This is a genomic window from Microbispora sp. NBRC 16548, from assembly GCF_030268985.1.
In the GTDB taxonomy this organism is placed as follows: domain Bacteria; phylum Actinomycetota; class Actinomycetes; order Streptosporangiales; family Streptosporangiaceae; genus Microbispora; species Microbispora catharanthi.
Map to the genome: position 1 here is coordinate 1 of NZ_BSSF01000015.1, position 56,419 is coordinate 56,419.

Annotated in this window: 55 protein-coding genes, 2 tRNA genes and 1 riboswitch; of the genes, 29 read left to right on the plus strand and 28 right to left on the minus strand. The window is 69.9% G+C overall.

The window, feature by feature from the left end; all coding sequences use genetic code 11:
- Positions 1-403 precede the first annotated feature (403 nt).
- The 6 genes from QSK36_RS33285 to QSK36_RS33310 form a co-directional block, all read right to left on the minus strand.
- Positions 404-2,992, minus strand: a complete 2,589-nt coding sequence (locus QSK36_RS33285) for a valine--tRNA ligase (protein ID WP_285785127.1) — start codon at positions 2,990-2,992, stop codon at positions 404-406.
- Positions 2,993-3,065: 73 nt separating this feature from the next.
- The gene (gene clpX / locus QSK36_RS33290) at positions 3,066-4,349 is read right to left on the minus strand and encodes an ATP-dependent Clp protease ATP-binding subunit ClpX (protein WP_079317756.1); all 1,284 of its coding nucleotides are present in this window, start codon (positions 4,347-4,349) and stop codon (positions 3,066-3,068) included.
- A 234-nt stretch (positions 4,350-4,583) separates the two neighbouring features.
- Positions 4,584-5,231 carry an ATP-dependent Clp protease proteolytic subunit gene (locus tag QSK36_RS33295; RefSeq protein ID WP_139576457.1) on the minus strand — a complete coding sequence of 216 codons (648 nt, stop codon included), beginning with the start codon at positions 5,229-5,231 and terminating at the stop codon, positions 4,584-4,586.
- A 14-nt stretch (positions 5,232-5,245) separates the two neighbouring features.
- Positions 5,246-5,890 (minus strand): ClpP family protease, encoded by a 645-nt coding sequence (locus QSK36_RS33300; RefSeq protein ID WP_030509565.1) that lies wholly within the window; start codon positions 5,888-5,890, stop codon positions 5,246-5,248.
- 356 nt (positions 5,891-6,246) lie between these two features.
- Positions 6,247-7,641, minus strand: a complete 1,395-nt coding sequence (gene tig / locus QSK36_RS33305) for a trigger factor (RefSeq protein ID WP_285785128.1) — start codon at positions 7,639-7,641, stop codon at positions 6,247-6,249.
- A gap of 201 nt (positions 7,642-7,842) precedes the next feature.
- Complete coding sequence (locus QSK36_RS33310; RefSeq protein ID WP_183544219.1) at positions 7,843-8,709, minus strand: Sco1979 family transcriptional regulator; 867 nt, start codon at positions 8,707-8,709, stop codon at positions 7,843-7,845.
- Positions 8,710-8,984: 275 nt separating this feature from the next.
- Here QSK36_RS33310 and QSK36_RS33315 point away from each other — a divergent pair, with 275 nt between their 5' ends.
- Together QSK36_RS33315 and QSK36_RS33320 are read left to right on the plus strand one after the other, a co-directional pair.
- Positions 8,985-9,464: an ATP-binding protein gene (locus tag QSK36_RS33315; RefSeq protein ID WP_183544221.1), complete on the plus strand. Its 480-nt coding sequence runs from the start codon at positions 8,985-8,987 to the stop codon at positions 9,462-9,464.
- A 239-nt stretch (positions 9,465-9,703) separates the two neighbouring features.
- The gene (locus tag QSK36_RS33320; RefSeq protein WP_183544223.1) at positions 9,704-10,012 is read left to right on the plus strand and encodes a hypothetical protein; all 309 of its coding nucleotides are present in this window, start codon (positions 9,704-9,706) and stop codon (positions 10,010-10,012) included.
- Between the two features lie 319 nt (positions 10,013-10,331).
- Here the strand turns inward: QSK36_RS33320 and QSK36_RS33325 are convergent.
- Positions 10,332-10,402: transfer RNA gene (locus QSK36_RS33325), tRNA-Gly, on the minus strand.
- A 90-nt stretch (positions 10,403-10,492) separates the two neighbouring features.
- On the opposite strand from QSK36_RS33325, the gene QSK36_RS33330 reads away from it, so the two are divergent.
- Positions 10,493-10,569, plus strand: a tRNA-Pro gene (locus tag QSK36_RS33330).
- Positions 10,570-10,669: 100 nt separating this feature from the next.
- Here QSK36_RS33330 and QSK36_RS33335 read toward each other — a convergent pair.
- Complete coding sequence (locus QSK36_RS33335) at positions 10,670-11,440, minus strand: hypothetical protein (RefSeq protein WP_183544225.1); 771 nt, start codon at positions 11,438-11,440, stop codon at positions 10,670-10,672.
- A complete protein-coding gene (locus QSK36_RS33340) occupies positions 11,430-11,876 on the minus strand; it encodes a PASTA domain-containing protein (protein WP_285785129.1) in 447 nt (148 codons plus the stop codon). Before QSK36_RS33340 ends, QSK36_RS33335 begins: the two co-directional genes overlap by 11 nt.
- Before the next feature lie 183 nt (positions 11,877-12,059).
- Between QSK36_RS33340 and QSK36_RS33345 the strand changes: the two genes are divergently transcribed.
- Positions 12,060-12,821 (plus strand): enoyl-CoA hydratase, encoded by a 762-nt coding sequence (locus QSK36_RS33345; protein WP_183544229.1) that lies wholly within the window; start codon positions 12,060-12,062, stop codon positions 12,819-12,821.
- A 3-nt stretch (positions 12,822-12,824) separates the two neighbouring features.
- On the opposite strand, the gene QSK36_RS33350 is transcribed toward QSK36_RS33345, so the two are convergent.
- A complete protein-coding gene (locus QSK36_RS33350; protein WP_220505617.1) occupies positions 12,825-13,247 on the minus strand; it encodes a VOC family protein in 423 nt (140 codons plus the stop codon).
- A 20-nt stretch (positions 13,248-13,267) separates the two neighbouring features.
- Between QSK36_RS33350 and QSK36_RS33355 the strand changes: the two genes are divergently transcribed.
- The 4 genes from QSK36_RS33355 (at position 13,268) to QSK36_RS33370 (ending at position 17,751) form a co-directional block, all read left to right on the plus strand.
- A complete protein-coding gene (locus QSK36_RS33355; RefSeq protein ID WP_285785130.1) occupies positions 13,268-13,765 on the plus strand; it encodes a DUF2087 domain-containing protein in 498 nt (165 codons plus the stop codon).
- Between the two features lie 77 nt (positions 13,766-13,842).
- Entirely contained in the window at positions 13,843-15,201 is a 1,359-nt protein-coding gene (locus tag QSK36_RS33360) for a TrpB-like pyridoxal phosphate-dependent enzyme (RefSeq protein WP_285785131.1), read from the plus strand.
- Between the two features lie 162 nt (positions 15,202-15,363).
- A complete protein-coding gene (locus QSK36_RS33365; protein ID WP_183544233.1) occupies positions 15,364-17,097 on the plus strand; it encodes an ATP-binding SpoIIE family protein phosphatase in 1,734 nt (577 codons plus the stop codon).
- Between the two features lie 87 nt (positions 17,098-17,184).
- Entirely contained in the window at positions 17,185-17,751 is a 567-nt protein-coding gene (locus tag QSK36_RS33370; protein WP_285785132.1) for a TIGR03086 family metal-binding protein, read from the plus strand.
- A gap of 64 nt (positions 17,752-17,815) precedes the next feature.
- Here the strand turns inward: QSK36_RS33370 and QSK36_RS43765 are convergent, their stop codons facing one another.
- A complete protein-coding gene (locus QSK36_RS43765; RefSeq protein WP_502883383.1) occupies positions 17,816-18,133 on the minus strand; it encodes a 50S ribosomal protein bL37 in 318 nt (105 codons plus the stop codon).
- On the opposite strand from QSK36_RS43765, the gene QSK36_RS33375 reads away from it, so the two are divergent.
- The 5 genes from QSK36_RS33375 (at position 18,033) to QSK36_RS33395 (ending at position 22,300) form a co-directional block, all read left to right on the plus strand.
- The gene (locus QSK36_RS33375; RefSeq protein WP_183544237.1) at positions 18,033-18,836 is read left to right on the plus strand and encodes a DeoR/GlpR family DNA-binding transcription regulator; all 804 of its coding nucleotides are present in this window, start codon (positions 18,033-18,035) and stop codon (positions 18,834-18,836) included. The genes QSK36_RS43765 and QSK36_RS33375 overlap by 101 nt on opposite strands.
- Positions 18,837-18,929: 93 nt before the next feature.
- Positions 18,930-19,988: a galactose-1-phosphate uridylyltransferase gene (gene galT, locus QSK36_RS33380; RefSeq protein WP_285785133.1), complete on the plus strand. Its 1,059-nt coding sequence runs from the start codon at positions 18,930-18,932 to the stop codon at positions 19,986-19,988.
- A gap of 70 nt (positions 19,989-20,058) precedes the next feature.
- Positions 20,059-20,197: riboswitch (cyclic di-AMP (ydaO/yuaA leader) on the plus strand.
- Between the two features lie 34 nt (positions 20,198-20,231).
- Positions 20,232-21,143, plus strand: a complete 912-nt coding sequence (locus QSK36_RS33385) for a coiled-coil domain-containing protein (protein ID WP_285785134.1) — start codon at positions 20,232-20,234, stop codon at positions 21,141-21,143.
- Positions 21,144-21,226: 83 nt separating this feature from the next.
- Positions 21,227-21,724, plus strand: coding sequence for an HAD domain-containing protein (locus QSK36_RS33390; RefSeq protein ID WP_285785135.1), 498 nt, complete (start codon positions 21,227-21,229; stop codon positions 21,722-21,724).
- A 243-nt stretch (positions 21,725-21,967) separates the two neighbouring features.
- Positions 21,968-22,300 (plus strand): hypothetical protein, encoded by a 333-nt coding sequence (locus tag QSK36_RS33395; RefSeq protein ID WP_285785136.1) that lies wholly within the window; start codon positions 21,968-21,970, stop codon positions 22,298-22,300.
- 66 nt (positions 22,301-22,366) lie between these two features.
- Here QSK36_RS33395 and QSK36_RS33400 read toward each other — a convergent pair whose 3' ends face one another.
- Positions 22,367-22,522: a hypothetical protein gene (locus QSK36_RS33400; protein WP_285785137.1), complete on the minus strand. Its 156-nt coding sequence runs from the start codon at positions 22,520-22,522 to the stop codon at positions 22,367-22,369.
- Positions 22,519-22,839: a TetR/AcrR family transcriptional regulator C-terminal domain-containing protein gene (locus tag QSK36_RS33405; protein WP_285785138.1), complete on the minus strand. Its 321-nt coding sequence runs from the start codon at positions 22,837-22,839 to the stop codon at positions 22,519-22,521. The genes QSK36_RS33400 and QSK36_RS33405 overlap by 4 nt, the downstream gene beginning before the upstream one ends.
- Here QSK36_RS33405 and QSK36_RS33410 point away from each other — a divergent pair.
- Both QSK36_RS33410 and QSK36_RS33415 read left to right on the plus strand, forming a co-directional pair.
- Positions 22,810-23,112, plus strand: coding sequence for an FAD-dependent oxidoreductase (locus tag QSK36_RS33410; RefSeq protein ID WP_285785139.1), 303 nt, complete (start codon positions 22,810-22,812; stop codon positions 23,110-23,112). The two genes, QSK36_RS33405 and QSK36_RS33410, sit on opposite strands and share 30 nt — an antisense overlap.
- A 17-nt stretch (positions 23,113-23,129) precedes the next feature.
- Positions 23,130-23,969, plus strand: a complete 840-nt coding sequence (locus tag QSK36_RS33415) for an alpha/beta fold hydrolase (RefSeq protein ID WP_285785140.1) — start codon at positions 23,130-23,132, stop codon at positions 23,967-23,969.
- A gap of 189 nt (positions 23,970-24,158) precedes the next feature.
- Here QSK36_RS33415 and QSK36_RS33420 read toward each other — a convergent pair whose 3' ends face one another.
- Positions 24,159-25,397, minus strand: coding sequence for a serine hydrolase domain-containing protein (locus QSK36_RS33420; protein ID WP_225898885.1), 1,239 nt, complete (start codon positions 25,395-25,397; stop codon positions 24,159-24,161).
- Between the two features lie 346 nt (positions 25,398-25,743).
- Here QSK36_RS33420 and QSK36_RS33425 point away from each other — a divergent pair, with 346 nt between their 5' ends.
- Positions 25,744-26,298 (plus strand): dihydrofolate reductase family protein, encoded by a 555-nt coding sequence (locus QSK36_RS33425; RefSeq protein ID WP_183544247.1) that lies wholly within the window; start codon positions 25,744-25,746, stop codon positions 26,296-26,298.
- 37 nt (positions 26,299-26,335) lie between these two features.
- On the plus strand, positions 26,336-26,845 hold the full coding sequence (locus QSK36_RS33430; protein WP_285785141.1) for a DinB family protein: 510 nt from the start codon (positions 26,336-26,338) through the stop codon (positions 26,843-26,845).
- An 18-nt stretch (positions 26,846-26,863) separates the two neighbouring features.
- On the opposite strand, the gene QSK36_RS33435 is transcribed toward QSK36_RS33430, so the two are convergent.
- Positions 26,864-28,168 (minus strand): M50 family metallopeptidase, encoded by a 1,305-nt coding sequence (locus tag QSK36_RS33435; protein ID WP_183544251.1) that lies wholly within the window; start codon positions 28,166-28,168, stop codon positions 26,864-26,866.
- A gap of 190 nt (positions 28,169-28,358) precedes the next feature.
- On the opposite strand from QSK36_RS33435, the gene QSK36_RS33440 reads away from it, so the two are divergent.
- A complete protein-coding gene (locus QSK36_RS33440; protein ID WP_139576477.1) occupies positions 28,359-28,964 on the plus strand; it encodes a response regulator transcription factor in 606 nt (201 codons plus the stop codon).
- A 4-nt stretch (positions 28,965-28,968) separates the two neighbouring features.
- Here the strand turns inward: QSK36_RS33440 and QSK36_RS33445 are convergent, their stop codons facing one another.
- On the minus strand, positions 28,969-30,081 hold the full coding sequence (locus QSK36_RS33445; RefSeq protein ID WP_183544252.1) for a PP2C family protein-serine/threonine phosphatase: 1,113 nt from the start codon (positions 30,079-30,081) through the stop codon (positions 28,969-28,971).
- A gap of 117 nt (positions 30,082-30,198) precedes the next feature.
- Between QSK36_RS33445 and QSK36_RS33450 the strand changes: the two genes are divergently transcribed.
- Positions 30,199-31,428 (plus strand): GNAT family N-acetyltransferase, encoded by a 1,230-nt coding sequence (locus QSK36_RS33450; protein WP_285785142.1) that lies wholly within the window; start codon positions 30,199-30,201, stop codon positions 31,426-31,428.
- A gap of 54 nt (positions 31,429-31,482) precedes the next feature.
- Complete coding sequence (locus tag QSK36_RS33455) at positions 31,483-31,644, plus strand: hypothetical protein (RefSeq protein ID WP_161628053.1); 162 nt, start codon at positions 31,483-31,485, stop codon at positions 31,642-31,644.
- Positions 31,645-31,666: 22 nt separating this feature from the next.
- On the opposite strand, the gene QSK36_RS33460 is transcribed toward QSK36_RS33455, so the two are convergent.
- Entirely contained in the window at positions 31,667-32,137 is a 471-nt protein-coding gene (locus QSK36_RS33460; protein WP_139576480.1) for a ribose-5-phosphate isomerase, read from the minus strand.
- A 107-nt stretch (positions 32,138-32,244) separates the two neighbouring features.
- Between QSK36_RS33460 and def the strand changes: the two genes are divergently transcribed.
- Positions 32,245-32,733, plus strand: a complete 489-nt coding sequence (gene def, locus QSK36_RS33465; protein ID WP_183544256.1) for a peptide deformylase — start codon at positions 32,245-32,247, stop codon at positions 32,731-32,733.
- 4 nt (positions 32,734-32,737) lie between these two features.
- Here the strand turns inward: def and QSK36_RS33470 are convergent, their stop codons facing one another.
- Positions 32,738-34,144: an aldehyde dehydrogenase family protein gene (locus QSK36_RS33470; protein WP_285785257.1), complete on the minus strand. Its 1,407-nt coding sequence runs from the start codon at positions 34,142-34,144 to the stop codon at positions 32,738-32,740.
- Between the two features lie 95 nt (positions 34,145-34,239).
- On the minus strand, positions 34,240-34,848 hold the full coding sequence (locus QSK36_RS33475) for a mycothiol-dependent nitroreductase Rv2466c family protein (protein ID WP_285785143.1): 609 nt from the start codon (positions 34,846-34,848) through the stop codon (positions 34,240-34,242).
- Positions 34,849-35,030: 182 nt separating this feature from the next.
- On the opposite strand from QSK36_RS33475, the gene pepN reads away from it, so the two are divergent.
- From pepN to QSK36_RS33495, 4 genes are all read left to right on the plus strand, one after another.
- Positions 35,031-37,595, plus strand: a complete 2,565-nt coding sequence (gene pepN / locus QSK36_RS33480) for an aminopeptidase N (RefSeq protein WP_285785144.1) — start codon at positions 35,031-35,033, stop codon at positions 37,593-37,595.
- A gap of 229 nt (positions 37,596-37,824) precedes the next feature.
- Complete coding sequence (locus QSK36_RS33485) at positions 37,825-38,376, plus strand: LemA family protein (RefSeq protein ID WP_183544261.1); 552 nt, start codon at positions 37,825-37,827, stop codon at positions 38,374-38,376.
- 2 nt (positions 38,377-38,378) lie between these two features.
- A complete protein-coding gene (locus tag QSK36_RS33490) occupies positions 38,379-39,839 on the plus strand; it encodes a DUF2207 family protein (protein ID WP_285785145.1) in 1,461 nt (486 codons plus the stop codon).
- 9 nt (positions 39,840-39,848) lie between these two features.
- Positions 39,849-40,820, plus strand: coding sequence for a hypothetical protein (locus QSK36_RS33495; protein ID WP_182900126.1), 972 nt, complete (start codon positions 39,849-39,851; stop codon positions 40,818-40,820).
- Between the two features lie 3 nt (positions 40,821-40,823).
- On the opposite strand, the gene QSK36_RS33500 is transcribed toward QSK36_RS33495, so the two are convergent.
- Positions 40,824-42,251, minus strand: coding sequence for an amidase (locus QSK36_RS33500; protein WP_285785146.1), 1,428 nt, complete (start codon positions 42,249-42,251; stop codon positions 40,824-40,826).
- Between the two features lie 195 nt (positions 42,252-42,446).
- Here QSK36_RS33500 and QSK36_RS33505 point away from each other — a divergent pair, with 195 nt between their 5' ends.
- Complete coding sequence (locus tag QSK36_RS33505; RefSeq protein ID WP_285785147.1) at positions 42,447-43,226, plus strand: nuclease-related domain-containing protein; 780 nt, start codon at positions 42,447-42,449, stop codon at positions 43,224-43,226.
- Between the two features lie 91 nt (positions 43,227-43,317).
- Positions 43,318-45,156 carry a dihydroxy-acid dehydratase gene (ilvD, locus tag QSK36_RS33510; protein WP_183544269.1) on the plus strand — a complete coding sequence of 613 codons (1,839 nt, stop codon included), beginning with the start codon at positions 43,318-43,320 and terminating at the stop codon, positions 45,154-45,156.
- A 48-nt stretch (positions 45,157-45,204) separates the two neighbouring features.
- Here the strand turns inward: ilvD and QSK36_RS33515 are convergent, their stop codons facing one another.
- Positions 45,205-45,687 carry a hypothetical protein gene (locus QSK36_RS33515; protein WP_183544271.1) on the minus strand — a complete coding sequence of 161 codons (483 nt, stop codon included), beginning with the start codon at positions 45,685-45,687 and terminating at the stop codon, positions 45,205-45,207.
- A gap of 665 nt (positions 45,688-46,352) precedes the next feature.
- On the opposite strand from QSK36_RS33515, the gene QSK36_RS33520 reads away from it, so the two are divergent.
- Positions 46,353-46,847 (plus strand): helix-turn-helix transcriptional regulator, encoded by a 495-nt coding sequence (locus QSK36_RS33520; protein WP_285785148.1) that lies wholly within the window; start codon positions 46,353-46,355, stop codon positions 46,845-46,847.
- Between the two features lie 88 nt (positions 46,848-46,935).
- Here QSK36_RS33520 and QSK36_RS33525 read toward each other — a convergent pair whose 3' ends face one another.
- The 3 genes from QSK36_RS33525 to QSK36_RS33535 form a co-directional block, all read right to left on the minus strand.
- A complete protein-coding gene (locus tag QSK36_RS33525; RefSeq protein ID WP_030509608.1) occupies positions 46,936-47,160 on the minus strand; it encodes an FmdB family zinc ribbon protein in 225 nt (74 codons plus the stop codon).
- A gap of 63 nt (positions 47,161-47,223) precedes the next feature.
- Positions 47,224-48,039: a GNAT family N-acetyltransferase gene (locus QSK36_RS33530; RefSeq protein ID WP_285785149.1), complete on the minus strand. Its 816-nt coding sequence runs from the start codon at positions 48,037-48,039 to the stop codon at positions 47,224-47,226.
- A gap of 11 nt (positions 48,040-48,050) precedes the next feature.
- Positions 48,051-48,560 carry an HNH endonuclease gene (locus tag QSK36_RS33535; protein WP_182900131.1) on the minus strand — a complete coding sequence of 170 codons (510 nt, stop codon included), beginning with the start codon at positions 48,558-48,560 and terminating at the stop codon, positions 48,051-48,053.
- Positions 48,561-48,861: 301 nt separating this feature from the next.
- Between QSK36_RS33535 and QSK36_RS33540 the strand changes: the two genes are divergently transcribed.
- Positions 48,862-50,925, plus strand: a complete 2,064-nt coding sequence (locus tag QSK36_RS33540; RefSeq protein WP_285785150.1) for a prolyl oligopeptidase family serine peptidase — start codon at positions 48,862-48,864, stop codon at positions 50,923-50,925.
- A 10-nt stretch (positions 50,926-50,935) separates the two neighbouring features.
- Here QSK36_RS33540 and purU read toward each other — a convergent pair whose 3' ends face one another.
- From purU to QSK36_RS33560, 4 genes are all read right to left on the minus strand, one after another.
- Positions 50,936-51,784, minus strand: coding sequence for a formyltetrahydrofolate deformylase (gene purU / locus QSK36_RS33545; RefSeq protein ID WP_182900133.1), 849 nt, complete (start codon positions 51,782-51,784; stop codon positions 50,936-50,938).
- A gap of 125 nt (positions 51,785-51,909) precedes the next feature.
- Positions 51,910-53,823 (minus strand): tetratricopeptide repeat protein, encoded by a 1,914-nt coding sequence (locus QSK36_RS33550; RefSeq protein ID WP_285785151.1) that lies wholly within the window; start codon positions 53,821-53,823, stop codon positions 51,910-51,912.
- 247 nt (positions 53,824-54,070) lie between these two features.
- Positions 54,071-54,637 carry a GNAT family N-acetyltransferase gene (locus tag QSK36_RS33555; RefSeq protein ID WP_285785152.1) on the minus strand — a complete coding sequence of 189 codons (567 nt, stop codon included), beginning with the start codon at positions 54,635-54,637 and terminating at the stop codon, positions 54,071-54,073.
- A gap of 21 nt (positions 54,638-54,658) precedes the next feature.
- Positions 54,659-56,248, minus strand: coding sequence for an NsdA family TPR-like regulatory protein (locus tag QSK36_RS33560; protein WP_183544279.1), 1,590 nt, complete (start codon positions 56,246-56,248; stop codon positions 54,659-54,661).
- Between the last annotated feature and the right edge of the window lie 171 nt (positions 56,249-56,419).

Here is a 56,419-nt window from a genome sequence, read left to right on the forward strand (position 1 = left end):
GGTCTTAATTCTTCCCGACCGGCTCTTCCGTGTCAAATCCGCCCCACCGGGACTTAATTTGACCCGAAACCCGCCGACCGACAGGAATTCGACCACCCCGTTTCCGGGGCAACCCCTCTAACTTACCTGATTCCCGAAAGCCCGTCGAATCGTGACGAGACATCCCGAAATCGGGTCCGATGTAAGGGAGTCGCTGAGAGCCTAACAGCCGATCCCCTGAGGGGGGTTCAGACTCGCCGGTCCTCAGCGCGTGCAGAAAGACTAGCACCCGTCGAGAGGTGCTGCGCACAACTTGGGCAACTTTAGAGTCCTGCCCTGTCTCCGTGCACTTCAAACCTCTGCCGCCACAAAGCTAAGAGAGCCTGTGCGCCCTCGCGACGGCGAGGGCGCACAGGACGACGGCCTAAGCCGGCAGGGCGGTGAGCTGGGCCTCGAGGCGAGAGATGTCCTCGGCGGCCTGCTCGGCCCGTCGACGCACCTTCGCCACGACATCCTCCGGCGCCTTGGCCATGAACTGCTCGTTGCCGAGCTTCGCTGTGACCTGCGCCTGCTCCTTGCGTGCCACGGCCAGGTCCTTCTCCAGCCGCTTCCGCTCGGCGACGACGTCGATGGCTCCGGCCGTGTCGATCTCCACGAGCACCGTGCCGACGGTGAGCCGGGCTGTCGGGTTGAAGGTGTCCGCAGGTTCGTCCAGACGCAGCAGGACGCGGATCGCACCCTCATGGGCGGCGAGAGCCGTACCGGACAGGGACAGTCGCGCGGCCACCCGCTGGCCGGGCTTGAGGCCCTGGTCCGAGCGGAACCTGCGCACCTCCGTCACCAGGTTCTGCAGTGAGGAGATCTCCTGCTCGGCCGTGGGGTCGAGCAGCCCGGGCGAGGCAGAGGGCCAGGGAGCGACCACGATCGACTCCCCGCCGGTCAAAGCCCGCCACAGCTCCTCCGTCACGAACGGCACGAGCGGGTGGAGCAGCCGGAGCAGCGCGTCGAGGACATGCCCCAGCACTCGCTTGGTGTTCTCGGCCACCGCGCCGCCCTCGGCGAACTGGACCTTGGCCAGCTCGACGTACCAGTCGAAGACCTCGTCCCAGGCGAAGTGGTAGAGGGCGTCGGAGGCCTTGGCGAACTCGAACTCCTCGAAGGCCGCGTCGACACTCGTGACGACCTCCTGCAGGCGCGACAGGATCCACCGGTCGGCCGCCGTGAGGTCTTCGGGCAGACCGTCGGAGACGGCGCCGTTCATCAAGGCGAAGCGGGTGGCGTTCCAGATCTTGTTGCAGAAATTGCGGGATCCGGCCGCCCAGTCCTCGCTGATCGCCACGTCGGAGCCGGGGTTGGCACCGCGCAGGAGCGTGAAGCGCGTGGCGTCCGCGCCGTACCGCTCGATCCAGTCGAGCGGGTCGACGACGTTGCCGAACGACTTCGACATCTTCTTGCCGAACTGGTCGCGCACCATGCCGTGCAGCGCCACGGTCCGGAACGGCGGCTGGCCGTCCATCGCGTACAACCCGAACATCATCATCCGGGCGACCCAGAAGAACAGGATGTCGTAACCGGTGACGAGCACGGTCGTCGGATAGAAGCGGGCCAGATCGGGCGTGGCGTCGGGCCAGCCCAGCGTGGAGAACGGCCACAGCCCGGAGGAGAACCACGTGTCGAGGACGTCCTGGTCCTGCTCGTAACCGGCCGGCGGCTCCTCATCGGGCCCCACACAGACCATGTCGCCGTCCGGGCCATACCAGACGGGGATCCGGTGTCCCCACCACAGCTGGCGCGAGATGCACCAGTCGTGCATGTCGTCGACCCAGTCGAAGTAGCGCTTGGCCAGCTCCGGCGGGTGGATGCGGGTGCGGCCGTCACGCACGGCGTCACCGGCGGCCTTGGCCAGCGGTGTGACGTTGACGAACCACTGCAGCGACAGCCGCGGCTCGACCACGGTCTTGCAGCGGGAGCAGTGGCCGACGGAGTGCACGTACGGCCGCTTCTCGGCGACGATGCGGCCCTGCTCGCGCAGCGCGGCGACCACGGCGGGCCGCGCCTCGAACCGGTCGAGGCCCTGGAAGGGCCCGTGGGCGGTGATGACGCCGCGCTCGTCCATGATGACGAGCGACTCCAGCGAGTGGCGGCGCCCGATCTCGAAGTCGTTCGGGTCGTGCGCGGGGGTGACCTTGACCGCGCCGGTGCCGAAGGAGGGGTCCACGTGCTCGTCCGCGACGATCGGGATGCGCCGCCCGGTGAGCGGCACCTCGACGTACTTGCCGACCAGGTGCGCGTAGCGCTCGTCGGCGGGGTGGACGGCGACCGCGGTGTCGCCCAGCATGGTCTCGGCGCGGGTGGTGGCGACGACGATCTCCTCGTCGCCCGAGCCGTACCGGATCGAGACGAGCTCGCCGTCGTCGTCGCTGTGCTCGACCTCGATGTCGGACAGGGCGGTCAGGCAGCGGGGGCACCAGTTGATGATCCGCTCGGCGCGGTAGATGAGGCCGTCGTCAAACAGCTTCTTGAAGATCGTCTGGACGGCCCGGGAGAGCCCCTCGTCCATCGTGAAGCGCTCACGCGACCAGTCCACGCCGTCGCCGAGCTTCTTCATCTGGCCGAGGATCCGGCCGCCGGACTCCTCCTTCCACTGCCAGACGCGCTCGACGAACGCCTCACGGCCGAAGTCGTGGCGAGACAGGCCCTCCTTGGCGATCTCGCGCTCCACGACGTTCTGCGTGGCGATGCCGGCGTGGTCCATGCCGGGGAGCCACAGCGTCTCCATACCTCGCATCCGGGCTCGCCGGGTGAGCGCGTCCTGGATCGAGTGGTCGAGGGCGTGGCCCACGTGGAGCGACCCGGTCACGTTGGGCGGGGGAAGCACGATGCTGTACGGCTCGCGCCCGCTGCCCGGGTCCGCGGTGAAGTAGCCCGCCGATACCCAGCGCTCGTAGCTCCGGATCTCGACATCGGCGGGGGCGTACTGGGTGGGCAGCTCAGACGTAGTCACGGTGCCCAATTCTAGGGACGTCCGGACGCCGCCCGAGCCGTCGCCGCACGCCCTGTGGACAACGCGCCGGCGAAGGCCCGCGTCAGGCCGACTTCTCCCTCGGGGTCCGCTGCTGCTTGGCCTGCAGCTGGTCGCGTGGCACCAGAGTCGGATTCACGTGCTCCAGCACGGCCTCGCGGGTGATGACGACGCGGGCCACGTCCTGGCGGGAGGGCACCTCGTACATCACGGACTGGAGGACTTCCTCCATGATGGCGCGCAGCCCGCGGGCGCCGGTGCCGCGCAGGATCGCCTGGTCGGCGATGGCCTCCAGCGCGTCGTCGGAGAACTCCAGCTCGACGTTGTCGAGTTCGAGCAGGCGCCGGTACTGCTTCACGAGCGCGTTGCGCGGCTCGGTGAGGATCTGGATCAGCGCGTCCCTGTCAAGGTTGTGCACCGACGTGATCACCGGGAGCCGGCCGACGAACTCGGGGATCATGCCGAACTTCAGGAGATCTTCCGGCATGACGTCCGAGAAGATGTCGGAGGAGTCCATCTCCTCCTTCGAGTGGATGATCGCGTTGAAGCCGATGCCCTTCCTGCCGACCCTCGACTCGATGATCTTCTCGAGACCGGCGAAGGCGCCACCGCAGATGAACAGCACGTTCGTGGTGTCGATCTGGATGAACTCCTGATGGGGGTGCTTGCGCCCGCCCTGCGGGGGCACGCTCGCCGTGGTCCCCTCAAGGATCTTCAGCAGGGCCTGCTGCACGCCCTCGCCCGACACGTCCCGCGTGATCGACGGGTTCTCGCTCTTACGGGCGATCTTGTCGACCTCGTCGATGTAGATGATGCCGGTCTCGGCCTTCTTGACGTCGTAGTCGGCGGCCTGGATCAGCTTGAGGAGGATGTTCTCCACGTCCTCGCCGACGTAGCCGGCCTCGGTCAGCGCGGTCGCGTCCGCGATGGCGAACGGCACGTTGAGCATCTTGGCGAGGGTCTGCGCGAGCAGGGTCTTGCCCGACCCGGTGGGGCCGAGCAGCAGGATGTTGGACTTGGCCAGCTCCAGGCCGTCGTCACGGCCCCGCTCCCCGGACTGGACGCGCTTGTAGTGGTTGTAAACCGCTACCGACAGGGCCTTCTTCGCCTTGTCCTGCCCGATGACGTACGCGTCGAGGAACTCGTAGATCTCGCGCGGCTTGGGGAGGTTGTCCCACTTGAGCTCGGAGGACTCGGACAGCTCCTCCTCGATGATCTCGTTGCAGAGATCGATGCACTCATCGCAGATGTAGACGCCTGGTCCGGCGATGAGCTTCTTGACCTGCTTCTGGCTCTTGCCGCAGAACGAGCACTTCAGCAGGTCTCCCCCGTCGCCGATGCGTGCCACCCCAGATACTCCTTTGCGTGGGACCGCCCCTGCCGCCGCGGTCGCTTCCGTCCGCACCTGCTCACGATCCGGGCTCATGATCCTGGGTCATGAGCCAGCGATCGCGATCCGGTGCGAAAACGTCATCCCGCTCAGGTTTCGACGTTACCGTCTCTCGGGCCCTCAGTGAGCCCCCTAGCGGTGAGTCGCACCGGAACGTGCCCAAATGGGCACCGTTCCGGTGCGGCAACTCCCTCAGGAAGCGGCGACCGCCGCCGCGCGCTTCTTCCGCGACGGGATGATGTCGTCCACCAGCCCGTACGCCTTCGCCTCCTCGGCGCTGAGGATCTTGTCACGCTCGATGTCCTTGCGGACCTCGTCGGGCGCCTTGCCCGAGTGCTTCGCCACGATCTCCTCGAGCAGCGACCTCATCCGCAGGATCTCACGAGCCTGGATCTCGATGTCACTGCCCTGGCCGCCGCCCTCGGTGTAGGGCTGGTGGATCAGCACGCGGGCGTTGGGCAGCGCGAACCGCTTGCCCGGCGTGCCGCCGGCCAGCAGGACCGCTGCGGCCGAGGCCGCCTGCCCAAGGCAGACCGTCTGGATCTCGGGCCGGACGAACTGCATGGTGTCGTAGATCGCGGTCATCGCGGTGAACGAGCCGCCCGGCGAGTTGATGTACATGCTGATGTCGCGGTCCGGGTCCAGCGACTCCAGCGTCAGCAGCTGCGCCATCACGTCGTTCGCCGAAGCGTCGTCGATCTGGACGCCGAGGAAGATGATGCGGTCCTCGAACAGCTTGTTGTAGGGGTTCATCTCCTTGACGCCGTACGACGTGCGCTCGACGAAGGAGGGAAGAACGTAGCGGCCGTTGATGTCACCCGGCCGGATCAGCTCACTCATCTGGGAAGCTCCAGTCACGAGACGGCGCCCTCGGAGGGCACCTGGCGGGCGCTGCGCACCACGTGGTCGATGAAGCCGTAGTCCTTGGCCTCCTCGGCCGTGAACCAGCGGTCCCGGTCGGAGTCGCGCTCGATCTGATCGAGCGGCTGGCCGGTGTGGAAAGCGATCCGCTCCGCGAGCGTCTTCTTCACGTACAGCATCTGCTCGGCCTGGATCGCGATGTCGGCCGCGGTGCCGCCGATGCCGCCCGACGGCTGGTGCATCATGATCCGGGCGTGCGGAAGCGCGTACCGCTTGCCGCGGGCGCCGGCACAGAGCAGGAACTGCCCCATGGAGGCGGCCAGGCCCATGGCGACCGTGCAGACGTCGTTCGGCACGTACTCCATCATGTCGTAAATCGCCATGCCGGCGGTCACCGAGCCACCGGGGGAGTTGATGTACATCCAGATGTCGCGGTCCGGGTCATCGGCGGCGAGGAGCAGGAGCTCAGCGGCCAGCCGGTTGGCCACCTCGTCGTTGACCTGGGTGCCGAGCACCACGATCCGCTCGCGCAGCAGGCGCTGGTAGAGCTGGTCCTCGAGGCGGGAGGGGCCACCCTCCGGGCTCCGGGCCTCGAAGCCGGAACCACCGGTCGGGAAGAAGGTCGGCGGGCTGGTCACAGCGTCACCTTCCGATGCGTCGTAATCGATTGGCTTTGCTTGTGACCTTAACGCGCGACGCAGACAGGTCATGCCCGTGCGCCGTACTGTTCGCTGACGGCGCATGCCCGGCCCGTCACGGGGCCCCTGCACCGCATCGCCCGTGTTTCCCGCCGTGGCCGCACGGCCGGGGGCACGGGGATCTCAGCCGTACGATTGCTCCCCGACACGCGGTAAGAAACAAATTTGCAGGGATTTGCCTGAACATAACCGGAAACCCCCGGCGCACCCGAGTGCGACGGGGGTTTCACCGTTACCGCCACACCGACCGGCCTCCCGGCCGGTCGGTGGCAGAAGTCAGGCGAGAGCCTGGGAAATCAGCTTTCCTCGGCCTCGTCGGCGGGCTCCCCGGCACCCGCCTCCTCCACGCCCACGGCCTCCTGCTCGGGGTTGAGCTCGGCGTAGATGGCCTTGACGTCCACCTCGTTGCCGGCCGTGTCGGTCACCTTGGCCGCGTCGCCGATGAGGGTCTTGGCCTTCTCGCGCACGATCTCCATCATCGCCAGCGGAAGCTGGTTGTTGTCGGCGAGGTGCTGGGCCAGCGTGTTCGGCGCGACGCCCATCTGCATGGCGCGGCGCACCACGAAGTCGGTCAGCTCCTGCTCGCTGACGCCGATCTCCTCCGCCTTGACGATCTTGTCGAGCACGAAGCCCGACTTCAGCGCCTTGGCCGAGGTCGACTCGTACTCGGCGAACAGCTCCTCCTCGGAGGTCTGCTGGAGGCGGAGGTACGCCTCGCGGCTCAGGCCGCTCTCGGCGACCTGGTGCTCGAGGTTGTGCTTGCGCGCGTCGATCTCCGCCTGGAGCGCGCTCTCGGGCAGCGGGATGTCGATCTTGTCGAGCAGCGCGTCGAGCGCCTTCTCGCGGCTCTGCACGACCTGGTCCACCAGCTTGTTGCGGCGAACCTGCTGACGGATGCTGTCCTTGAGCTCGTCGAGCGTGTCGAACTCGCTGGCGAGCTGCGCGAACTCGTCGTCGAGCTCGGGCAGCACCTTCTCCTTGACCGACTTGACGTTGATGATCACGTCGGCCTCCTCGCCGGCGTTCTCGCCGCCGACGAGCGTGGTGCGGAAGGTCTTCTCGTCACCGGCGGCCATGCCCTCCAGCGCCTCGTCCAGGCCCTGCAGGACCGAGCCCGCACCGACCTCGTACGACACGTCGGCGGCCTGCTGCTCGTCGAGGTTGCGGCCGTCGATCTCGGCACGCAGGTCCATGACGACGTAGTCGCCGTTCTGAGCCGGCCGCTCGACGCCGGTCAGCGTCGCGAAGCGCTGGCGCAGGGCCTCGAGCTGGGTGGTGATGTCCTCGTCGGTCACCTCGGCGGGGTCGACCACGACTTCGGCGCCCTGGTAGTCCGGAATGTCGAAGGCGGGGCGGATGTCCACCTCGGCGGTGAACTCGACCTGCTCACCGTCCTCGATCTTGGTGACCTCGATCTCCGGCTGGCTGACCGGGAAGACCTCGGTCTCGTCAACGGCCTGGCCGTACAGCTTGGGCAGGGCGTCGTTCAGGGTCTCCTCGAGAACCACCGCGCGGCCGAAGCGCTGCTCGATGATCCGGGCCGGCACCTTGCCAGGACGGAAGCCGGGCACGCGCACCTGCTGCGCGACCTTCTTGTACGCGGCCTGCAGGCTCGGCTCGAGCTCCTTGAACGGCACCTCGACGGTGAGCTTGACCCGGGTAGGGCTGAGCTCCTCGACAGCGGTCTTCACGGGGTGGTCTCCTTGATCCAGCATCTGGTGATCGCGGGCACGTCATGCACGGCAACCGCGGCACAGTAACGCGCGCCGCGCCCACGTGAAAGGCACAGGATCACCGTCTCGCCTGCACGCGACCTGTCCGGGCATGCTCGACTGTGGCGGGTGTCCAACGCCAAGGGCAGTCTAGAACAGATGAGGCCCGGTAGCGACTGATCAGAGGTCGGCCATGATCTGCCGCAGCAGGTCCACCGTCTCCGTGGGGGTGGTGCTGACCGCGCAGAGGCGTTCCATGACCTCGCTGTAGCGATCGACTTCTTCCCGTTTGTCCAGGTAGAGCGCACTAGCGAGCTGCTCGACGTACACGATGTCGGGCAGGTCGGGATCAGAGAACCGCAGGATGCTGAAAGCACCGCCCTCGGCGGCGTGTCCGCCGTAGCTGAACGGGATGACCTGGATCGTCACGTTGGGCTGGTTCATCAGGTCGATGAGGTGCTGGATCTGACCCCGCATCACCTCGACGCCGCCGATCGGGCGGCGCAGCGCGGCCTCGTCGATCACCGCCCAGAACTTCGGGCTGTTCTCGCCGTCGAGGATGCGCTGGCGTTCCAGCCGCAGGTCCACCCGCCTGGCGATCTCCTCCGGCGCCGCGCCGACCGCGCCGGCCATGATGACCGCCCGCGCGTACTCCTTTGTCTGCAGCAGGCCGGGAACGAACTGCACCTCGTAGGTGCGGATGCGCTCGGCGGCCTCCTCCAGGCCGACGTAGGCCTGGAACCACGAGGGCAGCAGGTCGTTGAACCGGTGCCACCAGCCGGGCTCGTTGGCCTGATCGACCAGGTTCATCACGACAACGCGCGTCTCCTCGTCCTCCACTCCGTAGAGGGCGAGAAGGTCGGCCACGTCGCGTTCCTTGAATCCGACCCGGCCCAGCTCCATCCGGCTGATCTTCGATTCGGACGCCCGGATGCACTGGCCGGCCTGATCACGGCTGATGCCCTTGCTCTCACGAAGCTTGCGGAGCTGGGAACCGAGAAGGATGCGCAGAGCCGTCGGACCCGATCCAGCCTGGATCTGTATCACGGCGCCTCCCTCTCACCTCGGCCTTGTGTGCCGCCAAGGGACGACCCGCACGACACCCCCAGCCCACACAGTGTCACCACTTCGGGCTCCGATGACAAGGTCTGATCTACGTGTCCCTGACGGTTAGCACTACCGCATTGTGCGTATGCACGTGACAATTGCACGTGCATTTGGGTCTTGCAGCGGCGGGAGGCGCTGATCCATCATGTCTAGGTGCATATTGGGCCAAATGTGCACCAGTCCTCGATACAGGCCAGCGGGAGGTACGGGCAACCATGTCGGACGAGCCCAAACCCGGCGGCCAGCTGACCCGCGACGTGGGATTCGGCTGGTTCCGGAGGGCGGCAGGGGCGTCCGATACGACGATGTGCCCCCTGGCCCCGCAGGCCGACTCCGTCAAGACCGCGCGTGACGTCACGCGGACGACCTTGCAACAGTGGGGTCTGTCGGAACTGAGTGACGACGCGGCACTGGTCGTGAGCGAACTGGTGACGAACGCGGTTCGTTACGCGCTGTATCCGGCGAACCGCTCCGACGACCGGCCGATAACACTGACGCTCCTGCGCATCGCCCCGCACGTGCTGCTCGCCGTCTCGGATCCGAGCGACCAGGCGCCGTCGCCCGTGCAGCCCGACTTCGTCTCCGAGCACGGACGCGGCCTCTACATCGTCGAGACCTACAGCCAGGCGTGGGGCTGGGACGCGCTGGACGAGGGCGGCAAGGCCGTCTGGGCCCTCTTCCGCACCGGCGACTGACCCTTTCTCAGCGTCCGCCCGTTCCCCCCGTCACCTCGCTCCAGGTTTGCGAGATCCGGGTCAGAGACAGGGCATCCGAAAGGAGGCTCGCCCGGCGCTTCGGAGGTCGGCCCCTCTTACTCCGCCGTTCTCCTCGGTCGCGAGGACCTGCCCGTCGGGGGGTCCGCGCCTTCCATGCCCGGGAGGATGGCGTGCTGATTCCCCGCTATGACTGGCACGCTCGTGGCACGGTATGGATCATGCAGGAGACTCGTGCATATCTGATCAGGCCAGAGGACGGGCCGGAATGGATCCCCATACACGCGCGAGATCTTGCGCGCGTCCTCACCCCTGACGGGTGGGAGGCTTGCCTCGTGGACGGCTGGGGCGATCACCGGATTCGGGTGCGGGATGTTGACGTCTCCTTTTCGGCCGAGGATGTCGGCTGGCAGGTGTCCATAGAGGGGGATCTCCCCGCAAACGTCGCCGATGACCTTGTGGACGTCGTAACGCGGCAGATAACGGCACACGCTGGCCTGTCAGCTGTTTGGGTGCTGCTCAGCGAGTAGGCGCGGCCCCGCAGGCTTCTCCCCTGTCTGATCTTCCCGTCTGCACCCATCGCGAAGCGACAGCGGGCCGGCGCGTTCCGGTCGTCGGGTGGTCGCCATCCCTCCGGAACTCCTCCCCCAGCTTCGCGAGCATGTCGAGCGCTACTTGGACAAGGCGGCGGACGGCTGGGTCTTCATCGGCCCCAAGGGCGCTCGCCTCCGGCGCTCCAGCTTCCGCCGGACCTGGAACAAACATATGTGGCACGGAAGATCGGAAACAGTGTCGTGAGATCACAAAGGCCAGGCTCCCCGTGCGGGTGACCTGGCCTTTCGTGGTGAGAGCGGACGACGGGAATCGAACCCGCGTAGCCAGTTTGGAAGACTGGGGCTCTACCATTGAGCTACGTCCGCGCGCGCCCGGTGTCCATCTGGTCTAGACTTCATCCGGTCGTCAGGGCGTAAGCGTACCGGAGTCTCGGAGCGCTCGCGTACCCGACGAGACGGGGCGTGGCGCAGCTTGGTAGCGCGCTTGCTTTGGGAGCAAGAAGTCGCAGGTTCAAATCCTGTCGCCCCGACCAGCTCTCACGTACTACATAGGCCGCTTCCGCTCGCCGGGAGCGGCCTTGTCCGTTCCCTGGGCGACTGGGGCGACCAACTGTGTGACCAGGGCTCCGTCAGTCACCAGTCGAGGAGCAGCCCGTAGCCGTCCTGGGTGGCTCGATCCATCCAGTCGAGGCAGTCGGTGAGAGCCGCATCGTCCAAGGCGGTTTCCACGAAATCGTCGAAGTCGGGAGGCTGTTGGATTCGGACCTTCTGTCTGTTGGGAACCAGGGAGTTCCACGACCGAGCGAGTTCCACCATGAGATCGCTGTGGACGGGAAGCCTCGCCTCGGTTGGGGCGTCTGCGCCCCAATGAGGGGCCGGTGGTACGGCCGGGAGTGGAAGAGCCAGGATCTGTTCTCGGACGGGGATGAGTGCCGGACGCGTGGCCCAGGTGTTCGTGCGGTCCCGGGCGGTGGCAGCCTGATCGCGGAGCACCTGCCATCGCAGCGCGACCTGCCGCGTCATCGCGTAGCAGTACCACGCGTGCAGGTAGTCGCGATGGGCCCCGCGACGGATCTGGTCGAGGTGCGACCGCCAACGGTGCAGACGGTCCGGAAGCTCCGCGGGCAGATAGCTGCGATAGGCCGCCAGCCGCCACTCTGCGGGGAAGACGGGGCTGAGGACGAAAGCGCTCACCCGCCGGTAACTGTCAGGGCCGGAGTCCACGTCCACGTGGTGTACGAGCTCGCATGATCCCGGGCCGGCGTCGACCTGGAGATGATCGAACTCCCCTTCGAACCAGTTGCCCGTGGCCGCGAACGCCGCGGCCTGCTGCTGGACGAGCACGACCAGGACCTCTGGGGAGGCACCCGGCACGGGCCGCATCCGGATCCAGTCAACGCCCACGACGTCCTCGGCCTTCGGTCGGGTTCTGCCGGGCGTGGAGATCATGGGCCGGCTCATACGGGTCTGCGGTCGCCGTGGTGGGGCTGGGCACGGGCATGTCCTTGCGCGTGACATAGAACACGATCGGAATGGTGCTCTTGAGGAGGGTTCCCGGAGCCGGTTCCTGACCGGCCACGATCCAATCCGTCGGGGCCTTCATCTCCTCGCCGTCCACGGTGTGTATCTCCGGGACGAATCCGAGAGCGGTGACCACTCTTCTCGCGGTCTCCGCGTCCTGATACCAGAGCTCGGGCATCGTGGACGCGTCGAGGGCCGATTCCGTCGGCCGTCCCGACGCGGTGGGCGCGCGGTACGGCGTGGTGGAACCAGGGGCGGGGAGAATCAGCGCGAAGGTGGCGATGACGGCGGCGCCGAAGGCGGCGACGATCGCGGTCATCAGAGATATCGCCACAGAGCGCCGCATAAACGATGCGTACCATGATCTTGACGAGAGTTCGAGCCGAACGGCCCAGGTGACCGCTGATCCTGCGGGCGGGCCACTCGCGCACCGGCGTGACGTCCGGGGGCCGGCACCTTTCTATAACCTGTTCTCGCTACCCCCGGAACCCTGAGGAGCATCATGGGTGACCTGGTCCTCGTCGACCGGCCCTCCGAGGCCGTCGCGGTCGTGACGCTGAACCGTCCGCGCAAGTACAACGCGATCTCCAAGGCGCTGCTCGAAGAGTTCCATGACACGCTCAAGCGACTCGCGGAGGAGCCCGGCCTGCGCGCGATGGTCCTCACCGGGGCCGACCCCGCCTTCTGCGCGGGCCTGGACCTCGGCGAACTCGAAGCGGCGGTGCAGATCGGCCACCCCGACTCCATCCTCCCGCTGCGGAACTTCCCGGTGCCCGTCATCGGGGCGGTCAACGGCGTGGCAGTGACCGGTGGTCTGGAGTTCGCCCTCGCCTGCGACTTCAGGATCGCCAGCGAACGGGCGAGGTTCGCCGATACCCACACCCGCGTCGGCATCGTGCCCTCCTGGGGCATGACGGCCCGGCTCAGCCAGGCCGTCGGGCAGTCATGGGCCCGGCAGATGACGTTCACCGGGGACTTCGTCGACGCTTCCCTGGCACTGCGCATCGGCCTGGTGAACGAGGTCGTCGCGCACGACCGGCTGCTGCCCCGGGCCGTTGAGCTCGCGCAGAGCATCGCGACGACGACGCCGGAGACGCTGGGCAGGATCCGGGAGATCTACGACCTCCTGCGCGACGGCACCGGCGCCGACGGCCTCCGGGCCGAACTGGAGACCGGCCGGGACGGGCTCGCCATCACCAGCCCTGAGGATTTCGCCGCCCGCAGGCGCGCCGTGTTCGACCGGGGCCGGACACAGACCCGCTGAAAGTCACTCCTCCTCCACGTACGGATGGGTGAGGAACTCGATGGCGTGGCCGTCGGGGTCGTCCACGTACACCCCGCGGCCGTGGTGGCGGTGGTTGATCTGCTGCGGCTCCTGGTGGTGGGGGCCGCCCCAGTAGGGCAGGCCCCGCTCGGCGATGCGGGCGCAGATGTCGTCGAACTCGTCCTCAGAGACGAGGAACGCCAGGTGCTGCATGACGATCCGGTCCCGGTCGACGATCGAGTCGGCGTAGTCGATCGTCACGCCGTTGCCGACCCGGACCGTGGCGAACGGCCCGAAAGCGCCGGGCTCGGGCTCACCGAGCAGCCCGGTCAGGAACCGGGCGGACTCGAAGCGGTCGCTGCTGTGCACGATCGTGTGATCCAGTTGAGCGGTCACGTCGCCCTCCAGGTTTCCTACGGTCTTCATCCACGCAATACCGTGGACAGGTGATCGACAAGCACATCTCCCGCGTGCTCGGGCTACTCGGGCAGGACGACACGCTCCGGGTCCTCGCCGGACTGGTCCTGCGTCCCGGTGAGCCGCTCGACAAGGTCACCGGGCTCGACCGGGAAGGGGTGTCCAAGGCCCTGGACCGGCTGGAGCGGGGCGGCCTCGCCGTACGGGACGGGGACGGCTGGCGGGCGCGGCCCGAGACCTTCCGCGATCTGCTGCGCACGATCCCCTCCACGCCGGCGGATCCGATGGACGCGTTCCTGGTCGGCGGGCGGCTCGTCTCCATCCCCGTGAAGAGGGCCAAACGGCTGATCGTGCTCGACTACATCGCGCAGGTGTTCGAGGTGGGTGTGCGCTATCCGGAGAAGGAGGTCGACGTGGCGCTGCGGGCGTTCCACGACGACTACGCCGCGCTGCGCCGTTATCTGGTGGACGAGGGGTTCCTCACCCGGGAGGCCAACGTCTACTGGCGCTCGGGCGGAACCACCTGACGCAGCCGTCTGACCGGGTCCGGCCACATCGGCAAACGCCCTTTCCCGATGGGCCCCCGGCGCGGACACTGGGAGTTATGGGCGAGCCGACCAGGGTCCTTCTCGACGAGTCCCGGATTCCCCGGAACTGGTACAACGTCGTCCCCGATCTGCCCACGCCTCCCCCGCCGGTGCTCCACCCGGCGACGCTGCAGCCGGTCGGCCCCGACGACCTCGCACCGCTCTTCCCGGCGGCGCTGATCGAGCAGGAGGTGTCGGGTGAGCGGTTCGTCCCGATCCCTGACGGCGTCCTCGACGTCTACCGCCTCTGGCGGCCCACGCCCCTCATCCGCGCCCGGCGGCTTGAACGCGTCCTCGGCACGCCCGCGCGGATCTACTACAAGTACGAGGGCGGCAGCCCGTCGGGCTCGCACAAGCCCAACACGGCGGTCCCCCAGGCGTACTACAACGCGCGGGAGGGCGTGCGGAGGCTGACCACCGAGACCGGCGCGGGCCAGTGGGGCTCCGCCCTGGCGTTCGCCTGCGGGCAGTACGGCCTGGCCTGCGAGGTCTGGATGGTCAGGGCGTCGTACGAGCAGAAGCCGTACCGCCGCACGCTGATGAAGATCTACGGCGCGACCCTGCACGCCAGCCCGTCGGCCGTGACCACGGCGGGCAGCAGGATCCTGGCGGAGGACCCCCACTGCACGGGGTCGCTGGGCATCGCGATCAGCGAGGCGGTCGAGGTCGCCGGGCAGCACGACGACACGCGATACGCCCTCGGCTCGGTGCTCAACCACGTTCTGCTGCACCAGACCGTGATCGGCGAGGAGGCGCTGGAGCAGTTGGCCGTCCTCGGCGAGACCCCCGACGTGGTGATCGGCTGCACCGGCGGCGGCTCCAACTTCGCCGGGCTGGCCTTCCCGTTCCTGCGCGAGAAGCTGGCGGGGCGCATGAACCCCGTGCTGCGGAGCGTCGAGCCCGCCGCCTGCCCGTCCCTGACCCGGGGCACCTACGCGTACGACTTCGGCGACACGGCGGGGTTCACGCCGCTGATGAAGATGCACACGCTGGGGCACACGTTCGTGCCCGACCCGATCCACGCCGGCGGGCTGCGCTACCACGGCATGTCGCCGCTGCTCTCGCACATCTACGCGCTGGGCCTGGTGGAGGCCGTGGCCGTCACGCAGACCGAGTGCTTCGACGCGGGGATCCGCTTCGCCAGGGCCGAGGGGATCGTGCCGGCTCCCGAACCCTCCCACGCGGTGGCCGCGACGATCGCGGAGGCGTTGCGGTGCGCCGAGTCGGGCGAGGAGAAGGTCATCGTGATGTCCCTGTGCGGGCACGGCCACTTCGACCTGCCCGCCTACGAGAGCCGTCTCGCCGGCCGCCTTGAGGATTTCACGCTTCCGCAGGAGCGGATCGACGCGGCCCTCGCGCACCTGCCCGCCGTCTGATGTGACGCATGCCCGCCGATATCCGTTTCGTCCCTTGACCGGCGGGTACGGCTGCGCCATCGCGCCGTCATACCGACCGGAGCACTCATGTCAAACGGCTGAAATGCGCGGTATCAGCTCCATACGATTCTGGAACACCATCCGCTCTCTCCGGAGAAATCGTTGAACCGGAACTGCGTCATCAAGGACCCCGCCCCGGGTAACCGGGCGCAGTGGCGCCGCAGCAGCGCCGCGTCCGCGCACGAGCGGCTGGCTTTCCTGAACGAGGCGAGCCGGCGGATCGGCAGCACACTCGACTTATCCGAGACGAGCCGGGAGCTCGTCGACGTGGCGGTCCCCCGCTTCGCCGACGCGGCGGCCGTGATGGTGCAGGACCGCCTCATGGCGGACGGCGAGTTGTCGTCCAGGCCGGTGGACGGGACCACCCTCGTACGCCGGGTCGCCCTGGGCGTGGCCGGTGCCGATCCGGACGCCTGGACGACGGCCTTCCCCGTCGGCGAGGCGACGGTCTACCCGGCGATCCTTCCGCAGGCCCAGTGCATGGCCGGCGGCAAACCGCTGATGTACCCGGCACTCGACAAGGAGAGCGCCCGGCTGATCGGCGCCAGCCTGGACCGGGAGGAGGCGGTCGCCTCGCTCCTGACCGACTCCTCGTTCCTCGCGGTGCCCCTGCGAGCGCGGGGAAGGGTCCTCGGGTGCCTGATCTTCACCAGGCACCCGGGCAGCCTGCCGTTCGAGGAGCAGGACGTGGTGGTGGCCGAGGACCTGGCCGCCCGCACCGCCGTGTGCATCGACAACGCGCGGCTGTACACCAGGGAGCGCAGGACCGCGCTGACCCTGCAGAGCAGCCTGCTGCCCGTCGAACTGCCGCAGGCGCTCGGCATGGACATCGCCTCGCGCTACCTGCCCGCCAGCGACCTGATGGGCGTCGGGGGCGACTGGTACGACGTGATCGCCCTGCCCGGGTGCCGTACCGCCCTGGTGGTGGGCGACGTCATGGGCCACGGGACCAGGGCCGCCGCGACCATGGGCCAGCTCCGCACGGCCGCGCGGACGCTCGCGAGCCTCGACCTGCCGCCCGACGAGGTGCTGTTCCGGCTCAACCTGATGAGTCAGGACCTCGACCCGAGCCAGATCGCCACGTGCATCTACGCCGTCTACGACCCGGTGACGCGCAACTGCGCGCTCGCCCGTGCCGGACACGTGCCGCCGATCCTGCTGCACCCCGACCGGTCGACCGAGATCATCGAGCTGCCCTCGGGCCTGCCCCTCGGCATCGGCAGCGACCCGCTGGAGTCGCGCGAGCTGGTCCTGCCGGCCGGAAGCGTGCTCGCCCTCTACACCGACGGCCTCGTGGAGAGCCGGGAGCGGGACCTGGACGCCGGGATCATGGGGCTGCGCCGCCTGCTCGCCGGTCCGATCGAGGACCTGGAGGACATGTGCGACGTGATCATCAGCAGCCAGCGGGCCGGCCACGAGCGTGACGACATCGCCCTGATGGTGGCCCGGGTGCGCGATCTCGACCCGGACGAGGTGGCGACCTGCCCGTTGCCGTCCGACCCGAGGTTCGTCTCGCACGCCCGCCGCTTCGTCCGCAGCACCCTGCAGAGGTGGGGGCTGAGCGGCCTGGTGGACAGCACCCAGCTCATTGTGAGCGAACTGGTCACCAACGCGCTCAAACACGGCTGGCCGCCGATCGAGCTGCGCATGTTGCGCGGCCGCACGCTGGTGGTCGAGGTCGTCGACGGCTCCCCCGCCGCTCCCGCCCCGCGCACGGCCACCCCCGACGAGGACACCGGCCGCGGTCTCCAGCTGATCAAGCGGTTCGCCTACCGCTGGGGCACCCGGCCCACCCCGTACGGAAAGATCGTCTGGGTCGAGCAGCATCTCCCTTGACCCGGACGTTCCCTCCCCTGTGAGCGTGTATGACTGATCGTCGAGAAGAGTTACGGTCGAATGGGGAGTTCGTGGCGAGGAGGGGACATGATCGACATCCGTGACGCGTACCGCAGGGCGCTGGACGGTTTCGGGGACCGCCTCCATCTCGTCCGCCGCGGACAGTGGGAGCTGCCGACTCCTTGTGTCGACTGGGACGTCCGGGGGCTCGTCAACCACGTCGTGGCCGAGAACCTGTGGGCCCCCGAGCTGCTGTCCGGCCGTACGGTCGCCGAGGTGGGGGACGCCTTCGAGGGCGACGTGCTCGGCGAGGACCCGCTCAAGGCGTTCGAGGCCTCCGCGCAGGGCGCCGTCCAGGCGGTGTACGCCGAGGGCGCCCTGACCAGCGTGACCCACCTGTCCTTCGGCGACGTGCCGGGCGAGGAGTACATCACCGAGCTGTTCGCGGACGCGCTGATCCACACCTGGGACCTGGCACGTGCCATCGGCGGGCCGGAACGGCTCGACCCCGAACTCGTCGCCTCCTGCTCGGAATGGTTCGAGAAGGCGCGGGAGGACTACCGCGAGGCGGGGGTGATCGGGGATGAGCGAGGCGTTCCGGCCGGCGCCGACCAGCAGACTCATCTGCTCGCCGCCTGGGGCAGGAACCCGTAGGTCCTATCGCAGCGCCTACCGCACAGGTCCTGTCGCAGGGCTACCGCACGGCCCTATCGCAGGGCTACCGCCCTGTGGGCCGCCTGCCGTGGTTGGCCTTCTTCTTCTTGCGTGCCTTGGACTTGCGTGCGCGCCTGCCCATCACGACCGCCTTCCGTCGAGTACGGCTTTCGCTCACTGTCCTCCCCCGGACCGCCGGCGGCAAGTACCCGGACCCCAACTCAACATGTCTCCACGTGCGTGGGGCATAATTTGTTTGAATCTGTTGACAGGAGTGGTGGATGCTGGCCCAGCAACGGCAGCAGGCGATCCTGGAGAGGGTACGCAGAACCGGCGGGGTGCGCGTCGCGCAGCTCGTGCGCGACCTCGGGGTCTCGGACATGACGATCCGCCGCGACCTGGAGGTCCTCGCGGAACGCGGCCTGATCGTCAAGGTGCACGGCGGGGCGACCGCCACCGGCACCGGCTCGACGGAGGAGCCGGGCTTCGCGGCCAAGTCGGTGCGACAGCAGGCCGAGAAGGAGGCCATCGCCCGCCGAGCCGCCATGCTCGTACGGCCGGGCAGCTCCGTCGCCCTTTCGGCCGGGACCACGACCTGGACACTGGCCCACCACCTGGTGGACGTGCCCGAGCTGACCGTGATCACCAACTCCGTCCAGGTGGCCGACGTCTTCCATCGGGCGGGACGGCCCGACCAGACCGTGGTGCTGGTGGGAGGCGTGCGCACGCCCTCCGACGCGCTGGTCGGCCCGGTGGCCGTGGCGGCCGTCCGCTCCCTGAACGTCGACACGCTCATGCTCGGCGTGCACGGCATGAGCGTCCGGGCCGGTTACACCACGCCGAACCTGCTGGAGGCGGAGACCGACCGCGCCCTCGTCGCGGCCGCCCAGCAGCTCGTGGTCCTGGCCGACCACACCAAGTGGGGGACGATCGGCATCAGCACGATCGCCGCCCTCGGCGAGGCCGGCGTGGTCGTGAGCGACGTCGGCCTGCCGGAGGAGGCGCGCGCCGCGCTTTCGGAGCACGCAGGCGAGCTCCTCCTCGCCGATCCGTCCGGGGAGACCGAGCTGGAGACCGCACTGTGACGCCGGACCTCTGCAGGAAGCCCGCTGTGCCCCCGGACATCTGGAAGCCCGCTGTGACCCGGGAAACCGCACCGTGAAGCTGGAGACCGCTCTGTGAAGCGCACCATCACCCATCTCGCCGACGGCCGTGAGCTGATCTATTTCGACCGGCGCGACGACGCCGATCACAGCGCCATCGACACCAGGGACCTGCCGCCACGTCCGCTCGCCTCCGAGTTGCGCTACGACCCCCTGATGGACGAGTGGGTGGCCGTGGCCCGGCACCGCCAGACGCGCACCCACCTGCCGTCCGCCGATGAGTGCCCGCTCTGCCCGGGCCATCCCGGCTCGGAGATCCCCTCGCCGTACGAGGTGGCGGTGTTCGAGAACCGCTTCCCGTCGTTCAGCTTCAACACCGGTGCGTACGAGCAGGTGGGCGGGCTGAGCGAGGTGCGGCCGGGGATCGGGCGCTGTGAGGTCGTCTGCTTCACCTCCGACCACGACGCGTCGTTCAGTTCACTGGGCGACGAGCATGCCGAGCTGGTCGTCGAGGCGTGGGCCGACCGTACGGCCGAGCTGTCCTCGCTGCCCGGCGTGGAGCAGGTCTTCTGCTTCGAGAACCGCGGCGCCGAGATCGGCATCACGCTGCCGCACCCCCACGGCCAGATCTACGCCTATCCGTACGTCACGCCGCGTACGCGGCAGATGCTGGACGCCGCCGCCCGCCATCAGGGCGGCAACCTGTTCGCGGACGTCCTGGCCGCAGAGCGGAAGGGCCCCCGGGTGGTGGCCGCCAACGAGCACTGGACGGCCTTCGTCCCGGCCGCCGCGCGCTACCCGTTCGAGGTGCACGTCTACCCGCACCGTCAGGTGCCCGACATCCCCGCGCTGTCGCCCGAGGAACGGGCCGCCTTCGCGCCGCTCTACATCGAGGTGCTGCGCCGCCTGGACGGGCTGTTCGGTGTCGTCATGCCGTACGTCGCTGCCTGGCACCAGGCCCCGGTCGCCTACCGGCGCGACCTCGCCTACCTCCACCTGCAGCTCTTCACGATCCGGCGCGCGCCGAACAAGCTGAAGTACCTCGCCGGATCGGAGTCGGCCATGGGCGCGTTCGTCAACGACGTGCTGCCTGAGGAGGCGGCCCGGATGCTTCGCGAAGCGATAACGGCTTGATCTCCGGTTGGTTGCGACTTTGGTGGCAGCCACGGTTTCTTTACCACTAGTATCCCTGACACCGGCCGTCACAACCGGTACGCCTAATCCCGGGCGCCCCGCCCGGGAGCCGGGGACCCAATCACGCACCTGGGGTCAAGGCAGTGGCCTGCCCGGGCTTCTCCAGCCCGAACCCGTCAGCTAACCCGGTCGGCAGATGGAGAGGAGTGGGCTCTGCCCCGCGCGTTCCCCCTGGCTGTCGGCGTGCTCGCCTCGGCCGTCCTCGTGTTCGGCACGGCCGCGCCTGGTGCCGCCGATCCCAAACCGACGGAGAAGCAGCTCAAGAAGGAGCTGTCGGACCTGCGGAAGAAGGTCGACCGGTTGATCGGCGACTACAACGCCAAACGCGTCGCCCTCGCCAAGGCCCGCGTGGAGGAGAAGGCGGCCCGAGGCCGGCTGGCCAAGGCGGAGGCCGACTACGAGGCCGCCAGCGACGCCGTACGGCAGCTGGCCGGGCTGCGCTACCAGACCGAGAGCGCGATGGCGCTGCCCGACATGAACACCGCCGCGCTGAACTACCAGCTCAAGGAGGAGCAGGCCGCCAGGCTCGCACACTTCGACCAGGTCCGCGCCGAACGGCAGCGGGCCGCGGACGCCGCCAAGACTCTGACCGGGCAGCTGAAGACGCAGGCCGCCGAGGTCGCCGGACAGCGCGAGGACGCCGAGGATCTCATCGACGAGATCAAGGACAAGCTCGACGCGCTGATCCCGATCGCGCCGGGAAAGCGCGGGGGCGGGTCGTGGGCGCCGGAGCTGCCCAGCGGCTCCGACAACATCACGCCCCGGATGCGGCTCACCCGCAGCGAGGTCGAAAAGAACTTCGACCTGCGGTTTCCGGTCGGCTGCTACCGCGCGGAGAACAGCGGCGAGCACCCCCTCGGGCGCGCCTGCGACTTCATGATGAGCTCGGGCGGCGCCATGCCCTCGCCCGAGATGAAGGCGCTCGGCGACAGCCTGGCCGCCTGGGCCATCAAGAACGGGCCGAAGCTGGGCGTGATGTACGTGATCTGGCAGCAGCGCATCTACAACCTCGGCCATCCGGGCTGGCGGACCATGTCCGACCGCGGCGGAATCACCGCCAACCACTACGACCACGTGCACATCTCGATGTACTAGGCCCGCAAGCCGCCTGCCTGCATGTTCGGTCTCGACATTTTCGAACGCGGCGTACTCACCGAACGTGACGAGGTCAGGGCAGCATGACCGGTCATACTGAACGCCCGCTGCTCTTCCTCGACGTCGACGGACCGCTTCTCCCCTTCGGCGAGGACCCGCAACGCGCACCGCGGGGCACTACACCGGACTCGCGCTTGGCGCGGCTCACCTCCGAGATGGGGAGTCGGCTGGCAGCGCTGCCCTGCGAACTCGTCTGGGCGACGACCTGGGAAGAGGAGGCGAATGCCGAGATAGCACCCCGGATCGGGCTGCCGCGACTGCCTGTCGTGAGCTGGCCGGAGCCAGCCGACCAGCACAAACGTGAGGACCAATGGTTCGGGCTCTGCTGGAAGACCCGGACCCTGGTGAACTGGGCGGGCGGACGCCCGTTCGCCTGGGTCGACGATGAGATCACCGACGCCGATAGGGAGTGGGTCTCCGTACACCACAGCGGTCGGGCTCTCCTTCACCACGTGGAGTCATACAGGGGACTCGCCGACGAAGACTTCGCCGTCCTCGATCAATGGCTTCGAGCCTTTTGAATCACCCGCGGTCCACAGAATTCGACAATCGGAGTAGGTGGCCCTGGTCGAGATCTGGTCTAAAAACCGAACCTTGGGCTTTACAGCAGCGAAATACAGCAACGTCGGCTTACGCTGCCAGGCGCCACTGCGCCGTAACTGCCTCTACAGCAGGGCGGGGAGTTCCCTACCGTCGTGACTGGCTCCCATTTGCGAGCAGGCGCTCATTACGAGCGAGATGCCCGTTTGTGTAGCGTGCAATCCATGACTGCCGGACAACATCCCCGCCTGGCGGATGTGTTTCCCGACCTCACCGCTGAGATCATCTCTCTACTGCGGGAGGACGAGAACGACCCTCTTGCCGACACGGTTGAGGACCTGCTGTTCTACGGCGCGTGCACCTGTAGGTCCACGTGCACCAACCTCTTGACGGCCCCGCGAGGTTCCTCAGGTTGCTGGGTGGTGCAGTTGGAACGCAACGGTGAAGACGTCATCTGGCTGAGCTTGGACCCCACCGCGACGACGATCACGGACATCGAGGTTTGTGACGGACGTGACCTCGGTCCGGCAAGCCGCCGGCGGAGCGTCTCTCCGTGACGAACTGGGTGACGACGCTCGCGGACGATGGTGGGCACGTGGACGACGCTGGACGGCCCGGAAAGGTCAGGCACCCACGATGCCGCCGATACTGCCGGTGATGACCGTCGGCTCGTAGCCCGACGGCGGCGGGCTGGTCGGCCACGCCAGGAACATCCGCGCCCGCGAGGAGTGGTCCGTAGACGGCGGGTGGCGGGGCGGCCCGGCCGAAGCCGACGTCAAGACGGCAGAGTTCCTCTGACACCGGCGATGATCAATTCGAGGCCGTCGGGGAAGGCGCGGTCCCGGCGCTCTCTGGGCCAGCCGTCGACTCCGGTCTTGCGGGCCTGTTCTTCGATCGTGTAGCCGTTGACGTAGGCCAGGACCGTGTCCACGGCGATGGTGGCCGTGTCGGCGGGGACACCCGCGGCGATCAGGGCGGCGATGAGACGCCTGAAGGTGGCGACGGCCTCGTCGCCCGGGTGGTGGAAGCCGGATACGACCTGCGGGACCTGGTACGCAGCGCCGACATGAGTGGTGTGGGCCGCTCCAAGGTCCACGACCGCCCGATGCCGCCGTGGCAGGTGGGCCGCGTCACGCTGCTGGGCGACGCGGCCCACCTGACGCCGGCCAGCGGCGGGAACGGCGCCGGCACCGCGACGCTGGACGCCGTACGGCTGAGCGTGCGGCTGGCCGGGGTCGATCAGGGCCGGCGGGACCCGATCTCGGCTCTGGACGAATACCAGCACGACCTGCTGGAACGCGGGAACACGGCGGTGGAGGCCGGCAAGCGGGCGATGCGCCTGTTCGTCCCGGTTGTAGGCGCGCGATGAAGGATTCGCCGCGCACCGTGCGCGAACAGGTTCGTTCGGCCGACGGGACCGTGATCGGCTACCGCCGCAGTGGCCACGGCCCCGGGCTGATCCTCGTACACGGCGCGATGCTGGCGTCGCAGCACTTCACGAAGCTCGCCGCCGCCTTATCGACCTCGTTCACCGTCTATGTGCCCGACCGGCGCGGACGTGGGCTGAGCGGCCCTCACGGCGCCGACTTCAGCGTCACACGGGAGGTCGAAGACCTCCAGGCGCTCGTCACGGCGACCGGCGCGTCGCAGATCTTCGGCCTGAGCGCGGGCGCGCTCGTCACCCTGCATACGGCCCTGGTCACGCCCGCCCTTGACCGGATCGCCCTGTATGAGCCTCCGTTGTCTATCGGCGGCTCGGTGCCGACGGACTGGGTGGCGCGCTTCGACCGCGAGATCGCTGCGGGAGGATCCGCGTCCGCTCTGGTCACGGGGATGAAAGGCTTGGACGCCGAGCCGTCGTTGTTCACCAGGACCCCCCGCTTCGCCCTCGTGCCGCTCCTGGCGATCGGCGCGCGCCTGCAGGGCGACGGATCCCCCGATGAGGTGCCGGTCGAGGCGCTCATCCCGACACTGCGATTCGACGTACAGGTGATCAGGGAGACGGCCGACACGGTCATGGACTATGCGGCGCTCGATGCGCGGGTGCTGCTCCTCGGCGGTACGAAGAGCGCGGCGTACTTGCGTCTCGCGCTCCGGAAACTCTCCGAGGTGCTCCCGCACGCGCGAAGCGTCGACCTGCCGGGGGTCGGGCATTCGGGGCCGGAGGACGACGGAGCCCCGCTCGTCGTGGCCCGGGCTCTGCGTGAGTTCTTCGGCGCGCGATGACGGGCGCGCGATGACGGGCGCGCGATGACGGGCGGAGGCCGTCAACGGCACCCGCGCACCCGGCGGCACCGCACGTAGCCGGCAGTGGCGGCTGATCACCGGCCCACGTGACGACCCGGCACGGTACGCGGACCCGCCCGGCGGCCACGGGCGAATTCGCCGGTGGCCGCCGGCGGCGGGTGGCGGAGGTCAGAGCCCGTAGCTGGGGAAGAGGTTCGTCGTCGGCCAGGAGCCGACGGCGTTCGCCGCCTGGTGGAGCAGGGGGTCGATGTCGCCGTAGCCGAGGCCCGAGGGGTCGTCGCGCTGGTCGAAGAGCACCACCCAGCTCAGCCGGTCCCACCGCCGGACCATGAGCGTGGAGGTGCCCGGGAGCGAGCCGTCGTGCCAGGTGTTGAGGCCGCCGGTGACCTGGCGGACGAACCAGCCGAGGCCGTAGTACCAGCCGTCGGGGTCCACGATGGCGGGCTGGGCGAACATCTGCGTGATGCTCGACGAAGTGAGCAGTCCGGGGGCGTCGAAGATCGTGGTGAACTTCGCCATGTCGACGGCCGAGGAGAGCCAGCCCCCGTGCGCCGCCATGTTCTCCAGGTTGAAGGCGCCGTACTGGAAGGGCACAAGGGCTCCGGAGGCGTCGAGCACGGTCGTCCCGCTGTACTGCGAGGAGTAGGTCACCTCCGTCGGCTGCCGCAGGCTCTGCGCGGTGCGGCCGAGGACCATGCGCTGGATCCCGACCGGGGAGAGCACGTTCTGGCGGACGTACGTGTCATAGGGAAGGCCGGTGACCTTCTCGATGACCTTGCCGAGCAGCATGTAGCCGTAGTTCGAGTAGGCGAAGTGGGTGCCGGGAGGGGCGTAGAGCTCGAACCTCGACGTGTAGTCCATGATGTTCGCCTGCGTCACCGGCAGCGGCACGTGGAGCTGGTCCCTGATCGCGAAGTCCTGGAACATCGGATCGAATGACTTGTCGCGGTCCCAGCCGCCGACGTGCTGGAGCAGGTGGAGCACGGTGACGTCGCCGAGGTCGGAGTCGGCGGCGGTGCTGAGCCCCAGCATGGGCGCCACCTTGGCGGACAAGCTCAGCCTGCCGTCCTGAACGAGCTTCATGATCGCGGTGGCGGTCACCGGCTTGCTCATGCTCGCCACACGGAACAGCGAGGTCGGCCCGGCCTGCAGGCCGGTGTTCTCCGTCCAGTTGTAGCCGCGCGCCAGCACCAGCCTGCCCTGGCACACCACCGCCAGCGACGCGTACGGGATGGCACGGGCCTGCATGAAGCTCTTGAGCGTGTCGTCGAACGGCTGCAGCGCCGGGGCGCTCTGCCCAGTGACGCTCCATGTGCGGGTCGCCGCGGCCGCGGGACGGGCCTGTACGGCGGCCACCCCCGCCGCGACGCCGGCGAGCAGCCGGAGCGAGTCCCTACGAGTCAGCATGACAATTTCCCCCGATCTTGGTCAAATCTGCCAAGGGATGATCATAAAGTCACAAATTGATCTCTGTCAGGAACTCTCACACACTCGTCCATGCGAGGATCATGAGCGGCCGACGCAACCGACCTCGGGCTTTCACGGAAAGTTCGAGCGCAGCTGGAGCGGTGGCGCCGACCGCGGGCCGCGCACAACCTCGGGAAGGTCGTGGCCGACCTGGCTCTCACGCTGTTGGGTGGAGACCGCACGGCCGCCATCGCGATGCTGCGCGCCATGACCCTGGAATGCCGCGAGATCGCGTCCTGTCTCGGACAATGCTGAGCAGAACCGGATGGGCTGAAGGGGTCACGCCGTGGCTGAACTCATAGCGGACTTGTTCGTGTCGATGGACGGCTTCGCCGCCGGCGTGGACGTGGGGCCCTTCTTCGGCTACGCGGGTCCCGGCCTCGACGCCTGGATACGCGAGGCGACCGAGCAGCCGCAGCTGATGCTCATGGGGCGCGTCACCTATGAGGCGCTGGCGGCCATCTCGTCCGCGGCCGCCGACGAGGCGAGCACCCGGATGAACGACCTGCCGAAGGCCGTCTTCTCCAACACCCTGCGAGAGCCGCTCGCCTGGAAGAACACCCGGCTCGTACGCGGCGACCTCGCCGAGCGGATCACGGCGCTCAAGCAGGAGTCGGACGTGCCGCTGCGCTCGATCGGCAGCCTCACGCTGGTGAGAAGCCTGATGGAGCTCGGGTTGGTCGACCGGCTCCGGGTGATGGTCTTCCCCCTGACGTTGGGCGGCGACGGCCGGGAGCCCGCCTACGCCGGCTACCCCCGCACCGGGCTGGAACTGGCCGGCACCAGGGTCCTCGACTCCCGCGTCGTCCTGCTCGAATACCGGCCGGCGAGCTTCACTTGACATGACTCCGCGCCGCGGCTTGGGGCAGGATGCCAGGATGACCGACACACGTATCGATCCCCCTGTCGTCGCGGGAGAGCGCGCGATGCTGCGCGCCTGGCTGGACTGGCACCGTGAGACCCTCGCGGTGAAGTGTCAGGGCCTCACGGAGGAGCAGCTGCGGCTGCGCTCCGTGCCGCCCTCCAGCATGTCGCTGCTCGGCCTCGTACGGCACATGGCCGACGTGGAGCGCTCCTGGTTCCGGCGGCGGCTGAACGGCGAGGACCTCGGCGGCATCTACTACAGCGACGACGACCCGGACGGCGAGTTCGACAACGTGGACACCGCGTCCGCCGAGGACGCCTTCGCGACCTGGCACGCGGAGATCGAGCACGCGCGGGCGGCCGAGGAGGCCTGCGCCGACCTGGACGCGATGACGAAGACGGACCGCCAGGGCGTCCACTACTCACTGCGCTGGATCATGTGCCACATGATCGAGGAGTACGCCCGCCACAACGGCCACGCCGATCTGCTGCGCGAGCGCATCGACGGGGCGACGGGCGAGTAGCCCCCTGCCCGGCGGGGCTCAGCCGGACAGGCGGACCGGGTTGACGAGGTCGGCGTAGATGAGAAGGCCGCCCATGACGACCAGCAGGGCCGCCATGACGTACGTCAGCGGGAGCGCCTTGGCCACGTCCACGTAACCGGGGACGGGCCGACGGCGCACCCGCGCGAAGGCCCGCTTGACGCCCTCCCACAGCCCGCCGGCGATGTGGCCGCCGTCCAGCGGCAGCAGCGGGATCAGGTTGAACATGCCCACGGCGAGATTCAGCCCGGCCAGCAGGTTGATGAAGATTTCGATCTTGTTTTCGACCGAGAGGTCCGAGGCGGCGATCTCACCGCCGATGCGGCCGGCCCCGACGATGCCGATCGGCCCGTTCGGGTCGCGTTTCTCGCCCGAGAACGCGGCGTTCCACACGCCGACCATCTTCTTGGGGATGTTGACCATCGCGACGGCGGTGCGCTCGGTCAGGTCCCACATCTGCCCGACGACGTAGCCGGGGCCCTTCTTCTCGACGACGGTGGTCGGGCTCACGCCCAGGAAGCCGACGTTCTTCTCGACCTTGTCGGGATCGGTCAGCGAGGGCATGTCCTGCGCGATCAGGTCGACACTCACGTCGACCCGCTGCCCGCCCCGCTCGATGCCGAGCGTCGTCACCCCCGAGCCGTGCTCGCGGATCAGCCGCTGCGCGGCCTCCCAGTCGGCTACCGGCGCGCCGCCGACGGCGACGATGTGGTCGCCGGGCCGCAGACCGGCCTTGGCGGCGGGCGTCAGGGGATCGCTCGGCCGGCAGTCGCGGTGCTCCGCCTCGGCTGCGGGGATGGCGCACTTGGACACCGAGGACACGACAGGCGTCAGCTCACGGACGCCGAAGCCCATCATCACGACCGCGAACAGCACGAACGCGAGCACGAAGTTCATCGCCGGGCCGCCGGCCATGATGATGACCTTCTGCCACCAGGGCTTGCGGTAGAAGACCCGGTCCTCGTCACCCGGCCGGATATCCTCGGATGCGACCGCCCGCGCGTTCTCGATCAGGCCCTGCCAGGGACCCGTGGAGACGCTGCGCAGCTTGCCGGGCGCGTCGGAGGGACGCGGCGGGAGCATGCCGATCATGCGGATGTAGCCGCCGAGCGGAACCCACTTCACGCCGTATTCGGTCTCGCCCCGCCTGCGTGACCACATCGTGGGCCCGAAGCCGACCATGTATTGGGTCACGCGGACGCCGAAGAGCTTTGCGGGCACGAGGTGCCCGATCTCGTGAAGCGCGATCGAGACCAGCAGACCGACGAAGAGGATCCCGAATCCGGCCACGAAGAGCCAGCTCATCAGCGCGTACCCCCGAATCGGAGAAGGTGCCCTGGCGGACGAAGCACCCTTCGAGCGTAGCCCACCCGCACGAGGGTGAAGACTTTTCCGGGACGGGTGCGGCTTGCCCATGTGTGACCGATTGGGGACACTTCGTTGACAGTACGCAATTGGTCGATCACCCTTTGAGAGACGTCCAGAGGGGAGCATCTTGATCCGGATCCTGGTGGCCGAACACCTTCCGTTGGTACGGCGAGGCCTGGTCGCGTCCCTCGACGGGGAGGACGACCTCCGGGTGGTCGCGGACGTCGGGTCGGGCGAGGACATCGTGCCCGCGGCCCTGGACGTGCGGCCGGACGCCGCCGTCATCGACGCGGACCTGCCCGGAGTGGACGGGCTCACCGCGGCCGCGCGGCTGGGAGAGAAGGCGCCACGCTGCCGCGTGATGCTGCTGTCGGCGCAACCCAGCCCGGGTCACTTCAAGCGGGCATTCGCGGCGGGCGTCCTCGGCTACCTGAGCATCGAGGTGGCCCCCGAGCATCTCGCCGACGGCATCCGCCGGATGGCCGCCGGGCGCCGGGTCGTCGACTCCGAACTGGCGGTCGCCGCGCTGGAGGCCGCCGACTGCCCGCTGACGCCGAGGGAGCACGAGGTGCTGCGGCTCGCGGCGGGGGGCGGGCACTCGAAGGACATCGCCGCCGAGCTGGGCCTGTCCGTCGGCACCGTGCGCAACCACCTGTCGCGCATCCTCGTCAAGACGGGAGCGCGCAACCGCGTCGACGCCGTGAGAATCGCCACCGACTCCGGCTGGCTGTAGGAACTCAGGGCCGCCAGATCAGGACGAGCGCGCAGTCGTCGTTGTGGCCGGAGGACATCGACTGGACGAGCTGCCGGGCCTTGTCGCGGAATCCCGACGGCAGCAGCCGCTCGGCCTCGCCCAGCAACCGGTCGAGCCCGGCGTCGATGTCCCGGCCGGGCTGCTCGATCAGCCCGTCGGTGAACAGCATGAGCGCGTCGCCCTTGCGCAGCACCCCGCTGTCGGTCTCGCAGGCCAGGTCGGGCACCACGCCGAGCACGACGCCCTTCGCCGTGGAGACCCGCCACGTGCCCGATCCGGAGTCGAACCGCACCACGGGCGGGTGCCCGGCCGAGGTGATCGTGTACTCCCCCGTGGACAGGTCGAGCTCCAGGTGGACGGCGGTGACGAAGCCCTCGTCGCCGAGTTGGCGGTGCAGGTAGGAGTTGCACGCGACGAGGAAGTCGTCCACCGAGCCGAGCAGGCCGCCGAAGGTGCCCGACAGCATGAGCGCGCGGGTTCCCGCGTCCACGCCCTTGCCGGACACGTCGACGACCGCCACCCGGACCCGGTCGCCCTCCCGCATCGAGACGACGAAGTCGCCGCCGAACGACGACCCCCCGGCCTGCTTCAGCACCACCTTGCCGCCCCAGTCCTTGGGCAGCGGCGGCAGCTCGCTCTGCCGCTTGAGCCGGTCGCGCAGTTCCAGCAGCATCGCGTCGCCGCGCAGGCCCTGGACGCCGAGCTTGCCCCGCGTCCGCGCCATCGTCCAGGCCAGCGCGGCGGTGAAGGCCATCGTGATCAGCAGGCCGGGCCCGACGCTGAGCACTCCCCTGATCGGTCCCATGTACGCCAGAGACGCCACGACCACGCACAGCAGGATCGCGAGGCTGCGCAGCCGGAGCTGGAGGCCGCCGATCAGCGTGAAGAGGATCAGCAGCGAGGGCGAGAACCAGTACGGCGACACCTCCGCGTCGAGCACGCCGATCACGACGGTGAGCACGACGAGGGCGATGAGCAGGTACCGGTCCTTCGACCAAACCTTCCTGGCAAAACGGACCAACGGCACCAGGAGTGGCACGCGCGCCAGGAGCGCGCGCAGCCGAGGAGGGATCAGCGGCGCCGGACGGGAAGTCATGATGGCCTCGACTGTATCCGGACATCCCAGGTGGCGGCACCTGCTTGACCAACGTCTAGATCATCCGGCACGGATATTGGGTCGCCTCACCCGGTGGCCCGCTTCTACGGTGATTCGATGAGCATCACCGTACGCCCCATCGGGGAATCCGAGTGGCCGGCCTTCGTCGCCGTCGACTACGAGGCATTCAGTGCCACCTATCCCGTGGAGATGGCCGACCGCTGGCGCGAGGTCCTGGAGTTCGACCGCCTGCTGTCCGCCTTCGACGGCGATCTGATGGTCGGCTGCGCCGGCGCGCTGTCCTTCGAGATGACGGTCCCCGGCGGGCCGATCCCCGTGGCCGGCGTCACGTCGGTGGGCGTGCTCCCCTCGCATCGCCGCCGCGGCGTGCTGACCGCGCTGATGACCCGGCAGTTGCACGGCCTGCAGGAGGACGGGCGTGAGGCCGTGGCCGCGCTCTACGCCAGCCAGGCGGGCATCTACGGGCGTTTCGGGTACGGCAGGGCCGCCGACACCTTGTCCTTCCGCATCCCCACCCACGGCTCGGCCTTCACGCGCTCGGCCCCCGCCGATCCCGCGCTGCGCCTGCGCGTGGCCGGCCCCGCCGAGGCGCTGCCCGGCCTTCGGCGGGTCTACGACGCCGTACGGCCCGGCCGTCCCGGCATGTACGCGAGGTCCGACGGGTTCTGGCGGACTGAGGTCATCCCGGACACCGAGCACGACCGGGGCGGGATGGGCCCGCTGCGCTGCCTGCTCGCGGAGGACGCGACGGGGGCGCGCGGCTACGCGCTGTTCCGGGCGAAGGCCGACTGGAACGAGCACGCCGTGCCGGACGGGGAGGTCCGGCTCCTGGAGCTGATGGCCTCCGATCCCGCGGCGTACGCGCTGGTCTGGCGCGGCGTCCTCGACCGGGACCTGTGCTCGGTCGTCCACGCCGGGCGGCGGCCGGTGGACGACCCGATCATGCACCTGCTGGCCGAACCCCGGCAGCTCAACGCGGTCTGGTTCGACGATCTGTGGATCCGCCTGGTGGACGTGGACCGGGCCCTGGCCGCCCGCGCGTACGCGGCCCCGGCCGACCTGGTGCTGGAAGTCGAGGACGAGGTCTGCCCGTGGAACGCCGGCCGCCGGCGACTCGTCACCGACAAGGCGTCCTGCGAACCGACCGGCGCGCCCGCCGACCTCACGCTGCCGGTCGACGTGCTGGGGGCGGCGTACCTCGGCGGGCGGCCCCTGCGGGCGGCGGCGGACGCCGGGCTGGTGCGGGAGCACCGGCCGGGGGCCCTGCGCGAGCTGTCGGCCGCGATGGCGTGGGACCCGGCCCCCTGGGGCTGCCGGGTGTTCTGAGACGCACCGCCGACAGCCGGGGCGCGGGCGTCGAAACCGCGTAGGCTTCGAGGCATGGCGCTGCAGAGTTTGCAGATCACCGCGATCACGGCCATGCGGGCCCGCGACGTGTCCCGGCCCACGTCCGAGCAGCAGGAGGCCGCCGACCAGCGGCCGCTGCGCGACGAGACGCCCCGGCGGGAGCCCCGCCGGGGCCGGGACAGGGACACCCACTAGCCAGAGGTACAGCCAGAGGTGCTCAGGCGGGCAGCGGCGGCAGTTCGCCGGTGGTCTCGTAGTCGGCGAGCTGGCGGATCCGCCGGGCATGCCGCTCGGCCCCGGAGAACGGCGTGGCCAGGAAGAGGCCGACGAACCTGGCGGCCTCCTCCGGCGTGTGCTGGCGGGCGCCCAGGCTGATCACGTTGGCGTCGTTGTGCTCGCGGGCCAGCTTCGCCGTGTCCTCGTTCCAGGCGAGGGCCGCGCGCACCCCCCGCACCTTGTTGGCGGCGATCTGCTCGCCGTTCCCCGAGCCGCCGATCACCACCCCGAGGCTGCCCGCGTCGCCGGCCACGCCCTGCGCGGCCCGCAGCACGAACGGCGGGTAGTCGTCCTCCGCGTCGTAGACGTGGGGACCGCAGTCCTCCACCTCGTGGCCCTGCTCCTTCAGCCAGGAGACCAGGTGATTCTTCAGCTCGTAGCCGGCATGGTCGGCACCGATGTAGACACGCACGGCACAAGTTTCCCAGAAAGCCTCTGGCGAAGACGACCCCGGGCTCCACTAAAGTAATAGCCAAGACGGGCCTCCGTCCCTTACACCTCCGGCCTGACAGGAGTGTCATGCGCGAGCTTCGTTATGTCGGCGACCCGGTCCTGCGCACCCCCGCGGAACCGGTGACGGACTTCGACCGCGAACTGCGCCGGCTGATCGACGAGATGTTCGCGGTCATGTACCAGGCCGACGGCGTCGGGCTCGCAGGGCCGCAGATCGGCGTGGGCCGGCGGCTGTTCGTCTACGACATCAGCAACCGCAAGGGCCACGTGATCAATCCGGAGCTGACGATCGACGACCCCGAGCAGGTCGTCGAGGAGGAGGGCTGCCTGTCGGTGCCCGGCAAGGAGACCGGCAAGCCCCTGTACGCCCCGACCGCCCGCGCCGCCGGAGTGACCGTGCACGGGGTCGACAAGCTCGGCCGGCCCGTCGTCGTCAAGGCCCGGGGCATGCTCGCCCGGTGCTTCCAGCACGAGTTCGACCACCTCGAGGGCATGCTGTACGTCGACCGGCTGGGCAAGGACGAGCGCCGCAAGATCCTCCTGCAGGCGCCCTGACGTCCTACAGCTGGATGGCCTTGACCTCCAGGAACTCGTCCAGGCCGAACTCGCCGAGCTCGCGGCCGATCCCGGAGTGCTTGTAGCCGCCGAACGGCGCCATCGTGTTGAACCGGCCGCCGTTGATCGCCACCTGCCCGGTGCGCAGGCGGCGCGCGATCGCGAGCGCCTTGTTCTCGGTGCCCGCCCACACCGCCCCCGACAGCCCGTACGGCGTGCCGTTGGCGATCTCGACGGCCTCGTTCTCCGACGCGAACGGGATGATCGACAGCACCGGGCCGAAGATCTCCTCCTGCTCGATCGACATGCCGGGCGAGACGCCCGCGAAGATCGCGGGCTCGACGTAGTAGCCCCGTTCCATGGGGTTGTCGGTCCCGCCGAGCACGAGGCGGGCGCCCTCCTCCTGGCCGCGGTTGATGTACCTGACGACCCGGTCGCGCTGGGCGGCGGACACCAGGGGCCCGAGGCGGGTGCCCTCGGCGAACGGGTCACCGGGGACGTAGGCGCCGGCCGCCTCCACGGCGAGCCGCACGGCGTCGTCGTACTGGTCCCAGTGGACGAGCATCCGGGTCAGCGCCGAGCAGGTCTGGCCCGAGTTGAGGTAGGCGCCCGCGACCCCGTTCTTCACCGCCTTCTCCAGGTCGGCGTCGGGGAGGATGATGTTCGCCGACTTGCCGCCCAGCTCCAGGGCCACCCGCTTGACCGTCTCGGCCGCGAGGGCCGCGACCCTGCGGCCGGCCCTGGTGGACCCGGTGAACGAGACCATGTCCACGTCCGGGTGGGCGGCGATGGCCTCGCCGACGACCGGCCCGTGGCCGCTGACCATGTTGAACACGCCGGGCGGCAGCCCGATCTCGTGGAAGATGTCGGCCAGCGCGTACGCCGCGAGCGGCGCGACCTCGCTCGGCTTGAGCACGACGGTGCAGCCGGCCGCGAGGGCCGGGGCCACCTTGCACACCACCTGGTGGAGCGGGTAGTTCCACGGCGTGATCGCGCCGACCACGCCGACGGGCTCCCGCACGATGAGCGAGTTGCCCACGCGGCCGCCGTCGAACTCGTACCGCTTGGCGAGGTCGGCGTAGGAGGCCAGCACCTCGGCGGGCATCAGCGTCTGCACCTTCAGCGCGAGCGTGAGCGGGGCGCCCATGTCGGTGGCGATCGTCGCCGCGATCTCCTTGGCACGCTCCTGCAGCAGCCCGGCCGCCGCCCCCAGGAACGCGGCGCGTTCCGCCGGTTCCAGGGCCGACCATGCGGGGAAGGCGGCGCGGGCGGCGGCGACGGCGGACTCGACGTCGGCGGGCGCCCCTGCGGGCACCCGGTCCACGACCTCCTCGGTCGCGGGGTTGACGACGTCGACGGCCTCGCGGGAGGAGGACGGGACCCAGGCTCCGTTCACGTAGAGGTGACGCATGTCACTCATCCTTGCGCCTCCGCTGTCAGATGGCGAGCCTTCCAGCGGAAACCTTTCCGGTCGGTTCGCGCGAGGGTGAAGGAGCCTGTGAAGTCTCAGGAGAAGATCGGGTCGCGGGTCCTCGACCTCTTCAGCTCGAAGAAGCCGTCGGTGCCGGCGACGAGCAGGACGCCGTCCCACAGGCGCGCGGCGGCCTCGCCCCTGGGGATGGGCGACACGACGGGGCCGAAGAACGCCGCGCCCTCGACGGCGATGACGGGCGTGCCGACCTCCTGGCCGACCAGGTCGATGCCCTCGGCGTGCGAGCGCCGGATCGCCTCGTCGTACTCGTCCGAGTCGTGGGCGGCCACCAGCGCGGGGTCGAGCCCGGCGGCGGTGAGGGCCTCGGCGATCGTGTCCCGGTCGCGCTCGCGCCCCTCGTCGTGGAAGCGCCTGCCGATCTCGGTGTAGAGGTCGCCGAGGACCTCCTCGCCGTACTTGTCCGCGGCGGCGGCCAGCACCCGTACGGCGCCGAGCGTCTGCTTGACCCGCTCGCGGTAGTCGGCGGGGATGTCCTTGTCCTCGTTCAGCACCGCCAGGCTCATGATGTGCCAGCGCACGTCGACGGGACGGAGCGCGGCCACCTCGTGGATCCAGCGCGAAGTGATCCACGCCCAGGGGCAGGCGGGGTCGAACCAGAAATCGACAAGCTTTCGGTCGGACACTGTGGCACCCTCTCGAACGGACTATGGTTCCCTCGGTCGTCAACCCGGGCAGGAAATCTCCTATTCCAGGTAGGAGCGATCTCGAATCCGCCGTGTCGCCGCGACGTGGCAGGATTCATGCAATCCCTGACGCGACGGGGCGGCGGGGATCGGGGGCATTGATCATGCGATGAGGAGCGGGTGTGGCAGGGAATCTGACACGGGACGAGGCTCGGGAGCGTGCCCGGTTGCTCTCCGTCCAGTCCTACCAGGTCGAACTCGACCTGACGGAGGGCGAGGAGCGGTTCGAAAGCGTCACGACGGTCCACTTCACGTCGGACCGCGAGGGGGCGGACACGTTCATCGACCTCCACGGCGCGCACGTGCGGAAGGTCGTGCTCAACGGCAGGGAGCTGGACGTCAGCACCTACGACGCCGAGAAGGGCCGCATCCCGCTGCCGGGGCTGGCCGGGCACAACGAGCTGCGCGTGGACGCCGACTGCTCCTACATGCGCACCGGTGAGGGCCTGCACCGCTTCGTCGACCCCGTGGACCAGCAGGTCTACCTGCACAGCCAGTTCGAGACGGCCGACGCGCACCGGATGTACGCCTGCTTCGACCAGCCGGACCTCAAGGCGACCTTCGAGCTGACCGTCCTCGCCCCCGGCGACTGGGAAGTGGTGTCCAACGCCGCCCCCGACGCGGCCGAGGCGCTCGAGGAGCACCGCGGGCGGCACGGCACGCTGCAGGCCGCCAAGCGCTGGCACTTCCCGCCGACCCCCGTCATGTCGACGTACATCACGGCCCTCATCGCCGGGCCGTACGCGGTCGTGCGGGACGAGCACGACGGGATCCCGCTCGGGATCTACGTGCGGCGCTCGCTCGCGCAGTACCTCGACCCCGACAACATCTTCGAGGTCACCAAGCAGGGCTTCGACTTCTTCCACCGCGTCTTCGGCCTGCGTTACCCCTTCGGCAAGTACGACCAGCTGTTCGTGCCGGAGTTCAACGCGGGCGCCATGGAGAACGCGGGCGCGGTGACGTTCCTGGAGGACTACGTCTTCCGCTCGCGCGTGACCGACGCGCTCATCGAGCGCCGCGCGGAGACGATCCTGCACGAGATGGCGCACATGTGGTTCGGCGACCTCGTCACCATGCGCTGGTGGGACGACCTGTGGCTGAACGAGTCGTTCGCCACCTACATGTCCGTGCTGTGCCAGGCCGAGGCCACCCGGTGGGGCCAGGGCGCGTGGACGACGTTCGCCAACGTCGAGAAGGCCTGGGCCTACCGGCAGGATCAGCTGCCCTCCACCCATCCCATCGCCGCCGACATCCCGGACATGCAGGCCGTCGAGGTCAACTTCGACGGCATCACGTACGCCAAGGGCGCCTCGGTGCTCAAGCAGCTCGTCGCGTACGTGGGGCTCGACAACTTCCTCGCCGGGGTGCGCGACTACTTCAACGAGCACGCCTGGAAGAACACCACCCTGCAGGACCTGCTGTCGGCGCTGGAGCGCACCTCCGGGCGCGACCTGTCGTCCTGGTCGAAGGAGTGGCTGGAGACCTCGGGCGTCAACACGCTGCGGCCGTCGTTCACCACCGACGACGAGGGCCGGTTCCTGAGCTTCGACGTGCTGCAGGAGGCCACTCAGGAGCACCCGACGCTGCGCTCGCACCGGGTGGCCATCGGCCTGTACTCCCTGCGCGACGGCGTGCTGACCAGGACCAAGCGGGTCGAGCTCGACGTCGTCGGTGCGCGCACGGCCGTGCCCGGGCTGGTCGGCGAGGTCCAGCCCGACCTTGTGCTGGTGAACGACGACGACCTCACCTACGCCAAGATCCGGCTCGACGAGCGGTCGCTGCGCACCCTCGTCGGCGGCGGGATCACCGCGTTCACCGAGTCGCTGCCCCGCGCGCTGTGCTGGTCGGCCGCCTGGGACATGACGCGGGACGCCGAGATGGCCACCCGCGACTACGTCAAGCTGGTCGTCTCCGGCATCGACTCGGTGCGCGACATGACCGTCCTGCAGACCGTGCTGCGCCAGGCCCGCCAGGCCGTCCAGCAGTACGCCGACCCGGCGTGGCGGGCCACCGGCCTGGCCGAGCTGGCCGGCGCGCTGCGCCGCTTCGTCGCGGCGGCCGAGCCGGGCTCCGACCACCAGCTGGCGTACGTCAACGCCCTCGCCGCGACCGCCACCTCGTCCGAGGACCTGGCGTTCCTCAAGGGCGTGCTCGACGGCACCGAGGCGCCCGAGGGCCTGGCCGTCGACGCCGACCTGCGCTGGACGCTCATCCAGGCGCTCGTGTCCGGCGGCGTCCTCGGCGCCGGGGACATCGACGCCGAGCTGGCCAGGGACGCCACGGCGACCGGCGAGCGCTCGGCCGCCACCAGCCGGGCCTCGATCCCGACCCCGGAGGCCAAGGCCGAGACCTGGACGACGATCGTGGGAGGGAAGCTGAGCGGCGCGCTGCTGCGCGCCACGATCCTCGGCTTCGTGGACCCGCACCACCCCGAGCTGCTGGAGCCCTACTCCGACCGGTACTTCGAGGAGGTCGGCCGGATCTGGAGCGAGTGGACCTCCGACATGGCGCAGAACTTCGCCATCGGCTGCTACCCCGCGCTGCTGATCCGTCCGGAGACCGTGGCCCGCACGCAGGACCACATCAGCGCCAAGCAGCCGCCGCACGCGCTGCGCCGCCTGCTGCTTGAGGGCGCGGACGGCGTCAGCCGGGCGCTGCGCGCCCGGGCCCGGGACGCCTCCGCCTGATCCGCGTCCGGCCGCACGATCACGATCCCGAGGGCCCCGGCACACCGCCGGGGCCCTCGGGCGTGCCAGGGGACAGGTGGCGCGGCGGGCGGGAGCATGAAAGCGGGGCGGGAGCTTGAAAGCGGGGCGCAAGCCCGGTGCAAGGCATCGGAGGTGCCATGGGCGCGCCGGGCCGTTCACAGGGTGAACGGGCCGGGACCACCGTCCGTGCAGAAGGCCCGTGATCGCCATGATCCCCATGATCGTCATCCTCGCCGTCGTGGCCGTCCTCGTCGCGACGCTCGTCTCCGCCTACAACCGCCTCGTACGCGCCCGCAACAACGTCGACAACGCCTGGGCACAGATCGACGTGCAGCTCAAGCGCCGCTACGACCTGATCCCCAACCTCGTGGAGACGGTCAAGGGCTACGCCGCCCACGAGCGGGCCACACTGGAGGCCGTCGTCGCGGCGCGCTCCCAGGCCATCGGCGCCCGGGGCCCCGAGGAGCGGGCGGCGGCCGAGAACATGCTGTCCGGCGCGCTGAAGAGCCTGTTCGCGGTGGCAGAGGCCTACCCCGACCTCAAGGCGAGCGCCGTCTTCGCCGAGCTCCAGGAGGAGCTGGCCACCACGGAGAACCGGATCGCCTACTCCCGGCAGTACTACAACGACGCCGTCCTGACCTACAACAACGCCATCCAGACGGTTCCCGCCAACATCGTGGCCGGCATGACCGGCTTCACGCCCCGCGAGTACTTCCGGGCGCCCGGCGAGGAGCGCGGCCCCGTGCAGGTCAGGTTCTGATCATGGCCTTCTGGATGGCCGCGGCGGCGGCGACCGGCCTGTGGCTGCTGCTCCTGCTCGCGCTCGCCGTGGCGACGAGGAACCCGGACGTCGAGCCGAGGCCGGCCACCGGGGAGCTCGCCGGGCAGTCCCCCGCGGTGGTCGACCTGATCACCGGCGACTGGCGGTTGTGTGACGAGGCGGCCTCCGCCACCCTGCTCGACCTGGCCGCCAGGGGCGTCGTGGCCGTCGAGGAGATCGGCCCCGAGCTGTCCCTCGTACGGCTGCGCGGAGAGCCGGGCGGCCTGAGGCCGTACGAGCGGCTCGTCTACGACCACGTGCGCGCGCTGGCCGTCGACGGCGTGGTGGCGACCGGGGCGCTGGCCGAGGGCTCGCGCGACCTGCGCCGGTGGTGGAAGAGCTTCCGCAAGAAGGTGATCGTCGAGGCGCGGGAGCAGGGTCTGTCCCGGCCGCGCTGGAGCCGGGCCCACGCGCTGCTCCTCGGCGCGGCGGCGGTCGTCCCCGCCGTGGCGATCGGCATCGCGGTCTCCGTCGACGACGCCCGCGCGAACCACGACGGCGGGCCCGGCGCGGCGATCGTGTCCTTCGCCCTGCTCGTGGCGTTGATGGGCAGACTGAACGGGGAGCGCGGCACGGCCGAGGGGGCCAGGGCCGCCGCGCACTGGCTCGGCGTCCGCGAGCACCTGCGGGCGACCGGACGGTTCGCCGAGCAGCCCGCCGCCTCGGTCGCGATCTGGGGCCGCCACCTCGCGTACGCCTCCGCGCTCGGGCTCGCGCCGCGGGCCGTCGGAAGCCTTCCGGTCAGCACCCCTGCGGACGACAACCGGGCCTGGTCCGACTACGGCGGGATGTGGCACGTCGTGAACGTCCGCTACCCCTCACGCCTGTTGTGGGGCCGGCCGCCGGGGGCGACGATCCTGCGGGGCCTCGCGGCCGGCTGGTTCGCCGGGTTCTTCACCTGGATCCTCCTGGTGGTCGCCACCGCCTTCGGCGTGTGGCCGGACGGGCTGGTCCTGCCCGCCGCCCTCGCCGTGGGCCTGGCGGTCGCCGGTCTGCCGGTCGTCTACGCGATCGTCGACCTCGGCGGCGCGGCGACCGTCGAGGGCCGGATCGTCCGGCTGCGCCGCTTCCGGGACGGCAGCAAGGCGAACGACGCCGCCAAGTGGACGTACTGGTGCGCGATCGACGAAGGGGGCTCCCGCGAGGTCAGGGCCATGGGCCTGAGCGAGGAGATGTGGCGCCCCCTGCGGGAGGGCGACAAGGTGCGGGCCGCGGCGGGGCGCCGCCTCGGCTGGATCAGGAGCATCGAGGTGATCGAGGACTCCCGGCTGCGGGCCTCTTACGACGACACGGGCGAGCATCTGGTGGACGCGCCGGAGAACCTCGGCGAGGTGCGCGTTCTGCCCGACCGCCCGCCGCCCACGTGGGATGGCCGGGCGGATGACCGCCGGCGCCCTGAGTAAGGTCGTCGGGTGCACTCAGCCCACGACCTGTTGATCGCCCTGGCCGGGAGGTACTCGTTCGGCGACGTCGGCGCGCTCGCGCCGGCCGTGCTCGGGGAGGGCGGGCGGGCGGCCCTGGTGGCGTCGGTCTGCGAGTTCGGCCAGCGGCTGCTCACTCTCGACGCGGAGGACTTCCACACCGAGATCGACGCCCAGACGGTGCCGGCCGACCTGCGCAGGCGCGCCCGCGCGTGCCACATGCCGCAGACACCGAGGGAGCAGCCGCGCGGCGCGCTCGACTCGCTGCGGCCGGCGTACGCGCTGCTCCTCGAGGTCGTCGAGGCCCGCTGGCGGCGGCGCGAGCTCAGCTCGATGATCGCGGCCGTGCACATCTGCAGCGAGTATCTCCCGCTGCTCGCCTTCGAGCCCGCGCTCGGCCACGCGGGCGACCCGGTTCGCTGGCCGGAGGGCCTGCGCGCCCCCGGCAGCCGGTTCGGGGTCATGCCCGACCGGGAGTGCGACCATACGAGGGCGGAGCGGTCGGCGGCCGAGCGGACGCTCCGGGTGGCCGTGGAGCCGCCCGCGGGCTGGCGGGCCTACTTCGACCGGCAGCACAGCCAGGTGGCGGGGGCCCTCGCCACCTGCGCGGGCCGATGCCGCACCCCCTGCCCCGCCCTCGACTGGGTGCCGGACCTCGACGGCCTGTCCGCCCGTTGCCGGATCGCGCTGGCGTTCGCCGAGACCCCGCTCGTACGGCTGCGCCACGCCGCCCCCGTCGGCCACGGCTTCGGCGTGCCGTCGCCGGAGGAGGTGCTGGAGGCGTGGGAGCGCAGCCGCGCCGCGCTGGCCAAGCACGAGGCGGCAGCCGCGGTCACCGCCGACGACGGCTTCCCGCTGCCGGGGCTTCCCGCCCTGTTCTCCGCCGTCGCGGCGGCGCCGGTGCGGCCGGCCACGCTGCTCGCCGACGTCTCGGCGTACGTCGTCGAACTGCTGCGGGGATAGCCGTCACCAGACCGGCGGCCTGCGGTCCCCCCAGAAGCCGCCGACCGATGCCTCCACCTGGGACGACAGCGAGATGAGCGTCCCCTCGTCGCCGTACCTGCCCGCCAGCATGACGCCGATGGGGAGGCCGTCGGGCGTCCAGTAGAGCGGGAGGTTCACCGCGGGCTGGCCGCTCACGTTGTAGATGGCCGCGAAGGGGGCGAAGCGCATCATCCGCTCGAACGTCTCCTCGGGCGACTCGACGTCCTCGAACCAGCCCACGGGCACGGGCGGCTGGGTGACGGTCGGCGAGAGCACCGCGTCGTAGGCGTCGGTCACGAGCAGCGCGAACCGGGTGGCGAGCTGGAGCGTCGACTGCGCCTGGAGGAACTCGGGGGCCGTGATCGCGTGGCCGCGCTCGCGCAGCCACGCGGTGAGTGGGCGCAGCTTCGGCTCCAGTTCCTCCGCCACGGGGTGCATGCAGGAGAAGCTGAACCACATCTTGACGAACTCGGGCACCACGTCCGGGCCGAACGGCGGCGCGATCTCCTCGACCTCGTGGCCGAGCGACTCCAGCACCGCCGAGGCGCTCTCGTACGCCGCCAGCACGTCGGGGTGGACCTCCGCGCCGGGCACGGCGGGTGTGGCGAACCTGGCGATCCGCAGGCGGCCCGGGTCGCGCCCGGCGTAGGCCGAGAACGACCCGAGCGCCGGCGCCGGGGCGTGGTAGAGGTCCCCGGGATTGTTGTGGGCCATGACGTCCAGCAGCGCCGCGGCGTCGGCGACGTTCCTGGCCAGCGGCCCGTTGGTCGACAGCCCCGCGAGGTCGGGCATGATCGGGGCCGCGGAGATGCGGCCACGGCTGGGCTTGATGCCGTACAGGCCGCAGACGGAGGCGGGGATGCGGATCGAGCCCGCGCCGTCGCTGCCCTGCGCGGCGGGCGCGAGACCGGCCGCGACGGCGGCCCCCGCTCCCCCGCTCGATCCCCCGGCCGACCGCGTGGTGTCCCACGGCGTGCGGGTGGGCTCGTGCAGGTATGTCTCCGTGTAGCAGGGCATGCCGAACTCGGGGGTGCTGGTCTTGCCCAGCATGATCGTGCCGGCGTCCCGAAGGCGCTCGACCATGCTGTCGTCCGCGGGCGCGACGAACCCCTCGTACGCGGCCGAGCCGAAGTAGACCGGCACGTCCTTGACGAAGTTGAGGTCCTTGATGGGGATCGGCACGCCCAGCAGCGGAGGCAGGTCGTCAGCGTCGCCGGCGGCGAGCCGGGCCTCCTGCTCGCGGGCCTGGGCCAGGGCCCGGTCGGCGGTCACCGTGACGAACGCCCCCAGGCCGGGGTTGAGCCGCTCGATGCGCTCCAGGTAGTGCTCGGTGATCTGGACAGGAGAAAGTTCACCCGTACGTACGGCTGCCGCCTGCTCAAGGGCGGTAAGATCGTGAATGTGCGCCACGCTACCGAACGGTAGGTCCTCGGGCGACGGATATCTAGAGAAGATACCCGCACTTCCGCGCAACGAATCGGCTCAAGCAGGCCACAAAAGTATGAACCATCCAACACTAGGCAAGCCGCTGACGGCTCAACTACCGTGAGTGATGTGGATACCGGTCTAGCGCCAGAAGACGGTCACGATACGTCACCTATATGGGTGAGTGACCAATCGTCAGAGCAGGCGGAACGCCCTTCGGCGCCACCTGAGGCGCCGGCGTCTCCCACGTACGCTCCGGTCGAGCGCACGTCGCTGAGCAGCCTGTGGCAGGACACGCGATACCGCCACCTGCGCCGCCGGGCCGTGATCGCGGTCGCGGCGGGCGTGGTGTTCGGCGTGCTCTTCGGCAGCTGGCGGCTCGGGCTCACCGCGGCCATCCTCGCGTGCGTCGCCGACGCCGTCTACCGGGCGAGGACGGTCTCCTCCATCCCCGCGTGGCGGCGCGCCTCCGCGGCGGAGCGTCAGACGGAGGCCCAGCTCAAGAAGCTGGAGCGCAACGGGTACAAGACGCTGCACGCCCGAGCCATCCCCGGCAGCGAGGCGCAGATCGACCACCTGGTGGTCGGGCCCACCGGCGTGTACGCGGTGGACTCGGAGAAGTGGGACAAGCGGCTGCCCGTACGGGTCCAGTCGCACCGCAAGCTCTTCCACGGCCCGTTCAACCAGAAGCCGCGGCTCGACGAGGCCCGGTGGGAGGCGGCGCAGGCCAGCGACCTGATCAGCAAGGCGCTCGGCCGGGAGATCACCGTGGTGCCGTCCCTGGCCATCTACGGGCCGCCGATCCCGTGGCGCATCCTCAACATCCGTGAGGTGGACGTCTTCTCCGGCGGGCTGGTGCGCAAGTGGATCACCAAGCGGGAGAGGTCGCTCACCACCGCGGAGATCGACGCGATCTACCGGGCCGCCGAACGCGTGCTGCCCTCGCGGTATCCCGAGTAGACACGTCCCGACTCGTGGACAGCGGGTCTCGGCAGCCGGGCACTGGCCGTACCATTTGAAGACTCAGTAGTCTCCAGATGGGGGTCCCTCGATGCCCGCTCTCAGGTCCCGCACTGTCACTCACGGCAGGAACATGGCCGGCGCCCGCGCGCTGCTCAGGGCCACGGGCGTAGCGGGCAGCGACCTCGGCAAGCCGATCGTCGCGGTGGCCAACAGCTTCACGCAGTTCGTGCCCGGCCACGTGCACCTGCGCGAGGTCGCCGAAGTGGTGGCCGGCGCGGTCCGCGAGGCGGGGGCCATCCCGCGCGAGTTCAACACGATCGCCGTGGACGACGGCATCGCGATGGGCCACGGCGGCATGCTCTACTCGCTGCCGTCCCGCGAGCTGATCGCCGACGCGGTCGAGTACATGGTCAACGCCCACTGCGCCGACGCGCTGGTCTGCGTCTCCAACTGCGACAAGATCACGCCCGGGATGCTGCTCGCCGCCTTCCGGCTCAACATTCCCACGATCTTCGTGTCCGGCGGCCCGATGGAGGCCGGCAAGATCCCCGGCCGCAAGCTCGACCTGATCGACCCGATGATCGCCTCCGCCGACGCGAGCGTGTCGGACGCCGACCTCCTGGAGATGGAGGAGAACGCCTGCCCGACCTGCGGGTCCTGCAGCGGCATGTTCACCGCCAACTCCATGAACTGCCTCGCCGAGGCGATCGGTCTGGCCCTGCCCGGCAACGGCACCACGCTGGCCACCCACAAGGCCCGCAAGACCCTGTTCGAGAACGCGGGACGGCAGATCGTCGACCTCGCCCGGCGCTACTACGAGGACGACGACGAGTCGGTCCTGCCGAGGAGCATCGCCACCCGCGAGGCGTTCGAGAACGCGATGGCGCTCGACGTCGCCATGGGCGGATCGACCAACACGATCCTCCACATCCTGGCCGCCGCCCGTGAGGCGGGCGTCGACTTCGGGCTCAAGGAGATCAACGAGCTGTCGCTGCGGGTGCCGTGCCTGTGCAAGGTCGCCCCCGCGACGATGAAGTACCACGTCGAGGACGTGCACCGGGCGGGCGGCATCCCCGGGATCCTCGGCGAGCTGGACCGGGCCGGCCTGCTCCACCGCGACCTGCCGACCGTCCACTCCGCCTCCATCGCGGAGTACATCGCCAAGTGGGACCCCAAGTCCCCCGAGGTCACCGACCAGGCCGTGGAACTGTGGCACGCGGCGCCCGGCAACGTGCGCACGGTGAAGGCGTACTCGCAGGACGCCCGCTGGGAGTCGCTCGACCTCGACCGCGCCGAGGGCTGCATCCGCGACCTCGACCACGCGTACACCAAGGACGGCGGCCTCGCCGTGCTGTACGGGAACATCGCGCAGGACGGTTGCGTGGTCAAGACCGCCGGCGTGGACGAGTCGATCTGGCGCTTCTCGGGCCCGGCGGTCGTGTTCGAGTCGCAGGAGGAGGCCTCCGAGGGCATCCTCGGCGGCAAGGTCAAGGCCGGCGACGTGGTCGTCATCCGCTACGAGGGCCCCAAGGGCGGCCCGGGCATGCAGGAGATGCTCTACCCGACGAGCTTCCTCAAGGGCAAGGGCCTGGGCAAGGCGTGCGCGCTGATCACCGACGGCCGCTTCTCCGGCGGCACGTCGGGTCTGTCCATCGGCCACGCCTCCCCGGAGGCCGCCGAGGGCGGCACGATGGCCCTGATCGAGGACGGCGACATCATCGAGATCGACATCCCGGGCCGCTCGATCGAGCTCAAGGTAGCCGAGGACGTGCTGGCCGCCCGCCGCGAGCGACTGCTGGCCGACCTCGGCGGCTACCGGCCGCGCGACCGGCAGCGCCCGGTGTCGGCCGCCCTGCAGGCGTACGCCGCGCTGACCACCTCGGCCTCGACCGGCGCGTCCCGCGACCTGTCCCAGCTCTCCCGCTAGGTCGTGTGGGGCCGCCTCGCCGGAGGCGGCCCCACGTGTTCATCCCGGTCAGCTGTAGGAAACCGACTGCACGCTGCAGTTTGTCATCCACGGACCGGGATAGACCGGGGCCGTCGTGCAGCCCCAGGTGGCGGTCACGGTGGTGGTTCCCGCGGGGATGCTGACGCCGCCCGCGGAGCCGGCGAAGTCGTACGTATGGCCCTCGCTGCACATGGCGGAGACGCTGACGGACGTCGTCCCACTGGGCAGCGTCTGTGTGAACTGCCACGCGTGCGTGGCCGGGACCGCGACCATGCTGGTGTAGGGCACCGTCCCCCCTCCGCCGTACGGTGAGGCGCCGACGGCCGGGGCGATGGGGTACCAGTCCCTGGTGTCCCCGAAACTGTTGTAGTTGAGGCAGTCCACCGTGGCCTGCAGCGTGACGGCGTCGGCCGCGGCGGGGTTGGGCGCGAGCGCCACGCTCAGCACGCCGGTCGTGACGAGCGCCGCACCGAGCGCGAGCACCCTCCGGGCTGGATTCACAGCGAACATTGGTGTCCCTTCTTCCGCATTCGAAATCAGCCACAGCGAATGCACCACCTCCCCCAGGAGCGGTCAATCACCTGCGTTTTCGGCAGGCCGGAACATCGTGCCGACTGAAAGTGCGCTCCGCAGAGGGCCCGAAACGCGGTTGCGGCTGATCACGCGGCCGAAATCCGATACGCAGCGGCGATCGCGACACTTTTACGAGCGATTCGGCGAAATGTTTCGAATACCCGGCTCGCCGTGATTTCCGGGCGGAGCGCGTCCGGTGAAAGTTTCAGCGCGTCATCCGTCCACGGCGCTCGCGAAGCCGTCCGGTGCCGCCCCGATCTCGCGGCACATGGCGTCGCTGCCGGTGTCGCCCGCGTCGTCCACCACGACCAGGCGCGCGTCCGGCCAGGCCGTGGCGAGCTGCCAGGCGGTCTCCAGCGGTCCCCCAGATCGAGGCGGCCGTGGACGAGCACGCCGATGTCCATATGCCCGTGGTCGTACGGCTCGACGGGGGATACACGCCGGATAAACCACACTGGCCGGTGTGGATGGGAAAAGCGGTTTCCCACGTCGGCGGCCAAGCGTCCCGGACAGGAAACGATGACCTGGAGGACAGACCAACCTATCGCCCTTCCCGAGAACGCGTTCGGAAAAATGTCAGTCCTCGTCGCTATTGTCGAGGTATGGCCAACGTCATTCGGCACTCGCTGACCGCCGAGGAACTCGCCGCCCTCGCCCTGTCGCTCGCTCACCTCGGTGCCGGCCCGCAGTCGGTCACCGCCCGGCGCGGTCTGCGCCACGCCTTCGAGCACCTCGATCTGGACGGCGACGTCATCGCCACGACTCTGACCACCCTGACCACTCCGCTGCCCACCGACGTCGCCCGGCGGGCGCGGGCGGTGGCCAACGCGATCACCGCGCGCCTGGTGATCCGCATCCAGTATCACGACGCCGCGGGCCGGATGACGGTCCGCGACGTCGAGCCGGTGACCTGCCTGGTCCACGGCGAGTTCTGGTACCTGGTGGGCTGGTGCCGCATGCGCCGGTCGATCAGGGCCTTCCGCTTCGACCGCATCCTGGCGGTCGAGCCGACCGACCTGCCGGCCCGCGCCCACCTGCCGCAGCGTTACCTGCCGTTCCAACGGCGCTCGCGGGCCAGTCGCCCGTCCGCGGCCTGACGTCGCTGTCCGCGGGCGTGGCGCCTGGCGCCCACGCCCGCGGGTCGCAGGCGGCCGAACGCGAACGCACGGCCGGAAACCGCTCGGATCAGCCGCCGCAGCAGCCACCTCCGCAGCAACCGCCGCCCGCGCCGCCCGACGGACGGGCGGCGGGAGCCCCGGACGCCCTGCCCGTGACGGCCACGGTGGACAGCAGCTTCACGGTGTCGTCGTGGCCGGAGGGGCACACCGCCCGGTCACCGGCCTCCGCCATGGGACGGTTGAGCTCGAACGTCGATCCGCACGCGCGGCAACGGTAGTCATAGCGAGGCATGCGTCCAGATTACGGCCAGGCGCGGCGACCGCGAGCACCCCCGGGGAAGCACAGGGAACCACCTCAGGTGAAGTGGATGGTGGCGTAGTCGGCGATGGGCCGGTAGCCGAGCCGCTGATAGACGGAGTTCGAGGTGGGGTTGCTGAGGTCGGTGAACAGCAGCACCTCGGTGGCGCCGTCGTCGAGCGCCTTCCTGCTGGCCGCGTGGCTGACGGCGCTGCCGTACCCGCGTCCGCGCAGATCGGGCGGGGTGTAGACGGGCCCGATTCGCGACATGCCGGCGATCGGCGCGGAGACTCCGGCGATGGACACGGGCCGGTCGTCGTCCTCCCACCAGATCAGTTCCTCGCGATTGACACGCGCGGCGACGACGGGAGTGGGGTCGGCCGTGCGCTCGACGTGTGCCTCGTGCTGGAACTCCTGGAAGAAGCGCACGGCCGTGGGCAGGTCGTCGGGGCCTGCGACGCGAGGCTTCCCCGGCGCGGAGGGAGCCCGCAGCGAACCGAGGCGGTAGAGCCGCTCGGCCCGGCGGCGTGTCTCGGGCCGCCACCAGGCGCGTGCGAACGCCTCGGCGACGGCCGCAGGACCGCCGACCGCGGGCACGTCGTGGTCCATCTCGATCAGGTCGCGCGCCAGCAGGGGAAGCGCCGCGAGCGGGACGTCGCCCAGCGCGAGCGGATAGGGCGGCGTCTGGCAGGCCGCCCCCGCCACCGTGTCGCCGTCCTCCAGCCAGGCCAGCAGGGGATCGACCGTGAACTGGCCGCTGCGGATCCCGCGCAACACGGTCAGCATGACCGTGTTGCGGACGGGATCGCGCAACAGCCAGGGCTCGGCCGCCGCGGCGTACTCCTCCACGTCGGCGGTGATCGTCCACTTCATGACGTCATCCGTCAGGCCGCCGTCTCCGACAGGTAGGGCGCCCACTGCGGATCGCCGTCGAGTTGCGCGCCGATGAGCCGCCAGTGCGCGCCGTGCGGCACCACGGGGGGCACGCTCAGCGCCCACCCGAGCTCCTCCAGCAGCCTGTCGGCCTTGCGGTGGTTGCACGGCATGCACGAGGCGACGCAGTTCTCCCAGGTGTGGGGGCCTCCCCTGGATCGCGGGATGACGTGGTCGATGGTCTCGGCCCGCTGGCCGCAGTAGGCGCACCGGAAGTTGTCCCGGCGCATCAGCGCCGCCCGGGTGAGCGGGATGCGCGTCCGGTAGGGAATGCGGACGTAACGCCGCAGCCTGATCACCGACGGGACGTCGAGCGTGCGGGTGGCCGAGCGCAGGACCGCGCCCCGGCCGTCGCGGTGGACGACGTCCGCCTTCTCTCTCAGCACCAGGATGACGGCCCGGTGCAGGGAAAGCGTGGTCAGCGGTTCGTATGTGGCGTTCAGTAGCAGGACTTGGCGCATCAGCCGGCCTCCACAGCGGTCTCGGCTGTGCGCCTGGGTTGTGGCCCCGTCGGTTGGGACCCGGGTGCTTCCGTCACAGGGACCTCCGCCGGACGGCCCAGCGGATCGTCACCACGGCACCGCCCCTCACCAAAGTGTGGCCTTTTCGGCGGCCCCTTCGCCACCCCATAAAAAGGGTCCGTGAGGTGAACGACTGGAACGCCTGCTGCTTCTATGCCCAGCAGTTCACCCCTTTATTCCCGTCTTGGCCGGGTACGGACGATGTACCGTCGCAGTCGCCCGGCTGATTTAAAGTGCCAGCATGAGCCGAGTGCCGTACCCGCCAGCCCGCCGTGACGACATCGTCGACGATCTCCACGGAACGCCCGTCCCCGACCCGTACCGGTGGCTGGAGGATCCGGACGATCCGGCGACGAAGGAGTGGCTGGACGCGCAGGAAACCCTGTTCCGGTCCGCCGAACTCGAAGGGCGCGACCACTTCCGCAAGCGCATCGCCGAACTGCTGCGGTCCGGGTCGGTGGGGACACCGTCCTGGCGCGGCGAACGCCGCTTCTTCACCCGCCGGGCCCCCGACCAGGAGCACCCGGTCCTGTACGTCGCGGACGGTGACGGCGAGCGCGTGCTGCTCGATCCCACCGCCCTCGACCCCTCGGGCCTGACCACGCTCGACTCCTACCAGCCGGACAAGGAGGGCAACCGGCTGGCGTACCAGATCTCGATGGGCGGCGACGAGGAGTCGCGCCTGTACGTCGTCGACGTGACGACCGGAGAGGTCATCGAGGGGCCGATCGACCGCTGCCGCTACTCCCCCGTGGCCTGGCTGCCCGGCGGCGAGGCGTTCTACTACGTGCGGAGGCTGGCGCCCTCGCTGGTCCCGGCCGGCGAGGAGCAGTACCACCGCCGCGTCTACCTGCACCGCGTCGGCACCTCCCCCGACGAGGACGTGCTGATCTTCGGCGATGGCCTGGAGAAGACCAACTACTACGGAGTGTCGGTCTCGCTCGACGGCAGGTGGCTGTCGATCTCCGCCTCACGGGGGACCGCCCCGCGCAACGACCTGTGGGTGGCCGACCTGGTCGCCTCGTCGCCGCGGGCGCCGGAACTGGTCACCGTGCAGCAGGACGTCGACGCCCAGACCGGGCTCCACTTCGGCCGCGACGGGCGGCTCTACGTCTTCACCGACCTCGACGCCTCGCGCGGGCGGGTCTGCGTCACCTCTCCGGAGACGCCCGGCCCCGAGCACTGGCGCGACCTCATTCCCGAGGACGCCGAGGCGGTGCTGTCCGACTTCGCGATCCTCGACGGCATGGCAGAGCCGGTCCTGCTCGTCGGCTGGACCCGGCACGCGATCGGCGAGATCTCCGTCCACGCCCTGGAGACCGGCGAGCGGATCGGCGAGGTCCCGCTGCCGGGGCTCGGCTCGATCGGGGGGATCTTCGAGCGTCCGGAGGGCGGGCACGAGGCCTGGTTCAGCTACACGGACGGCATCACCCCGACCGCCGTGTACCACTACGACGCGCTGACCCGCGAGACCTCGCTCTGGGAGGCGCCTCCCGGCGCCGTGGAGGTGCCCGAGGCGACGACCGAGCAGGTGGTCTACCGGTCCAAGGACGGCACCGAGGTGCACATGCTGGTCACCTCACGCCCGGGCTCCGGGCCCCGGCCCACCATCCTGTACGGCTACGGCGGCTTCGGGGTCCCGATGAACCCCGGGTTCTCCGCCACGACGCTGGCGTGGGTCGAGGCGGGCGGCGTCTACGCGGTCGCCCAGCTTCGCGGCGGCGGCGAGGAGGGCGAGCAGTGGCACCGGGCCGGCATGCTCGGCAACAAGCAGAACGTCTTCGACGACCTGCACGCCGCGGCAGAGCACCTCATCGCCACCGGTGTCACCAGCCCGGACCGGCTCGCCATCTCCGGCGGCTCCAACGGCGGCCTGCTCGTCGGCGCGGGGCTCACCCAGCGCCCCGACCTGTACGCGGCCGTCGTCTGCATGGCCCCGCTGCTCGACATGGTCCGGTATGAGAAGTTCGGCCTCGGGGCGACCTGGAACGTCGAGTACGGCTCGGCCGACGCGCCGGAGGAGTTCGCCTGGCTGTGGGGCTACTCGCCCTACCACCACGTGCGTGAGGGGGTGTCGTACCCGGCCACGCTGTTCGCCGTGTTCGCCTCCGACACCCGCGTCCATCCTCTGCACGCGTGGAAGATGGCGGCGGCCCTGCAGCACGCGCAGGCGGGCGACCGGCCGATCCTGCTGCGCAACGAGACCGAGGTGGGGCACGGCGCCCGGGCGGTGAGCCGGTCGGTCGAGCTCTCGGCCGACCAGCTCGCGTTCCTGGCCCGGCACACCGGCCTGCGGGTCGGCTGAGGCGTACAGGTCAGCGCGGGAAGATGATGGTCTTGTGGCCGTCCAGCAGCACGCGATGCTCGGCGTGCCAGCGGACGGCCCGGGCCAGCGCCTGGCATTCGAGGTCGCGGCCGATCGCGGCGAGGTCCTCGGGCGAGTGGGTGTGGTTCACCCGCGCGACCTCCTGCTCGATGATCGGCCCCTCGTCGAGGTCGGGCGTCACGTAGTGCGCCGTGGCGCCGATCAGCTTCACGCCCCGGGAGTACGCCTGGTGGTACGGCTTGGCGCCCTTGAACGACGGCAGGAACGAGTGGTGGATGTTGATCATGCGCCCGGCGAGCTTGGCGCACATCTCCTGTGAGAGCACCTGCATGTAGCGGGCGAGCACGACCAGATCGGCCTGGTAGTGGTCGACCAGCGTGAGGATCTCCGCCTCCTGCCGCGGCTTGGTGTCCGCGGTGACCGGCAGGTGGTGATAGTCGACGCCGTACGACTGGGTGAGGGGACGCAGGTCGGGGTGGTTGGACGCGACGCCCACGATCTCGATGGGCAGCAGGCCCGAGCGCACCCGGTAGAGCAGGTCGTTGAGGCAGTGGTCGAACCGGCTGACGAGCACCAGCGCCCGCGTCCGCACCGCGAGGTCGAAGAGCTGGAACTCCATGGCGAACTCCGACGCGAGCGAGGCGAACGCTGCTCGCAACTCGTCGACGGCGCTCCCGCCGGAGAACTGCACGCGCATGAAGAACCGCTCCTCGACCGGGTCGCCGAACTGCTGGCTCTCGATGATGTTGCAGCCCTTCCCGGCCAGCAGACCGGAGACGGCCGCGACCACTCCGGGCCGGTCCGGACAGGACAGGGTCAGCACATATTCAGCGCTCATGCTCAGATCCTCGACGGGTGACGGTGTCGGCTTCAAGGGTAGGGCCAGCCGATCGCAGGGTGCGGGCAGGTGTGAGGCGGGGCGGCGGACGACCGGCCGGCCGCCCGCCGTGAGCGTCCCCCGCGTCAGCCCTCCTTCTCGTGCCGCTGCAGCGCCGCGCGTACGTCGGGGTCACCGGGGGCCAGGGACAGCGCCCGGCGCAGGTCGAGCAGCGCCTCCCGCCCCCGGCCGAGCGCGTCGAGCGCGGTCGCCCGGTTGAAGTACAGGGCCGCGTCCTCGCCCAGCTCGATCGCCCGGGTCAGGTCGTCGACGGCGCCCCGCGCGTCGCCGGTCTCGAACCGCAGGGTCGCGCGGTTCGCCCAGGCCGAGGCCAGGCGGGCGTCGGCGGCCAGCGCCGCGTCGAAGGCCAGGGCGGCCTCCGCGTAGCGGCCCGCCTCGGTCTCCAGCTGCCCGAGCACGCCGTGCAGGTGCGCGTTGCCGGGGTCGAGGGCGAGCCCCGCCTCGACGTCGTGCCTGGCGGCCTCGTGCTCGCCGAGCATCTCCAGCACACCGGCCCGGTTGACGTACGCGTCGAGGTAGCCGGGATCGAGGTCGAGCACGTGGTCGAGGTCGGCCCGAGCTCCGTCCAGGTCCCCGGCGGCCAGGCGCAGCTCCGCCCGGTTGTAGTACGCCTCGGGCAGCGGCGGGCTCACCCGCATCGCCGTCTCGTAGTCGGCCAGCGCCTCGTCCGTACGTCCCATCTCGAACAGCAGGTTGCCCCGGTCGAGATAGTGGTCGGGGAAGCCCGGGTCGATCCCGACGGCGCGGTCGAAGTCGGCCAGCGCCTCCTCCCCGCGGCCCAGGCGCGCGAGGAGCTGCGCGCGGTTGGCGAACAGCACCATCCGGTGCACGGGGTGGGCGTCCGGCGGAAGATCACGCTCGGCCAGGTCGATGGCCGACCGCACCAGGCCGAGCGCCTCGTCGATACGCCCCTCCCGCAGCTCGATCAGCGCGCGGCCGTTCTGGTCGAACCCGAGTTTGAAGGCTCGCGTCCGCCGGTCGGGCAGCAGCGTGGAGATCGCTATCGCCTCGTTGATCCAGGCTCTGGCCCTGGTCAGGTCGCGCCGCGCCGGATCGCGGTCGCGCGCGTCGAGCATCGCCGTGCCGTACGCGGCGGCGGCGTGCACGGCCGGATCGACGCTGACCCTCCGGGCCTGGTCGTACAGCTCCTGCGCGTGCTCCCGCCGGCCCAGCCCCGCCAGGGCCGTCGCGGTGCGGTGGGTGAAGCGCCACCACAGGTCGGAACCCGGCTCCACCAGTCGCAGGCCGCGCGAGCCCAGCTCCACGACCGCGTGCAGGAAACCCTCGGTGACGCAGTGGTCCACCGCCGCCCACAGGGCCTGCGCCGCCGCGTCCATATCGCCGCCGTGCTCCAGATGGTACGGCACCGCGCCCAGCGCGTGCTCCGACGCCGCGGCGTCGGCCCTCAGCTCGGCGACACGCCGGTCGTGCCGGCGCGCCCGTTCCTCCGGCGGCAGCGACAGGTACGCCCGGTAGGCCCGGGGGTCGTCGGAGGTGCAGTCCGAGACGACGTAGTCGTCGGGCGGGCCGCCCTGGACCCGGGCCTCCACCAGCCGCGTGTCCTCCCATTGGGGCTCCGCGGAGGCCAGGACCAGCGTCAGATCCGGCACCCGGCGCGCCAGGACGCGCAGCAGTTCGCGGTCGGCCGGATCCGCCTCGTGCAGGTTGTCCACCAGCAGCGTCCGCGGCTCTCCGAGGCAGTCGCGGACGAACTCGGCGATCCCGTTGGCGATCCGCAGCGTGCGGCGCGGCGCGGGCACGAGGATCCGCTCGTCCTCCGTCAGACGGGCCTCGATGGTCTGCCGCCGTGCGGGCACCAGAGGGCGCAGGCTGGGAGCGACGGCGCGGATCTCGATGTCGTGTTCCGCCACCAGGCCCGGGGAACGCTCCAAGGCGACCGGGACGAGGGCGCGCAGGATCGCGCCACCGATCGTGTACGGACCGCGTAGCCGGCGGTGCCCGTTGACGACGGGCGCCATGGGAGGCGGCACCTCCAGGGCAAGCGCGCGGAGGGCCGCCACGCGGTCCCGGGAGAGGTCTCCCCGGACCCAGATGTGGCTCGGGTGGTCCCTCACCCCTTGTGGATGACGCTCGAGGTACCGCTGAGCTTGGTCGTTCCCGGCTTGCGGATAATGATCTTCTTCATCATGCCTCTTTCCCCACTCTTGCGGACAAGGCACAAGTATTCGCAGGGATCAGCTATCCGCCAAGGGATGGAAGCATTATCTATCGGGAGAAAAGCGGAGAGACTACGGCATTCAGCTGCTTCTCGATATAAATCACCACGTTGTCACCGCGTACCTCGCGCCGCAGCTCCCGCCAGCCGGATTTGCGATAGAGCTCAAGCGCGGCGACCTGACGCAGGGTGGTGTCACCGCGCAACGTCCTGTAGCCGAGCCGGCGCGCCCGATCCTCGAGCTCCTCCGTGATCTGGGCGCCGTAGCCGCGCCGCTGGTGATCGGGGTGGACCCGGAGCCGGCACATCTCCGCCGTGTCGGCGTCGATGCGCCGCAGGCCGCCCATCGCGACGAGCCCCGCCCCGGACACCTCGCCCACCAGGAAGTCGCCCCCGGCGGCCAGGTAGACCTCGGTGATCCGGGGGAAGTCGTCGTCGTAGTAGACGCCGTCACCCGGCACCACGCCCACCTGGGCCAGGCCGATCTGATGGAGGGACCACACCGCGTCGAGGTCGGCCCAGCGGTACCGCCGGATCCTCAGCGGCGCGGCCCCGCTCTCCCCGCCTCTCACGGGATCTCCCGGCTCGAGATCTCCCGCCAGCGCGTCTCCTGCCACACGTCCTCCTCGGTACCCACGTCACCCGGCGTCCCGGAGCAGCTCCGGCGGGATCGTGACCCGGCTCTGCTTGATCACCTCGCAGAAGGCCTGAAGCCGGGGCGAGTCGCCGTACTTGGCCTTGACCTCCTTCGCCAGGTCGTACGCCGGTTTGAGCAGCAGGTCGGTCCGGTAGTCCTTGTCGACCAACTCGATGGCCTCCTGGCCCAGCTTGAGCGCTGCCTCGACGTCGCCGTCGATGAGCCGGCACATCGCCCGGTCGAACCGGATCAGGGTCTGGTCGAGCAGGTCCTCGTCCGTGTACTTGTCGAGCGCCTGCTGCAGAATCACGTCGGCCTCCACCGTCTGCCCCAGCTTCACCAGGACGTCGCCCTGGTAGAAGTAGAGCTGCCGCTCGGTGTAGCCGAACGCCGGGTCCTCCCGGTCGCTGTCGTTCATCTGCTGGAAAGCCGCCCTGGCGCGATGCAGGGCCCGCTTGGCCTGCTCGACCACCTCGTGCCGCGAGCCGTTGACACCGGCGATCTTCGCCAGCGCCCTCGCCTCGACGACGGGCGCCATGGTCCGCGCGGCGCAGGGGGTGTGGCCGGCCAGGTCGCGGCTCTTCTTCGCCAGCGTGAGCGCCTCGCGCGGGTCGCCGTAGTAGAGCGGGACCAGCGCCTCGCGGGCGGTGACCCAGGCGCGCAGGGCCCGGTCGCCGGTCTCGTCCGCCGCCATCCGGCCCGTGCGGAAGAACGAGCGGGCCATCCGCTGGTCCCCGAGGTCGATCATGATCATCCCCGAGAGCCCGGCGAGCTGGGCCGCCATCCGGCACAGCCGCTCCTGCACGTCGATGGGCTGCCGGCGGTCCAGGGCCTTGCGTACAGCGGTGAACTCCAGCATGACGTCGCAGAGCAGCCGTACGGGCGGGGTGTTCATGTACTGCCGCCCGAAGCCGAACGTGGCCTGCTCCCACTGGTCGAGCATCGCCGGCGAGACGGTGGCCGTGACCATCGTCTCGTCCATCCGCCGGCGGAGGTTCTCCACCGCGCCGAGCACCTCTTCGTTGAGCTCCTGGAGCCCAACCGCCCCGACGGTGCCGCCGGCGAGGAGCCTCAACAGCGTCCTCCGTAGCACGTTCTCGTCCTCCTCGCCCCCGTCCACCGGATGGGTGCAGCCGCCCGACGGGGGCGGCGCACCCCACGGAGCGGGTGAAGTGATAGGTCTGTCCTGTTCTGGGTCACCGCCACCTGATTCGGCCAGGTGTCCGTGGCCGCAGATGCACGGGCTTTCAAACCCGAGGGCCAGGGGCTCCACTCGGTAGACCGAGCACAGGTAGTGGAGATACTCCGGGCCGGGCCGCTTCATGCCCGACTCGTACGCGGACAGTAGCGTCTCGCCGATGCCGGGGATGGCTTTTCCGTCCCTCTCGAAGAGCGCGCGCACCTGCTCGATCACGTCGGCGAGCGCCACACCGTGCGAGAGGCGATGTGCCTTGATCCGAGTCGTGCCGAACTGCGGTCCGCAGTCGTTGTGGATCTCCTGGGCGATCTCGGCCAGGCTGCGCCCGGCGGCCAGGCCCCGCGCCCTGATCCGGCGCGCGATTTCCGTCTCCCTGTGTTGCCTGCCGGACATTCCGGCCCCTCTCTCGTGGCCGGCCGCACTCGCAGCCCGTGGTCTCGAGCGGTCCTCACGTCGTGACGGAGAGTGACTTACTCGTCGCGCTCCGACCACACCATAATGATGGACCATAGTTGGCGCGGCCAAGCCCCCAACATGAACGTGCCGACTAAGGATCGTCTCCCG

Coding starts and splice junctions, on each gene's coding strand:
- QSK36_RS33295 (WP_139576457.1), bottom strand. CDS start 5,231: ATGAGTGAGCTGATCCGGCCGGGTGACATCAACGGCCGCTACGTTCTT.
- QSK36_RS33315 (WP_183544221.1), top strand. CDS start 8,985: ATGTCGGACGAGCCCAAACCCGGCGGCCAGCTGACCCGCGACGTGGGA.
- QSK36_RS33320 (WP_183544223.1), top strand. CDS start 9,704: ATGCAGGAGACTCGTGCATATCTGATCAGGCCAGAGGACGGGCCGGAA.
- QSK36_RS33340 (WP_285785129.1), bottom strand. CDS start 11,876: ATGACCGCGATCGTCGCCGCCTTCGGCGCCGCCGTCATCGCCACCTTC.
- QSK36_RS33345 (WP_183544229.1), top strand. CDS start 12,060: ATGGGTGACCTGGTCCTCGTCGACCGGCCCTCCGAGGCCGTCGCGGTC.
- QSK36_RS33350 (WP_220505617.1), bottom strand. CDS start 13,247: ATGAAGACCGTAGGAAACCTGGAGGGCGACGTGACCGCTCAACTGGAT.
- QSK36_RS33360 (WP_285785131.1), top strand. CDS start 13,843: ATGGGCGAGCCGACCAGGGTCCTTCTCGACGAGTCCCGGATTCCCCGG.
- QSK36_RS33370 (WP_285785132.1), top strand. CDS start 17,185: ATGATCGACATCCGTGACGCGTACCGCAGGGCGCTGGACGGTTTCGGG.
- QSK36_RS33375 (WP_183544237.1), top strand. CDS start 18,033: ATGCTGGCCCAGCAACGGCAGCAGGCGATCCTGGAGAGGGTACGCAGA.
- QSK36_RS43765 (WP_502883383.1), bottom strand. CDS start 18,133: ATGTCCGAGACCCCGAGGTCGCGCACGAGCTGCGCGACGCGCACCCCG.
- QSK36_RS33390 (WP_285785135.1), top strand. CDS start 21,227: ATGACCGGTCATACTGAACGCCCGCTGCTCTTCCTCGACGTCGACGGA.
- QSK36_RS33395 (WP_285785136.1), top strand. CDS start 21,968: ATGACTGCCGGACAACATCCCCGCCTGGCGGATGTGTTTCCCGACCTC.
- QSK36_RS33410 (WP_285785139.1), top strand. CDS start 22,810: ATGAGTGGTGTGGGCCGCTCCAAGGTCCACGACCGCCCGATGCCGCCG.
- QSK36_RS33420 (WP_225898885.1), bottom strand. CDS start 25,397: ATGCTGACTCGTAGGGACTCGCTCCGGCTGCTCGCCGGCGTCGCGGCG.
- QSK36_RS33430 (WP_285785141.1), top strand. CDS start 26,336: ATGACCGACACACGTATCGATCCCCCTGTCGTCGCGGGAGAGCGCGCG.
- QSK36_RS33435 (WP_183544251.1), bottom strand. CDS start 28,168: ATGAGCTGGCTCTTCGTGGCCGGATTCGGGATCCTCTTCGTCGGTCTG.
- QSK36_RS33445 (WP_183544252.1), bottom strand. CDS start 30,081: ATGACTTCCCGTCCGGCGCCGCTGATCCCTCCTCGGCTGCGCGCGCTC.
- QSK36_RS33450 (WP_285785142.1), top strand. CDS start 30,199: ATGAGCATCACCGTACGCCCCATCGGGGAATCCGAGTGGCCGGCCTTC.
- QSK36_RS33455 (WP_161628053.1), top strand. CDS start 31,483: ATGGCGCTGCAGAGTTTGCAGATCACCGCGATCACGGCCATGCGGGCC.
- def (WP_183544256.1), top strand. CDS start 32,245: ATGCGCGAGCTTCGTTATGTCGGCGACCCGGTCCTGCGCACCCCCGCG.
- QSK36_RS33470 (WP_285785257.1), bottom strand. CDS start 34,144: ATGCGTCACCTCTACGTGAACGGAGCCTGGGTCCCGTCCTCCTCCCGC.
- QSK36_RS33485 (WP_183544261.1), top strand. CDS start 37,825: ATGATCCCCATGATCGTCATCCTCGCCGTCGTGGCCGTCCTCGTCGCG.
- QSK36_RS33490 (WP_285785145.1), top strand. CDS start 38,379: ATGGCCTTCTGGATGGCCGCGGCGGCGGCGACCGGCCTGTGGCTGCTG.
- ilvD (WP_183544269.1), top strand. CDS start 43,318: ATGCCCGCTCTCAGGTCCCGCACTGTCACTCACGGCAGGAACATGGCC.
- QSK36_RS33515 (WP_183544271.1), bottom strand. CDS start 45,687: ATGTTCGCTGTGAATCCAGCCCGGAGGGTGCTCGCGCTCGGTGCGGCG.
- QSK36_RS33520 (WP_285785148.1), top strand. CDS start 46,353: ATGGCCAACGTCATTCGGCACTCGCTGACCGCCGAGGAACTCGCCGCC.
- QSK36_RS33525 (WP_030509608.1), bottom strand. CDS start 47,160: ATGCCTCGCTATGACTACCGTTGCCGCGCGTGCGGATCGACGTTCGAG.
- QSK36_RS33530 (WP_285785149.1), bottom strand. CDS start 48,039: ATGAAGTGGACGATCACCGCCGACGTGGAGGAGTACGCCGCGGCGGCC.
- QSK36_RS33535 (WP_182900131.1), bottom strand. CDS start 48,560: ATGCGCCAAGTCCTGCTACTGAACGCCACATACGAACCGCTGACCACG.
- QSK36_RS33540 (WP_285785150.1), top strand. CDS start 48,862: ATGAGCCGAGTGCCGTACCCGCCAGCCCGCCGTGACGACATCGTCGAC.
- purU (WP_182900133.1), bottom strand. CDS start 51,784: ATGAGCGCTGAATATGTGCTGACCCTGTCCTGTCCGGACCGGCCCGGA.
- QSK36_RS33550 (WP_285785151.1), bottom strand. CDS start 53,823: ATGGCGCCCGTCGTCAACGGGCACCGCCGGCTACGCGGTCCGTACACG.
- QSK36_RS33560 (WP_183544279.1), bottom strand. CDS start 56,248: ATGTCCGGCAGGCAACACAGGGAGACGGAAATCGCGCGCCGGATCAGG.